This window comes from Candidatus Competibacteraceae bacterium (assembly GCA_016713505.1).
GTDB lineage: Bacteria > Pseudomonadota > Gammaproteobacteria > Competibacterales > Competibacteraceae > Competibacter_A.
In genome coordinates this window covers 2,737,539-2,793,997 of the sequence record JADJPA010000001.1, presented here as the reverse complement: position 1 = coordinate 2,793,997, position 56,459 = coordinate 2,737,539, and the positions used below count along the sequence as shown (strand labels likewise).

At 61.6% G+C, this 56,459-nt stretch carries 57 protein-coding genes (2 of these 57 cut by a window edge); 32 read left to right on the top strand and 25 right to left on the bottom strand.

Annotation, left to right across the window (positions count from 1 at the left end; genetic code table 11):
- The 3 genes from IPK09_12775 to IPK09_12765 form a co-directional block, all read left to right on the top strand.
- Positions 1-3,680 carry the final stretch of a DUF11 domain-containing protein gene (locus tag IPK09_12775; GenBank protein MBK7984488.1) on the top strand. 8,419 nt of this gene lie to the left of the window's left edge, so the window shows 3,680 of its 12,099 coding nt (coding positions 8,420-12,099); its start codon lies beyond the left edge, outside the window; its stop codon occupies positions 3,678-3,680.
- Positions 3,681-3,829: 149 nt separating this feature from the next.
- Positions 3,830-5,356 carry a DEAD/DEAH box helicase family protein gene (locus IPK09_12770; protein ID MBK7984487.1) on the top strand — a complete coding sequence of 509 codons (1,527 nt, stop codon included), beginning with the start codon at positions 3,830-3,832 and terminating at the stop codon, positions 5,354-5,356.
- 4 nt (positions 5,357-5,360) lie between these two features.
- Positions 5,361-6,548: a DUF790 family protein gene (locus IPK09_12765; GenBank protein ID MBK7984486.1), complete on the top strand. Its 1,188-nt coding sequence runs from the start codon at positions 5,361-5,363 to the stop codon at positions 6,546-6,548.
- Between the two features lie 39 nt (positions 6,549-6,587).
- Here IPK09_12765 and IPK09_12760 read toward each other — a convergent pair whose 3' ends face one another.
- A complete protein-coding gene (locus tag IPK09_12760; protein MBK7984485.1) occupies positions 6,588-6,938 on the bottom strand; it encodes a DUF2845 domain-containing protein in 351 nt (116 codons plus the stop codon).
- Between the two features lie 169 nt (positions 6,939-7,107).
- Between IPK09_12760 and IPK09_12755 the strand changes: the two genes are divergently transcribed.
- Positions 7,108-7,692 (top strand): TMEM165/GDT1 family protein, encoded by a 585-nt coding sequence (locus tag IPK09_12755; GenBank protein MBK7984484.1) that lies wholly within the window; start codon positions 7,108-7,110, stop codon positions 7,690-7,692.
- A 15-nt stretch (positions 7,693-7,707) separates the two neighbouring features.
- Complete coding sequence (rarD, locus tag IPK09_12750; GenBank protein ID MBK7984483.1) at positions 7,708-8,625, top strand: EamA family transporter RarD; 918 nt, start codon at positions 7,708-7,710, stop codon at positions 8,623-8,625.
- Positions 8,626-8,698: 73 nt separating this feature from the next.
- Here the strand turns inward: rarD and IPK09_12745 are convergent, their stop codons facing one another.
- On the bottom strand, positions 8,699-10,318 hold the full coding sequence (locus IPK09_12745) for a GGDEF domain-containing protein (GenBank protein ID MBK7984482.1): 1,620 nt from the start codon (positions 10,316-10,318) through the stop codon (positions 8,699-8,701).
- A 117-nt stretch (positions 10,319-10,435) separates the two neighbouring features.
- On the opposite strand from IPK09_12745, the gene IPK09_12740 reads away from it, so the two are divergent.
- The 11 genes from IPK09_12740 (at position 10,436) to tatC (ending at position 19,348) form a co-directional block, all read left to right on the top strand.
- The gene (locus IPK09_12740) at positions 10,436-12,799 is read left to right on the top strand and encodes an EAL domain-containing protein (protein ID MBK7984481.1); all 2,364 of its coding nucleotides are present in this window, start codon (positions 10,436-10,438) and stop codon (positions 12,797-12,799) included.
- 243 nt (positions 12,800-13,042) lie between these two features.
- The gene (locus tag IPK09_12735) at positions 13,043-14,053 is read left to right on the top strand and encodes a cytochrome-c peroxidase (GenBank protein MBK7984480.1); all 1,011 of its coding nucleotides are present in this window, start codon (positions 13,043-13,045) and stop codon (positions 14,051-14,053) included.
- 241 nt (positions 14,054-14,294) lie between these two features.
- Positions 14,295-14,885 carry an imidazoleglycerol-phosphate dehydratase HisB gene (gene hisB, locus IPK09_12730; protein ID MBK7984479.1) on the top strand — a complete coding sequence of 197 codons (591 nt, stop codon included), beginning with the start codon at positions 14,295-14,297 and terminating at the stop codon, positions 14,883-14,885.
- Positions 14,886-14,918: 33 nt separating this feature from the next.
- Positions 14,919-15,557, top strand: coding sequence for an imidazole glycerol phosphate synthase subunit HisH (hisH, locus tag IPK09_12725; protein ID MBK7984478.1), 639 nt, complete (start codon positions 14,919-14,921; stop codon positions 15,555-15,557).
- Between the two features lie 41 nt (positions 15,558-15,598).
- Positions 15,599-16,336, top strand: coding sequence for a 1-(5-phosphoribosyl)-5-[(5-phosphoribosylamino)methylideneamino]imidazole-4-carboxamide isomerase (gene hisA, locus IPK09_12720; protein MBK7984477.1), 738 nt, complete (start codon positions 15,599-15,601; stop codon positions 16,334-16,336).
- Positions 16,336-17,109 (top strand): imidazole glycerol phosphate synthase subunit HisF, encoded by a 774-nt coding sequence (gene hisF / locus IPK09_12715; GenBank protein ID MBK7984476.1) that lies wholly within the window; start codon positions 16,336-16,338, stop codon positions 17,107-17,109. Before hisA ends, hisF begins: the two co-directional genes overlap by 1 nt.
- Complete coding sequence (gene hisI / locus IPK09_12710; GenBank protein MBK7984475.1) at positions 17,106-17,495, top strand: phosphoribosyl-AMP cyclohydrolase; 390 nt, start codon at positions 17,106-17,108, stop codon at positions 17,493-17,495. The genes hisF and hisI overlap by 4 nt, the downstream gene beginning before the upstream one ends.
- Positions 17,492-17,815 (top strand): phosphoribosyl-ATP diphosphatase, encoded by a 324-nt coding sequence (locus tag IPK09_12705; GenBank protein MBK7984474.1) that lies wholly within the window; start codon positions 17,492-17,494, stop codon positions 17,813-17,815. Before hisI ends, IPK09_12705 begins: the two co-directional genes overlap by 4 nt.
- Positions 17,816-17,856: 41 nt before the next feature.
- The gene (gene tatA, locus IPK09_12700) at positions 17,857-18,114 is read left to right on the top strand and encodes a twin-arginine translocase TatA/TatE family subunit (GenBank protein MBK7984473.1); all 258 of its coding nucleotides are present in this window, start codon (positions 17,857-17,859) and stop codon (positions 18,112-18,114) included.
- Between the two features lie 20 nt (positions 18,115-18,134).
- Positions 18,135-18,590 carry a twin-arginine translocase subunit TatB gene (tatB, locus tag IPK09_12695; protein MBK7984472.1) on the top strand — a complete coding sequence of 152 codons (456 nt, stop codon included), beginning with the start codon at positions 18,135-18,137 and terminating at the stop codon, positions 18,588-18,590.
- A complete protein-coding gene (gene tatC / locus IPK09_12690) occupies positions 18,587-19,348 on the top strand; it encodes a twin-arginine translocase subunit TatC (protein ID MBK7984471.1) in 762 nt (253 codons plus the stop codon). Before tatB ends, tatC begins: the two co-directional genes overlap by 4 nt.
- Positions 19,349-19,352: 4 nt before the next feature.
- Here tatC and IPK09_12685 read toward each other — a convergent pair whose 3' ends face one another.
- Positions 19,353-19,844, bottom strand: a complete 492-nt coding sequence (locus IPK09_12685; GenBank protein ID MBK7984470.1) for a CZB domain-containing protein — start codon at positions 19,842-19,844, stop codon at positions 19,353-19,355.
- A 441-nt stretch (positions 19,845-20,285) separates the two neighbouring features.
- Complete coding sequence (locus IPK09_12680) at positions 20,286-20,423, bottom strand: hypothetical protein (GenBank protein ID MBK7984469.1); 138 nt, start codon at positions 20,421-20,423, stop codon at positions 20,286-20,288.
- A gap of 176 nt (positions 20,424-20,599) precedes the next feature.
- Here IPK09_12680 and IPK09_12675 point away from each other — a divergent pair, with 176 nt between their 5' ends.
- From IPK09_12675 to IPK09_12655, 5 genes are all read left to right on the top strand, one after another.
- A complete protein-coding gene (locus IPK09_12675) occupies positions 20,600-21,013 on the top strand; it encodes a GFA family protein (protein ID MBK7984468.1) in 414 nt (137 codons plus the stop codon).
- Between the two features lie 500 nt (positions 21,014-21,513).
- Positions 21,514-21,951 (top strand): ankyrin repeat domain-containing protein, encoded by a 438-nt coding sequence (locus IPK09_12670; GenBank protein MBK7984467.1) that lies wholly within the window; start codon positions 21,514-21,516, stop codon positions 21,949-21,951.
- 194 nt (positions 21,952-22,145) lie between these two features.
- Entirely contained in the window at positions 22,146-22,625 is a 480-nt protein-coding gene (locus IPK09_12665; GenBank protein MBK7984466.1) for a hypothetical protein, read from the top strand.
- A gap of 137 nt (positions 22,626-22,762) precedes the next feature.
- Positions 22,763-23,074, top strand: coding sequence for a transcriptional regulator (locus IPK09_12660; GenBank protein MBK7984465.1), 312 nt, complete (start codon positions 22,763-22,765; stop codon positions 23,072-23,074).
- Positions 23,058-23,369, top strand: coding sequence for a helix-turn-helix domain-containing protein (locus IPK09_12655; GenBank protein MBK7984464.1), 312 nt, complete (start codon positions 23,058-23,060; stop codon positions 23,367-23,369). The genes IPK09_12660 and IPK09_12655 overlap by 17 nt, the downstream gene beginning before the upstream one ends.
- A gap of 100 nt (positions 23,370-23,469) precedes the next feature.
- Here the strand turns inward: IPK09_12655 and IPK09_12650 are convergent, their stop codons facing one another.
- Positions 23,470-26,742, bottom strand: coding sequence for a methylmalonyl-CoA mutase family protein (locus IPK09_12650; protein MBK7984463.1), 3,273 nt, complete (start codon positions 26,740-26,742; stop codon positions 23,470-23,472).
- Between the two features lie 234 nt (positions 26,743-26,976).
- Between IPK09_12650 and IPK09_12645 the strand changes: the two genes are divergently transcribed.
- From IPK09_12645 to IPK09_12630, 4 genes are read left to right on the top strand one after another with little or no spacing between them, the layout of a single operon-like run.
- A complete protein-coding gene (locus IPK09_12645; GenBank protein MBK7984462.1) occupies positions 26,977-27,993 on the top strand; it encodes an AraC family transcriptional regulator in 1,017 nt (338 codons plus the stop codon).
- A gap of 6 nt (positions 27,994-27,999) precedes the next feature.
- Positions 28,000-28,116, top strand: a complete 117-nt coding sequence (locus tag IPK09_12640) for a DUF2887 domain-containing protein (protein ID MBK7984461.1) — start codon at positions 28,000-28,002, stop codon at positions 28,114-28,116.
- The gene (locus IPK09_12635; protein MBK7984460.1) at positions 28,107-28,502 is read left to right on the top strand and encodes an Rpn family recombination-promoting nuclease/putative transposase; all 396 of its coding nucleotides are present in this window, start codon (positions 28,107-28,109) and stop codon (positions 28,500-28,502) included. The genes IPK09_12640 and IPK09_12635 overlap by 10 nt, the downstream gene beginning before the upstream one ends.
- Before the next feature lie 13 nt (positions 28,503-28,515).
- The gene (locus tag IPK09_12630) at positions 28,516-29,337 is read left to right on the top strand and encodes an ABC transporter substrate-binding protein (protein MBK7984459.1); all 822 of its coding nucleotides are present in this window, start codon (positions 28,516-28,518) and stop codon (positions 29,335-29,337) included.
- Here IPK09_12630 and IPK09_12625 read toward each other — a convergent pair.
- The 6 genes from IPK09_12625 to IPK09_12600 form a co-directional block, all read right to left on the bottom strand.
- Positions 29,334-29,660 (bottom strand): DUF5615 family PIN-like protein, encoded by a 327-nt coding sequence (locus IPK09_12625; GenBank protein ID MBK7984458.1) that lies wholly within the window; start codon positions 29,658-29,660, stop codon positions 29,334-29,336. The two genes, IPK09_12630 and IPK09_12625, sit on opposite strands and share 4 nt — an antisense overlap.
- Complete coding sequence (locus IPK09_12620) at positions 29,644-29,868, bottom strand: DUF433 domain-containing protein (protein ID MBK7984457.1); 225 nt, start codon at positions 29,866-29,868, stop codon at positions 29,644-29,646. Before IPK09_12620 ends, IPK09_12625 begins: the two co-directional genes overlap by 17 nt.
- 101 nt (positions 29,869-29,969) lie before the next feature.
- Positions 29,970-30,713 carry a hypothetical protein gene (locus tag IPK09_12615; protein ID MBK7984456.1) on the bottom strand — a complete coding sequence of 248 codons (744 nt, stop codon included), beginning with the start codon at positions 30,711-30,713 and terminating at the stop codon, positions 29,970-29,972.
- A 10-nt stretch (positions 30,714-30,723) separates the two neighbouring features.
- Complete coding sequence (locus tag IPK09_12610) at positions 30,724-32,208, bottom strand: DUF853 family protein (protein ID MBK7984455.1); 1,485 nt, start codon at positions 32,206-32,208, stop codon at positions 30,724-30,726.
- A 38-nt stretch (positions 32,209-32,246) separates the two neighbouring features.
- Positions 32,247-32,672 carry a DNA polymerase III subunit chi gene (locus IPK09_12605; GenBank protein MBK7984454.1) on the bottom strand — a complete coding sequence of 142 codons (426 nt, stop codon included), beginning with the start codon at positions 32,670-32,672 and terminating at the stop codon, positions 32,247-32,249.
- Position 32,673: 1 nt separating this feature from the next.
- The gene (locus tag IPK09_12600) at positions 32,674-34,182 is read right to left on the bottom strand and encodes a leucyl aminopeptidase (protein ID MBK7984453.1); all 1,509 of its coding nucleotides are present in this window, start codon (positions 34,180-34,182) and stop codon (positions 32,674-32,676) included.
- Positions 34,183-34,285: 103 nt separating this feature from the next.
- Here IPK09_12600 and lptF point away from each other — a divergent pair, with 103 nt between their 5' ends.
- Together lptF and lptG are read left to right on the top strand one after the other, a co-directional pair.
- On the top strand, positions 34,286-35,416 hold the full coding sequence (gene lptF / locus IPK09_12595; GenBank protein MBK7984452.1) for an LPS export ABC transporter permease LptF: 1,131 nt from the start codon (positions 34,286-34,288) through the stop codon (positions 35,414-35,416).
- Complete coding sequence (gene lptG / locus IPK09_12590) at positions 35,413-36,477, top strand: LPS export ABC transporter permease LptG (GenBank protein MBK7984451.1); 1,065 nt, start codon at positions 35,413-35,415, stop codon at positions 36,475-36,477. The genes lptF and lptG overlap by 4 nt, the downstream gene beginning before the upstream one ends.
- A gap of 1 nt (position 36,478) precedes the next feature.
- Here the strand turns inward: lptG and IPK09_12585 are convergent, their stop codons facing one another.
- The 10 genes from IPK09_12585 to def all read right to left on the bottom strand — a co-directional run bounded on the left by IPK09_12585 (position 36,479) and on the right by def (position 47,890).
- Positions 36,479-37,009 (bottom strand): RDD family protein, encoded by a 531-nt coding sequence (locus tag IPK09_12585; protein MBK7984450.1) that lies wholly within the window; start codon positions 37,007-37,009, stop codon positions 36,479-36,481.
- A gap of 39 nt (positions 37,010-37,048) precedes the next feature.
- Positions 37,049-38,569 (bottom strand): TolC family outer membrane protein, encoded by a 1,521-nt coding sequence (locus tag IPK09_12580; protein ID MBK7984449.1) that lies wholly within the window; start codon positions 38,567-38,569, stop codon positions 37,049-37,051.
- Between the two features lie 105 nt (positions 38,570-38,674).
- On the bottom strand, positions 38,675-39,334 hold the full coding sequence (locus IPK09_12575; GenBank protein MBK7984448.1) for a protein-L-isoaspartate O-methyltransferase: 660 nt from the start codon (positions 39,332-39,334) through the stop codon (positions 38,675-38,677).
- A gap of 111 nt (positions 39,335-39,445) precedes the next feature.
- On the bottom strand, positions 39,446-40,825 hold the full coding sequence (gene trkA, locus IPK09_12570) for a Trk system potassium transporter TrkA (protein MBK7984447.1): 1,380 nt from the start codon (positions 40,823-40,825) through the stop codon (positions 39,446-39,448).
- Between the two features lie 9 nt (positions 40,826-40,834).
- Complete coding sequence (locus IPK09_12565) at positions 40,835-42,205, bottom strand: sigma-54-dependent Fis family transcriptional regulator (GenBank protein MBK7984446.1); 1,371 nt, start codon at positions 42,203-42,205, stop codon at positions 40,835-40,837.
- On the bottom strand, positions 42,202-44,445 hold the full coding sequence (locus IPK09_12560) for a HAMP domain-containing protein (GenBank protein ID MBK7984445.1): 2,244 nt from the start codon (positions 44,443-44,445) through the stop codon (positions 42,202-42,204). The genes IPK09_12565 and IPK09_12560 overlap by 4 nt, the downstream gene beginning before the upstream one ends.
- Complete coding sequence (locus IPK09_12555; protein ID MBK7984444.1) at positions 44,433-45,014, bottom strand: DUF4390 domain-containing protein; 582 nt, start codon at positions 45,012-45,014, stop codon at positions 44,433-44,435. Before IPK09_12555 ends, IPK09_12560 begins: the two co-directional genes overlap by 13 nt.
- 2 nt (positions 45,015-45,016) lie before the next feature.
- On the bottom strand, positions 45,017-46,330 hold the full coding sequence (gene rsmB, locus IPK09_12550; protein MBK7984443.1) for a 16S rRNA (cytosine(967)-C(5))-methyltransferase RsmB: 1,314 nt from the start codon (positions 46,328-46,330) through the stop codon (positions 45,017-45,019).
- Positions 46,327-47,277, bottom strand: coding sequence for a methionyl-tRNA formyltransferase (locus IPK09_12545; GenBank protein ID MBK7984442.1), 951 nt, complete (start codon positions 47,275-47,277; stop codon positions 46,327-46,329). Before IPK09_12545 ends, rsmB begins: the two co-directional genes overlap by 4 nt.
- A 100-nt stretch (positions 47,278-47,377) precedes the next feature.
- The gene (gene def / locus IPK09_12540; protein MBK7984441.1) at positions 47,378-47,890 is read right to left on the bottom strand and encodes a peptide deformylase; all 513 of its coding nucleotides are present in this window, start codon (positions 47,888-47,890) and stop codon (positions 47,378-47,380) included.
- Positions 47,891-48,291: 401 nt separating this feature from the next.
- On the opposite strand from def, the gene IPK09_12535 reads away from it, so the two are divergent.
- The 5 genes from IPK09_12535 (at position 48,292) to IPK09_12515 (ending at position 54,158) form a co-directional block, all read left to right on the top strand.
- Entirely contained in the window at positions 48,292-49,281 is a 990-nt protein-coding gene (locus IPK09_12535; protein ID MBK7984440.1) for a LysM peptidoglycan-binding domain-containing protein, read from the top strand.
- Between the two features lie 41 nt (positions 49,282-49,322).
- On the top strand, positions 49,323-50,405 hold the full coding sequence (dprA, locus tag IPK09_12530; protein ID MBK7984439.1) for a DNA-protecting protein DprA: 1,083 nt from the start codon (positions 49,323-49,325) through the stop codon (positions 50,403-50,405).
- Between the two features lie 79 nt (positions 50,406-50,484).
- Positions 50,485-50,955 (top strand): DUF494 domain-containing protein, encoded by a 471-nt coding sequence (locus IPK09_12525; GenBank protein MBK7984438.1) that lies wholly within the window; start codon positions 50,485-50,487, stop codon positions 50,953-50,955.
- 97 nt (positions 50,956-51,052) lie between these two features.
- On the top strand, positions 51,053-53,602 hold the full coding sequence (locus tag IPK09_12520; protein ID MBK7984437.1) for a DNA topoisomerase I: 2,550 nt from the start codon (positions 51,053-51,055) through the stop codon (positions 53,600-53,602).
- Between the two features lies 1 nt (position 53,603).
- Positions 53,604-54,158 (top strand): Sua5/YciO/YrdC/YwlC family protein, encoded by a 555-nt coding sequence (locus tag IPK09_12515; protein MBK7984436.1) that lies wholly within the window; start codon positions 53,604-53,606, stop codon positions 54,156-54,158.
- 83 nt (positions 54,159-54,241) lie between these two features.
- Here IPK09_12515 and IPK09_12510 read toward each other — a convergent pair whose 3' ends face one another.
- The 4 genes from IPK09_12510 to nagZ all read right to left on the bottom strand — a co-directional run.
- Complete coding sequence (locus IPK09_12510; protein ID MBK7984435.1) at positions 54,242-54,808, bottom strand: methyltransferase type 12; 567 nt, start codon at positions 54,806-54,808, stop codon at positions 54,242-54,244.
- Positions 54,809-54,910: 102 nt separating this feature from the next.
- Positions 54,911-55,666 carry an S-methyl-5'-thioinosine phosphorylase gene (locus IPK09_12505; GenBank protein MBK7984434.1) on the bottom strand — a complete coding sequence of 252 codons (756 nt, stop codon included), beginning with the start codon at positions 55,664-55,666 and terminating at the stop codon, positions 54,911-54,913.
- A 67-nt stretch (positions 55,667-55,733) separates the two neighbouring features.
- On the bottom strand, positions 55,734-56,288 hold the full coding sequence (locus tag IPK09_12500; GenBank protein MBK7984433.1) for a hypoxanthine-guanine phosphoribosyltransferase: 555 nt from the start codon (positions 56,286-56,288) through the stop codon (positions 55,734-55,736).
- Between the two features lie 58 nt (positions 56,289-56,346).
- Positions 56,347-56,459, bottom strand: the final stretch of a protein-coding gene (gene nagZ, locus IPK09_12495; protein ID MBK7984432.1) for a beta-N-acetylhexosaminidase. Its footprint extends 934 nt past the window's final position; the window shows 113 of its 1,047 coding nt (coding positions 935-1,047); its start codon lies beyond the right edge, outside the window; its stop codon occupies positions 56,347-56,349.

Here is a 56,459-nt window from a genome sequence, read left to right as displayed (position 1 = left end):
TGCCGGAAGCGAATCCGGGCGAGCGCACCGGCGCGGGCGGCGTCAACGATTACACCGCCGCCAGCAACGTTCTGATTCGGGTCGGGACGCCAAATCTGGACAAGACCATCGTCAACCCGCAAACCCGCTACGCCGTCGGCGACGAGGTGAGCTACCGCGTGGTGCTGTCCTTCCCCGGCAGCTTTAACAGCGCTTCGTTCCAGGATGTGTTGAGCGCGGGCTTAAGCTACGTGCCCGGCAGCCTGACCGTGGAGTACGGCACGGGTCTGACCGCATCCACGCCGCCCGCCGACTTCACGCGGACCGACAACGCGCCGGCGGCCGGTCAGGAAACGTTGGCGCTCGCCTTCGGCACGCTGACCAACGCCAGCGGCGACACGCGCACCGTCACCCTGAACTATCGGGCGCGGGTCGATAATCTGCTGAGCAATCAAGACGGCCAGACGCTGCCGAACACGGCCACGCTGGGTTACGCCAAACCGCTGACCGGCGAACCGGCCAGCATCAGCGACGCCGAGAGCGTCACCGTCGGCGAACCGCGTCTGGCGGTGACCCACGCCATCACCAGCCCCACCGCCAATTTGGAAGCTGGCGATACGGTCAACTACGAGGTCACCGTCACCAATACCGGCGATACGACCGCCTTCGAAACCTCGCTGCGCGAATTGTTGCCGCCGGGACTCGGCAACGTCCAGGGCATCAGCGTGGTGCTGGTCAACACCAGCGGCGGCAGCGAAACGCCGACCATCACCGTGCTGCCCGACGGCTGGCAAAGCAGTCCGTTCGATCTCAAGCCGGGCGACAGCGTGAAAATTGTGTTCACCGCCACGCTGCAAAATACCGTGCAGCCGGGCCAGAGCTTGCAAGCGAGCGTGGACGCAACCTACAGCAGCCGCGACGGCGACGATCCGAACCAACGGACCGGCACGGCGGCGGGCCCCGACCAAAACGATGATGCCGCGCTCGACAACTACCACGTCGCGGTGCGGTCGGATACGTTCACGGTCGGCGATCCGGTGTCCTTGAACAAGGCGTTCCAACCGGAGGCGGCCAAGACGAGCTACGGCATCGGCGAAACGGTCGGCTACCGGTTGCGGCTGTCGGTGGGCGAAGGTACGGTTCGAGCGGTCACCGTGACCGATACCCTGCCGGCGGGATTGACCTTCCTCGACGCCGCCATCGGCGCGGGCAACACCGGCATCACCTTCAGCGGCGGCGCGCCGGTCCAGAGCGGTCAAACGCTGACCTTCAACTTGGGCGATCTGGTCAATCCGGCCAACGGCAACGCCGCGGACGACTTCATCACCCTCGATATCCGCGCGCGGCTGGACAATCTGCCCGAACATCAGGATGGCGTCGTGCTCGGCAACAACGCGCAATTGCGCTTCACCGACGGCGCGGGCGTCCCTCAAACGCGGGACTTCGACGCCGATGCCAGCACGCCGGGCCTCCAGCCGCTCAATCTCACCGTGGTGGAGCCGAACCTCGCGCTCGCCAAGACCGTCGCGCCCGCCGAACAGAGCCTCGGAGACGTGGTGACGTTCACCTTGAACGTCGATCACACGGCGGCCAGCACGGCGGATGCCTTCGATCTGACCGTGACCGACGTGCTGCCGGAGGGTTTGAGCTACGTCGCCGGTTCGGCTTCGCCAGCGCCGGCCAGCGTCTCGCCCGACGGCCGGACGCTGACCTGGACGCTCGCTAGCCTGACCCGCGCGACCCATCAGGCGGCGATCAGCTACCAAGCGCGGATCGCGGCGGGCGCGGTGGTCGGCGTCGGCCTGACCAATACCGCGTCGTTGCTTTACGCCTCCAGCCCCGGCGCGACCGGTGCGACCGACAGCGGGCGCACCGGCGGCGGCGGGATTAACGACTACACCGGCGCGGGGACCGCCACGGTCCGACCGACGGCAAACGCCGTGATCGTACCGAGCAAGACGGTCAGCTTGGCGGTCGACGCCAACGGCAACGGCGCGGCCGATCCGGGCGACGCCTTGCAGTATTCCATCGTCCTGACCAATACCAGCGCAAGCCCGGTCAACAATGTGACCCTCAGCGATTCGATTCCGGCCAATACCGAGTATGTCGCCGGCAGCAGCAGTCCGCCGGGAACGTTCGGCAACGACACCTTGACCGTGAACGTCGGCACGCTCAACCCCAGCGCGTCCGCCGTCGTCACCTTCCAGGTTCGGGTCAACGCCGGGACGGCCGCCGGCACGCTGATCCGCAATCAAGCCATCGTGGATTCCGACCAAACGGTGCCCACGCCGAGCAATCAAACTGAAACGCCGGTCGTCGTCAGCCGCCCGCCGTCGTTGGTGGCCTACAAGACCGTCGCGGTTCAAACCGACACCGCGCCGGTCGGCGTGGTCGGATTCGGCGACACCTTGCGCTACACCCTGGTGTTGCGCAACGGCGGCTCCGCGCCGCTGGCTGGCTTGACGGTCAACGATCCGATCCCCGCCGGCTTGACGTACGTCGGCGGCAGCGCCAATCCGCCCGCGACCTTGGCTGGCTCGACCTTGACCTGGACCAACTTGAGCGTGCCCGCCAACGGCGAGCTGCGCTTGAGTTTCGATGCCAAGATCGCCGCGTTCACCAGCGCGGAACGGGTCTTTAACAACGAAGGCGCGGTGTCTTCACCGGAAATCGGCACGGTTCCCACCGACGCCAACCTCGATCCGGGCGACGGCGCGCAGCCCACCACCATTACGGCGGTGTCGGGCGCGACCGGCCGGCCCAAGCTGGAGCTTCGGAAGCGTTGGACGCTTCAGGATACGGCGGGCGACGGTTCGGTGAATCCGGGCGATACCCTGCTGTATGAGGTGCTGGTGGCCAACACCGGCTCCACCGCCGCCAGCGACGTGCGGATCGTCGATGACCCGCTGCCGGCGCAAGTGACGCTGGTCGCCAACAGCGTGACGACCAGCCGAGGCACCGTGGCCGGCACCAATCCGATCGCCGTCAACGTCGGCGCGCTCAATCCGGGCGAAACGATCCTGATCGGCTTCCGCGTCACCGTCAACCCCGGAACGGCCGGACAAATCGCCAGCAATCAGGCGACGGCCGCGGCGGCCAATCTCACCGGTTCGGTCTCCGACCTCACCCAAACGCCGATCGAGGGCGCGCCCGGTTTGTTTGACCCGCCGTCAGGCCGCAAGACGGTGAACGCCAGCGGTTTCCCGGTCCTTGAATGGCGGATGGTCTGGATCAACAACGGCAATCAGGCCGCGCTGGGGGTTCGGGTCACGGACGTTATTCCGGTTGGAACCGTCTACGAACCCAACAGCCTGCGCTGCGAGCCGAGCGGTGGCTCGACGGTGACGTTGTGCGCCTACGACCCCGCGCAAAACCGAGTGGTGTACGAGGGCAAGATCGCCGCCGATCCGGGAGCCGTGGACGAAAACGCGGCCCAGAACGAAGTGGTGATCGTCTTTAGCAGTCGATTCCAAGCCGGCACCACCAACGCCAGCAACACGGGAACCGCCAACTGGGACGCCAACGGCGACGGCAGCGTGGACAATGATGTGGCCGCCGGACAGCAGCCGATCAAGACCAACAGCGGCAAGGCCACCACTTGGGATATCGCGGAGATTCCGACGCTGTCGCAAGCGGCGATGCTAGCGCTGCTGGGCTTGCTGCTGCTGATGGGCTGGCGCTACCGCCAGCGCATGAGCTGATCGCGCGAGGTGAACGCCCGATCGAGGCTATAGAGCGTGACTGAGCGATAAGGGCGTCCCCAGCGGACGCCCTTATTGTTATCGGCGGTTGAACGCGATGAGAATTGGTTTAGGCTACAAGCTAACGCTCGCTCACACTTGAGATTTAAATGACGTTGCGCACCAAGGACACCGCCGGTTTTTATCGCACCGGTCGAGACGACGCCGACCGCCAGCTCCGCTTCGACCGAGGCACGCTGCTGCTGGAAGGCGTCGCCGAACTGCCGGCTGGGTTGGAGACTTGGTTTTGCTACGATCCGCGGGTGGACGCCTATCGCGCCCCGGCCAGTTGCTACAGCGCCATCATCGGCCCATTGAAAAGCGAGCTGGCCCGCAATAAAGCGCCGCGCTACCAACTTCGAGAGTTAAGTTGCGCGCTGGAAATGATCCCTTATCCGCACCAGCAAGACGCATTGGCGGCGTGGCAAGCGGCGAAAGGGCGCGGGGTGGTGGTGCTGCCGACCGGAGCCGGCAAAACGCTGGTCGGCTTGCTGGCCTTATGCTGGGCGCGTCGGGATGTGTTGATCATGGTGCCCACCTTGGATTTGATGCAGCAATGGTATGCCTTGCTGCGCGCCGCTTTTCCCGATCAAGAGATCGGCTTGATCGGCGGCGGCTATCACGAACCACAGCCGTTGACCATCGCCACCTATGATTCCGCCGCCCGCCACATCGAACGGTTGGGCGACCGTTTCGGTCTGCTGATCTTCGATGAGGTCCATCATCTGCCGTCCGAGTTCTATCGGATCATCGCCGAATTTTCGCTGGCCCCGTATCGCTTGGGCTTGACCGCCACGCCGGAGCGCGGCGACGGCCGCGATGTCGATTTGCCGGATTTGGTCGGTCCCATCGTCTATCGCAAACGGCCGGAACAGTTGGCCGGCGGCGTGCTGGCGGAGTTTCAGGTGCGCTCGGTCCACGTCGATCTCTCGCCCGCCGAACGCGCCGCTTATCAACAAGCGCTGGACGAACGCAACCGCTTCTTGCAGGCGAACCGGCTGTCGTTGAGCGCGCTGGAAGGCTGGAACCGCTTCGTCATGCTGTCGGCGCGCAGCGTCGAGGGCCGCCGCGCCATGCGCGCCCACCGCGACGCTCGCCGCATCGCCCACGCCACGCCGGGCAAGCTGCGCGCGCTGGGCTTGGTGTTCGCCAACCATCCCGGCGTCAAAACGGTGATTTTCACGGAGGATAACGCCACCGCTTACGAAGTCTCGCAGCGCTTTCTGATCCCTTGCCTGACCCATCAAACCGCGATCAAGGAACGGCAGGCGTTTCTGGATGGCTTCAAAAGCGGGCTTTATACCGCCATCGTCACCAGCAACGTCCTCAACGAAGGCGTGGACGTGCCGGACGCCTCCATCGGCGTCATCCTGTCCGGCAGCGCCTCGGCGCGAGAATTCATCCAGCGCCTGGGCCGCATCCTGCGGCGCGGCGACGGCAAGCAGGCGATTTTGTATGAAGTGATCGCCAAGGAAACCCGCGAGGAGCGAGTGGCCGACCGCCGTCGCACTCCGCCCGACGCCCAACGAAAAGAGCGGATCGACGCGACCTTGGCCTTGTTCGATCCCGCGCCGTCCGCCCCCCCCGACGCGGCGGCCGGATTTCAGACGCACGGCGGATCGAGACCGCGCGTCTAAGCGGATGCTTCCCTCCGAATTGCTGTTTTCCTCCAAGCGCGGCAGTCAGGTCTATCCGCGTTTTCTCAAGCGCGAGCAACACCTCTGGGCCGAACAGGTGTTAGACCTAATCCATCAGCACCAGCACCGCGCGCGCGGCGAATTGCAAGCGGCCTTGCGAGCGCTGGAAGGCGATTCACCCGATTATCGAATCGTGCGCGGCTTCGCCCATCTGGCATTGAACGCCGCCGAATTTACGCTGGCGACCGGCGACTTGGAGCCGGAAACCTTGCGGCGCGAGGCGTTCGCGCGGGCCGCCGAACGCGGCGGATACGGTGAAACGCAGGCGCGCGAGGTGTTGGAATCGCTCGCGCCACGCTATCAACTGGAAGCGGACGCGCTGCGCGAGGCGCTCTACGCCGACTTGCCGGAAAATCACCTGCTGACCGTGCTGCCGGATTTCACGCCGGACAAACTGGTGGACCGCTACAACCTCGCCCAAGCGCAAGGCGTTTTGTACGCGGCGCTGTATCTGCGCCTCACCGCCCACCGCAACGTGCCCGGCGAATACCGCCGGCTGTTCCAACATCTCAAGTTTCACGGGTTGATGTACGCGGTCGAAGGCCACCTGGATGACGGCTATCAGATTTACGTGGACGGCCCCGCCAGTTTGTTCAAGCAAACCCGCAAATACGGGCTGCAAATGGCGATGTTCTTACCGGCGCTGTTGCGGGTCAGCCGCTGGGAACTGGAAGCGGTGGTGCAGCGAGACGGTCAGGAACTAAGCTACCGGCTCGACTCCCAATCGCCGCTGCGGGCTTTGCAAGACCCCCCGCCCGCTTACGACAGCCTGCTGGAAGAGCGTTTCGCCGTCCGTTGGGGCAAACTCGGCACGGCCTGGACCCTAGAGCGGGAGGTGGAAATCGTCGATCTGAAGGGTACGGTGTTCGTCCCCGATTTCGCCTTGCGCCACACTGACGGCCGGATCGCCCACGTCGAAATCATGGGCTTCTGGCATCCCGATTACCTGCGCCGCAAACTGGACAAGCTGCGCCGGGCCGCCATGCCCGATTTGATCGTGGCGGTTTCCGAGCGGTTGAACGTGGGCGCGGACGACTTCCGCGACGTGCCCGGCCCGGTGATCTTCTTCAAGGGCAAGCTCGAACCCCGGCAGGTACTCGCTGTATTAGAGCCGTCGGGAACTTGTGTCTGATGGAAGGTAGGCCGGTTGGAACGCGCTTGGTGGCCGTCGTTACTGGCGGGGGCCGTCGAGGATCTCCATCAAGGTATCGCCGTGAAAAATCAGCGTCTTGAGCAAAGTGCCCCGACCGAGGTTATATTCCCATTTGTAGACGGGAATGATCCGGCGATATTCGGTTTCGTAGCCCGGCAGCCCATAGGGCAACGGCATGGGCCTGACCGGGTAATAGCCATCGTTGTAGCGTACGGCTTGCTCGATGAAACCGTCTTGCCAGGCATGACGCGGCTCGCCACAGGCGTCCAACACCTGCGATTGAGAATTGCCGGTTTGCACCACGTAGCGACCGCAGCGCAGGCTGTCAGCGAACGCCACCGCCGCGACCAACGCCTGCAATGATGCCATTAAAACCAAGCGCCTTAATCCGCGCATGTCGTTTGCTCCCGGCCGAAAAGCCGCCTTAGCCACGCTGGCGCCTTACCAAGCCCGAACGGCTGTCGCGATCAGCCGATAAGGCGCTTTACTGTTGCAATTGTTTATCATGCCTCATTCTGACCCAGCGCCGAGAACAATTATGAACGAATTTGTAGTGACTGCCTCGACCACGTTGGGTTTGGTCGCACTGGCTGAACTGGGTGATAAAACCCAACTGGTTTGCATGACTTTGGCGGCCCGCCATCCGCCCCTGCCGGTGTTGTTCGGTGCGATCGTTGCCTTTGCCATCCTGAATCTACTGGCGGTATCGTTCGGTGCCGCCGCCGCCGCGTGGTTGCCGGAATGGCTGGTTGCCGCCGCGGTGGCGATACTGTTTGCGGTGTTCGGCATCAATGCCCTGCGGGAGGCAGGTGAGGGAGCTGTCGAGATTCGGGAGCGCGACGGCCGGAGCGTGTTTCTATCGGCGTTTGCCATGATTTTTCTGGCTGAACTGGGCGACAAGACCCAACTGGCGGTCGCGGGTCTGGCCGGTACCCAGGCCGCTTTGCCGGTCTGGGTCGGCGGCACCCTGGCGCTGGCGCTGACCTCGGCGCTGGGGGTATTGGCGGGCCAAACCTTGCTGCGTCGCTTGCCCGTCCACGTTTTGCACCGGGTCAGCGGGGTTTTGTTTCTGGTGTTGGCGGCCTTTGCCGCTTGGCGGGCCTTCGCCGCCTTTTCCGGTTGAGCGGCCGGCTTCGCCATGCCCGCTCCATCGCGTGCGCCGGTCGCCGGCGCGGCGTCGGAACACCCGCTTTCGGGGCTGGCTCACGCGCTGGGCTGCTTTAGCCTCTGGGGCTTGTTTCCGATTTATTTCAAGGCCCTCAACCACGTCCCGCCGCTGGAAGTGTTGATGCATCGCATTTTATGGTCGGTGGCGGTGCTGCTGGCGCTGATGTTGTGGCAGGGACGCGGACCGGTTTTGCTGGCGACGTTCCGCGACTGGCGTCGCCTCCGGTTCTATGTGCTCACCAGCGTGCTGATTTCAGTCAACTGGCTGCTTTATATCTGGGCGGTGCAGAACAACCGCATTCTGGAAGCCAGCCTCGGCTACTACATCAATCCGTTGGTCAATGTCGTACTCGGCGTGCTGGTGTTGGGGGAACGCTTGAACCCGCGCCAGTGGAGCGCGGTCGCCATCGCCGCCAGCGGCGTGCTGGTCATGGTGATCGGTCAAGGCGTTTTTCCTTGGGTCGCCCTGACGCTGGCTTTAAGCTTCGGCGGTTATGGCCTGCTGCGCAAAAAAGACGGCCGGTCCGCCATGCTCGGACTGTGCGTGGAAACCGCGTTGCTGGCCCCGGTCGCCTTGCTGGTGATAAGCGCGCTGGCGGCGAGCGGGGCGGGCGCGTTCGGCGCGCGCGATCGAACGACCGATGTGTTGCTGTTGGCCGCCGGTCCGGTCACCGTCGTCCCCCTGGTGCTGTTCTTGGAAGCGGGCCGACGGTTGCGCCTGTCCACGCTCGGCCTGATTCAGTATCTGACTCCGACCCTGCAATTTTTGTTAGGCGTCATCGTTTACCGGGAAGCGTTCACCGCGATCCATTGGGCGACGTTCGGTTGTATCTGGCTGGCGCTGGCGCTGTACAGCGCCGATGCTTACCTGCATCAGCAAAGCCCTTGAGTCCGTAAAATCAGCGCGAGGTCCGGGTGGTGGCGGTAGTAGGTTCCCGGCATGATGAGGCCCCTTGGCGGACTCAAGAAGCTGGTGGCTTACCGTAAACAACCAGTTGATCGGGGCCGGCGCGTTTGGCGGCGGCAAGCGCTCCTTCAGCGGCTTGCAGCAATTCCTCGGCGGTGATGCTTTCGGCGAAACCGGGGTCGGGATACATCGCCAATCCGGCGCAAAAGGTGATATGCAGGCTATTTTCTCCGCCCAGGGTCGGTTCCCACTGACGGACTAGCTCTTGCAAGCGCGCCAACAGGTGGCGGCCCGGTTCCGTGCCGTTGGCCGGCAGCAGCAGCGCGAACTCATCGCCACCGTAGCGGGCTACCGTATCGTGGCGGCGGATGTTGGCTCCGAACAGGCGACCCAGCACGATCAATACCTGATCGCCGACCGCTCGGCCGCGCGTTTCGTTGATCTGCGTGCAATGGTCCAGATCCACCAGCACCAAAGTCAGGGGCCAGTTCTGAGCTTTGGCGGTCGTTAGCTCCCGGCGCAGGATTTCTTCAAAGTAAGAACGGTTGAACAGTCCGGTCAGCGAATCAAAGACGTACTCATCATCGCGTGGGAGCTGCGAGTGCAAGCCCGTGGGCGGGCTGGAGCCGATCACGGTAACCGGCCGTTCCGTCAAGAAATCGGCCGCGACCGCGGTGGCGCCGGTTTCTGGGGGATGGCCTGCGCTCGCCAGCTCGGCCATCTCTTGCAGGTTGCGCACGGTCAGCGCCTCGTGGGCCTGATCGAGAATGCCGGCGATTTCAACGGCATCCAAGGTCTTGATCTGGAAAAGCTCGGCCATTTCAGGGAGCTTGGCTCCGACCGAGCCTAACAGCTCCACGTAATCTTGCGCGGCCAAGCCGAACCACCGGCGGGCCAGTTCCGCGATTTGAGGCGAATTTTGCCAGTAGCCGGGACGCACCCAGATATCGGCCAAGCGCACCGAGAGCGCCACGCATTCGACCAAGCTTTGATGAGATTCGGGTACCAGCGGATCGCTCGGATCGAGGCTGCCGGCCACCGCGTGACACAGATAATCCGGCAATCCCCAACGTTTTAACAACCAGGAGCCCACTTGAGTGTGATCGACTTGCAAACGCGCTTGTTCCAGCCGGGCCAGCCGCTCGACATCTAAAACGGCCGAACCATCCAATTGACGGTCGCCGGACTCGTTCAGCAAGCTGGCGTATTGATCGGGCATCATGAGGGCCAGCGCCAGAATCCCAATACCGTGCAGCAGCCCGGCCAGAAACAGCTCCTCCAGGTTTTTCAACCCCAGCCGTTCGCCCAAGGTGCGACAAGCCGTGGCCGCCAGCAGCGAGCGACGCCAAAATTGCTCCGTATCCAACGGGATTCCGTTGAAGCCGCGCGCACTGGCGATCAGCGAAAAGCCCAGCGCCAGCGCCAGCGTGCCTTGTAGCCCCAGCAAATTCAAAACCTGCCGCAAATTGGTCGCCTTGCGGCGTATCCCGTACAATGGTGAGTTCGCGGCTCGGAACAGCTTGGTCACCAGGGCGGGGTCCATGGCGATCACCCGCGCCACCTCGTTAAGATGCACTTCCGGATTGTTAGCGAGTTCGATGATTCTGATGGCGACCGCCGGCAATGTCGGCAGGTTGCCGCAGAAACTCAACCGTTGTTCCATTTCTACACGCATGATGGGTATCCAAAGCTAAAGTCGCTGCGAAAACTGCCGACTATTATTGAAACCGGCTATAAAAAAACCAAGCATTAAATAAAATTGTTTTTAAACGTTGTTTAGAATAGTGGCTCTATGATCGACGAACCCGACGGCACGCAGGGCCGGAAAACCGATTTTCACTGTCAGCACTGCGGCCCCCTCCAGGACCGGCTAGCGTCGCTACAAGTCGAGTTGGGCCGGCTCCGGCAGGAGTTTCGGCGTGGCCAGATCATCGCACAGGTGATTGGAGAGTTACACCGGCTGGCGAACCGTCAGGCCGCCATCGGTGAGTTGGGCGAACTGATGGTGGACTTGCTGGTGGAGGCGCTAGCGGTGGATAGTGCCGCCTTGCTGAAATGGGATGGGCTACGGGGACGGTTCGTCATCGTGCACGGTCGGAGCTTGGCGCCGGATTGGGAATTGGCGCTGCCGCCGTCTGAAGTGCCCGACGGCTGCAATTCGGACCGATGCCAGCAGGCGCCGTTTCGCTTCGTGGAGCTTTTGCACCAGACCACGGCGCTCCAGCGCTGGATTTGGGTCTGCCACCGGCGCGCCGGGCTGGCCTTGTTGTTGGGCGATGCGTTGGATAGCGGCCTGAATCGCGGCCGCTTCGATGCTGACGACCACCGTATCGCCGAGACCGCCCTCGCCGTTTACGTCACCTTGCACCATCTGGACCGCACTGAGACCGCCCTCAAATATTCAGAAACCAAATATCAAGCCCTGTTCGATGGCGCGACCGATGCGTTAGCCGTGCTCGATCCGGACAGCGGCCTGATCCTCGATAGCAACCGTCAGGCCCACGAAATTTTCGGTCGCGGCGCGGGCATCGGCCGGCGCCGGCGCGCGTTGGAACACTTCTTGTTCGACGCCGCTGGCGACGCGCGAGACTCTCTGGCCGACCAGCGCGCCCGAGCGCTGGCCGGCGAAACGGTGCCGGCCGAATACCAGTTCCGCAGTGCCGCCAACCAATCATCTTGGATCGAGCTCCACTTCAAAACGGTTGAGATCGAGGGGCGGACCCGACTGCTGGCGGTGCTGCGCGATATTTCCGAACGCAAGCAGGTCGAAGCGCGCTTGCAGTACCATGCCTTGCACGACGCGCTGACCGGATTGCCCAACCGGGCCATGATCCTGGGGAGACTTCAGGAACTGCTCGATAGCCGCTATCCCCGCTATGAGCGGTCGGCGTTGCTGCTACTGGACATCAACCGCTTCAAAGTGATCAACGACAGTTTGGGCCATGACATCGGCGATCGGATGCTGGCGATGATCGGGCAGCGCTTGCAATCTTGCCTGCGCGCCGGCGATATCGTCGCCCGCCTGGGCGGCGATGAATTTTTGCTGCTGTTGGCCGAGTTGCGCCAGCCGGGCGATGCCATGATCTGCGCCGAGCGAGCCCATCAAAGCTTGTCCGACTCTTTTTACATCGGCGATCATGAAATTCACGCCACCGCCAGCATCGGGATCGCGTTGAATCAGGGCGACCGCCAGCGCGCGGAAGACATGCTGCGCGATGCCGATATCGCTTTGCATCAAGCCAAGGCGCGAGGCAAGGACCAGCCTTACGTGCTGTTTGATTCGGCCATGTACGACCAGATGGTCCGGCTCATGCAATTGGAGCGCGATCTGCGCCGCGCCCTGGAGCAGCGGGAATTTGAGGTGTTCTATCAGCCGATCATCAATCTGGCCACCGGCGCGCTCAAAGGCTTCGAAGCACTGGTGCGCTGGCGGCATCCCCAGCGCGGGCTGGTCTCGCCGGCCGATTTCATCCCCGTGGCTGAAGAGACCATGCTGATCGTGCCGCTGGGCTGGGAAGTGCTGGCTGACGCCTGCCGGCGGCTGGCGACCTGGACCCGCTGCTACCCAGAACGGATGCCCATTACCATCTGCGTCAATCTGTCCAGCCGGCAGTTGCTCGATAGCGGCCTGTTCGAGGATATCCGTCGCCTGCTGGCGGAGACCGGTTGCGATCCGGCTTTGTTGGAGCTGGAAGTTACTGAAAGTGTGTTGATCGAGAACAGCGATACCGCCCGCATGCTTTTGAACAGCTTGCGCGATCTGTCCATTCGCTTGTCGCTGGATGATTTCGGCACCGGCTATTCCTCGTTGAGCTATCTGCACCAGTTCCCCTTCGATACCATCAAGATCGACCGGACCTTCATCCAGACCATGGATCAGAGCGACGGCCGCCTGGAGATCGTGCGGGCCATTATCGCCCTCGCCCGCGCGTTGGGAAAAAATGTGGTCGCCGAGGGCCTGGAAACTTTAGAACAGGTCGATTTGCTGACGGGCTTGGGCTGCGACTTCGGTCAGGGCTACTACTTCGCGCGGCCGATGAACGCGGTCGCGGCCGAATCGTTCTTGACCAAGGCCCGCGTGCTGTCGGCGGCGGAACGGTCGGCCGGCTGGGCCGCCGCCGTTGCGCCCAAAAGCGATCGGGCCGCTTTGAATTGATGGATCGCTTGGCGGCCCGCGGCAGGGCTGACTGAAATTCATCTTGAATTAAGGTTGGCGCGCTATACTCAAAACGTTTGAGTTAACATCAATAATTAATTGATTCTTAATTGAAATTCTCCTTTCTAGCCCCAATGTGATTCAGGCGAAACCAGCCGCGAGGCAGCCAACGAATTCACTCCTAACCGACATGAACAAGAGGGAAGCGTCATGAGCGTTCGTTTTGTTCCCTGGTTTTTTAGTATGGCAACGCTGGCCGGAGTAGCGTTTGCCGCCGATAGCCAATGGCAAGCCTTGCCGGAAACCGCGCCGGCGCCCGCCGACAATCCGACCACCGAGGCCAAGGTGACGCTCGGCAAGATGCTGTATTTCGACACTCGTTTCTCGTCGACCGGCAATATCTCCTGTTTTTCCTGCCACAACGTGATGGAAGGTGGCGACGATCACCGGCCGACCTCCATCGGTGTCCACGGCCAGGTCGGCGGTCGCAACGCGCCGACGGTGTGGAACGCGGCCTTCAATTCGGCGCAGTTCTGGGATGGTCGCGCGCCTTCGCTGGAAGAACAGGCCAAGGGTCCTCCGACTAATCCCATCGAAATGGGCATGCAGGATTTGGACGCCACCATCGGCCGCGTCAAGAAAATTCCGGGTTATCAGGCTCATTTTGAAGCGGCGTTCGGCAAGGGCGAGGTCATGACCATGGACAACGCCGCCAAGGCCATCGCCGCTTACGAGCGGACCTTGATCACGCCCAACAGCGCCTACGACCGTTACGTCAAGGGCGACAAGAAAGCGCTGACCGAGCAGCAGGTGCGGGGCATGGAAACCTTCGCCAAGACCGGCTGCACCGCTTGCCATTCCGGGCCGGCCTTCAACGGCTCGCACAACATGCCGGCGGGGCAGGGTTTCTTCATGAAATTCCCCACTTTCCCCGGCAGCGTGTACGACGCTCAGTATCGGTTGCTCGAAGACAAAGGTCGCGCCGATGTCACCAAAAAGGACGAAGACAAGCAGATGTTTCGGGTGCAGACTTTGCGGAATCTCGCTTATACCGCGCCGTATTTCCACAACGGGGCGGTCAAGAGCCTGGATGAGGCGGTTCGGGTGATGGCCAAGGTTCAGCTCAACAAGGATCTGAAAGATACGGAAGTCAAGGATATCGTGGCCTTTCTGGGCGCACTGAACGGTGAATTTCCGAAACAAATCATGCCGATGCTGCCGCCGACGCCCGGCGATTTGATCACTGAGAACTGATTTTCAGCGTGAATGGGACCGGCGCTTTCAGCGCCGGTTATTTTTTGCAAGCGCCCAGCTCGGATCGAGTTTCGCGCTTTTTCCGCCAGCGGGGCTTGAAATTCCCGCATCCTGCCCGAATGGCTGTTGCACGCTGCCAATTTTCCCAAAAGCCAACGCTTTCAAGCGCGGTACGCTGGGCTATACTCAGTTTTTATGTAGAATTGCTTTTGTCCCTTTCAAGCACAGCAAGCGAACTCGCATGTCGGCACGCATCGCAACGGTCAAGCGCGATACCCTCGAAACCCAGATTCAGGTGCGGGTCGACTTGGACGGTACTGGAAGTGCCAGCTTCGTCAGCGGCTTGCCCTTTCTCGATCACATGCTCGATCAAATTGCCCGCCACGGCCTGATCGATCTGAACATCGAAGCGCGCGGCGATCTGCACATCGACGCCCATCACACGGTCGAGGATATCGGCATCACCTTGGGGCAGGCGGTCGGACAGGCCCTGGGCGACAAGCGCGGCATCCGCCGTTACGGACATGCTTACGTGCCGCTGGATGAGGCGCTTTCCAGAGTGGTGCTGGATTGCTCCGGGCGGCCGGGTCTGGAGTACGATGTCGGATTCCCGCGCGCGCGCATCGGCGAGTTCGATGTGGATTTGTTCCGCGAGTTCTTCCAGGGCTTCGTCAATCATGCGCTGGTGACGTTGCACATCGATAACCTGCGCGGCCGCAACGCCCATCACATCGCCGAAACCGTATTCAAAGCCTTCGGTCGCGCGCTGCGGATGGCGGTCGAGCCCGACCCGCGCACCGCCGGCGTGCCGTCCACCAAAGGCAGCCTGTAAGGCCCTCCTGTCCTGCTTTTGCGAGTTTTCCGCATGACTCACATCGCGATCATCGACTACGGCATGGGCAATTTGCGCTCCGTCGCCAAAGCGCTCGAGCACGTCGCCCCCGGCGCGCGGATCAGCGTCACCCAGGAGCGCCGCGACATCTTGCGGGCCGACCGGGTGGTGTTCCCCGGCCAAGGCTCGATCCGCGACTGTATGCGGGAACTGGCGCGCTGGGAGTTGCTCGACGTGGTCCGTGAAAGCGCGCTGGGCAAGCCGTTTCTCGGCCTGTGCCTGGGACCGCAGGCGCTGTTGAGCTTCAGTGAGGAGAACGGCGGCATCGACTGCCTGGGCGTATTGCCGGGGCGGGTGGTGTGGTTTGGCGATTTGCGCGATCCCGACTCCGGCGAACGGCTCAAGGTGCCGCACATGGGCTGGAACCAGGTCCATCAGCTGGGCGAGCATCCGCTCTGGCGGGGCATTCCCCAGGACAGCCGCTTCTATTTCGTTCACAGCTACTATCTGCAACCCGAGGACGCCGCGCTGGTGACGGGTCGAACCGAGTATGGCTTCGGTTTTGCATCAGCCATCGCGCGCGACAACATGTTCGCCGTGCAATTCCATCCCGAAAAAAGCGCGCAGGCGGGATTGCGCCTGCTAGCTAATTTTGCGGGTTGGAACCCCTGAGAACTTAATCCCGATCGGTTGGTTTTTGGAAGAACGCCGCTATGTTGCTGATACCCGCGATTGATTTGAAGGACGGTAAGTGCGTCCGGCTACGCCAGGGCCGCATGGAAGATTCGACGGTTTTTTCCGATGACCCGGTGGCGATGGCCGCGCGCTGGGTGGAGGCGGGCGCCCGCCGCTTGCATCTGGTGGATTTGAACGGGGCCTTCGCCGGCCAACCGGTCAACGCTCAAGTGATCCGCCGCATCGTCGCGGCGTTTCCCGAACTGCCGGTTCAGGTCGGCGGCGGCATCCGCGACGAGCAAACCGTGGAAGCGTATCTCGACGCCGGCGTCCAGTTCGTCATCGTCGGCACCAAGGCGGTGCAAGACCCGCATTTCGTCAGCGATCTGTGCCTGGAGTATCCCGGCCACATCATCGTCGGATTGGACGCCAAGGACGGACGGGTGGCGGTCAACGGCTGGTCCAAACTGTCCAAGCACAACGTGATCGATCTGGCGCAGATTTTCGAGCGTTACGGGGTCGAGGCCATCGTCTACACCGACATCAGCCGCGATGGCATGATGCAAGGCGTCAACGTCGGGGCGACGGTCCGGCTGGCGCAGGCCGTCAGCATTCCGGTCATCGCTTCCGGCGGCGTCAGCACCCTGGACGATGTGAAGGCGTTGTGCGCGGTCGAAAAAGAAGGCATCACGGGCGCGATCATCGGTCGGGCGCTGTATGATGGCGCCATCGACCTCGCCGCCGCCCAGCAGATCGCCGCCGGGGAGAGCGCTTGATGGGGCTGGCGAAACGCATCATTCCCTGTCTGGACGTGGACCGGGGCCGAGTGGTCAAGGGCGTCAAGTTCGTGGAAATCCGCGACGCCGGCGATCCGGTGGAAATCGCCCGCCGCTACGACCAGCAGGGTGCGGACGAGATCACCTTCCTCGACATTACCGCCAGCTCCGACGACCGCGAAACCATGGTGCACGTGGTCGAGCAGGTTGCCGGTGAGGTCTTCATCCCGCTGACCGTGGGCGGCGGTATCCGCACCTTGGACGATGTGCGGCGGATGTTGAACGCTGGCGCCGACAAGGTGTCGATCAATACCGCCGCCATCGCCCGACCCGAATTCGTGCGCGACGCCGCCGAGCGCTTTGGCAACCAGTGCATCGTGGTCGCCATCGACGCCAAGGCGGTGCATCAGGACGGCGAGACGCCGCGCTGGGAAATCTTCACCCACGGCGGACGCAAGCCGACCGGCATCGACGCGGTGGGCTGGGCGCGGCGGATGAACGCTTACGGGGCCGGTGAAATCTTGCTGACCAGCATGGATCGCGACGGCACCAAGCGCGGTTTCAATTTGGAACTGACCCGCGCTGTCAGCGAGGCGGTCAGCATTCCGGTGATCGCCTCCGGCGGCGTCGGCACGCTCGATCACCTGGCGGACGGCATCCTGCTCGGCAAGGCCGACGCGGTGCTGGCGGCCAGCATCTTTCACTTTGCCGAATACACCATCGAACAAGCCAAGCGCCACCTGCAAGCGCGCGGCATTGAAGTGAGACTATGAACGACGATTGGTTGGAACGCATCAAATGGACGGCGGACGGTTTGGTTCCCGCCATCGCCCAGGACGCTGACAGCGGCCGGGTGCTGATGATGGCCTGGATGAATCGGGAATCCTTGCAACGGACGGTGGAATGCGGTGAGGCGGTGTACTGGTCGCGCTCTCGCAAAGCGCTGTGGCACAAGGGGGAAACGTCCGGCAACACGCAGAAGGTCAAAAGCCTCCGGATGGATTGCGACCATGACGTATTGCTGTTGGAAATCGAACAAATCGGCGGCATCGCTTGTCATACCGGTCGACAACGCTGCTTTTTCGAGGAGTTTCGCGACGGCGCATGGGTGGTCACCGATCCGGTCTTGAAAGACCCGCGCGAGATGTACGGCGCATGAGCGATCAGATTCTGCGCGAGCTGGCGGCGACCTTGGAAGCGCGCAAGCACGCCGATCCCGACAGTTCCTACGTCGCTCGCCTGTACGCCAAGGGCTTGGACGCCATCCTCAAGAAAGTCGGTGAAGAAGCCGCCGAAACCCTGTTGGCCGCCAAGAACGGCGATGCTCAACACTTGGTGCATGAAACCGCCGATTTGTGGTTTCATACGCTGGTCATGCTGGCGCATCAGGGGCTTGGCCCCGATGCGGTGTTGAGCGAATTGCACCGCCGCTTCGGTACCTCCGGTCTGACCGAAAAAGCCGGCCGCGTCACCGGCTGAGTTTTTTCAGTCCGGCTCTCCCATCATACGAGGTAAACCTCATGCATTTTAGTATTTGGGAATTACTGCTGATTTTGGTCATCGTGCTGGTGCTGTTCGGCGGTAGCCGGTTGCGCAATTTAGGTTCGGATTTGGGTTCGGCGATTCGTGGCTTCCGCGATTCCATGAAGGAAGGCGGCAAACCGGAAACAGCCGAGGAAGACCCCAAGAAGCTTGAACAGGACGCCGTTTTTCAGGAGCGCGTCGAAACCGTCGCGACAACGCGCGATCCGCTGGCCAAGGATCGCGAAAAGGTCTGATAGGTTGAGATCGAACTCTCATGTTTGAAATGGGGTTCTGGGAGCTGGTCATGGTCGCCGTGGTGGCTTTGATCGTGGTCGGTCCCGAAAAGCTGCCGGGCTTGGCGCGTACCGCCGGCTTTTGGTTGGGCAAGGCGCGACGGATGGTCGCCGACGTCAAGGCGGAAGTGGATCGCGAGTTGCAGTTGGACGAACTCAAGCAATCGTTTCGCCAGCAGGCCAATCTCGGTGGCTTGAAAGAGTTGTCCGAGCAAGTCAAATCCTTGGAGCGCGACATTCAAGCGGAATTCAACGACCCTGGCCCGCCGCCCGGCTGGCGGCCGAGCTTGCCGACCGATCCGCCGCCTGAGGCCATCCCCAGTCCGGCGCCAGCGGCCGCTGCCCCAATTCCCGCACCTGTTCAATTGGCCAAGAACGATCCAAAACGGGTCGACTCGCCCACACCCTCATTACCGCCCGCCGATCCAAGCTCGTGACCGACGTCGACCGCGAGCAGCCGCTCGTCAGCCATCTCCTTGAATTACGCACCCGCTTGATCCGCATCGCGAGCGGCATCCTGTTGGTGTTCGTGGGCCTGTCGCCGTTCTCCAATCCGATCTATACCGCGCTCGCCAAGCCGTTGACCCGCTATATGCCGGCGCAGAGCAGCATGATCGCCATCGATGTGCTATCGCCGTTTCTGACCCCGCTCAAGTTCACGTTGATTTTGGCGGTCTTTATCACCGTGCCGTGGACGTTTTATCAGATCTGGGCGTTCGTGGCGCCGGGGCTGTATCAGCGCGAGAAGCGCATGGTGCTGCCGATTTTGCTGTCGAGCACGCTGTTGTTTTATTGCGGGATGGCGTTCGCTTACTTTGGAATCATGCCGGTCTTCTTCTACTTCATCACTCACACCGCGCCAGAAGGCGTGGCGATCATGACCGATATCAACCGCTATCTCGATTTCGTGATGATGATGTTCTTCGCGTTTGGGGTGGCGTTCGAGGTGCCGGTCGCGACCGTGATTCTAGCCTTGGCCGGCATTCTCACCCCGGAGGCGATGGCCGCCAAGCGATCCTATGTGATCGTCGGCGTGTTCGTCATCGGGATGCTGCTGATGCCCGATGTGATTTCGCAAACGCTGCTGGCGATGCCGATGTGGCTGTTATTTGAAGCGGGCATCTATATTTCGCGCCTGCTGCTGCGGCGTCAGGAGGCTCCGATGGCCACAGCCGCCGGCGGGAAGCAGGAATGACGCCTCACTTGTTGGGCTTGGAATGCGGTTCGGCCGCTTTGTTATACATCTGAGCGAGGCTCAGGATAATGGTCTGCGACGCCCGCGCGAAATCGCCGGTTTTAAGGGCCGCTTGCGCGTCGTCCTTATTGCCGGCCAAGGCGGTTTTCAGAACTTGGCCGGCGCAGATATGGAAATGGGCGTGATTTTTTTCAAGCGCTTTAAAGAGAATGTCCCGGCCAAATCGTTTCTTGCCGGCTCCATGAATCCACATGCCTAGCGTACAGCGATCATCCCGCGAGACGTCCTCGACAGAGAGATCGTCAAGCAGGTCATCAACGATCAGAGCCTGTAAGTGGGCTTTCCATTTTTGATGCGCTTCGATCGCGGTACGAAAATTGAGGCCGGCGGCCTCTTCCTCTAAGAGATCGGCCACGGGCGGTGGAGTCGAGGCCCGATCCTTCTGATCTTCGGGCGTGCCGTTGAGAAATTCGATGAGCCATTGTTTGAAAGCCATGGTTGATCCTCCCGATTTTGGAACCAACGTCCGAACGAGATAAAGCTTAGCTCATGCCATGGGAAAGTAAGGTCATTGAGCCCCAGTTAGGTCGTTCATTTCCATAAAATTCTAGCTGACGGGCGGGTAACGTGGCGTCGCTGTTCCCGCGATACTACCCGCCGCTCTCGAACAGCGCCGCAGTGGTCTTGTTCCAGCGGGCAACAGCTGTCGGTGACGCGGCTCCGCTCGATCTTGATCCGATCCGGTTGAAGGTTCGAATTGCGGAAGATAGTCATAGCTGTTATCGGCCGCCAACCGTCAGGCTTTAGAGATTCCCCGTAGAAAAATCCTCGTTCGGCTCGATCGGCCGATTCGTCGTAGGTCTTCGCCGGGCGTCTTTGTCCTTCAAGGACAAAAAAACCCGGCTAAATCCACATTTAACCGGCATTCGGCGGGATTTTACATATTCCGACGATACTGGCCGCCGACCTCAAACAGCGCGGTGGTGATCTGCCCCAGCGAGCAGCAGCGCATCGCGTCGACCAACACCGCAAACAGCTTCTTGTTCTTGTAGCGTCTTACGCACCGCACAATCATGTTGATCAAACCAATATCAGTCGCTAAGGCTTTCAGTCTTTTCGTTTTCGCAGCTTATCTATTGCCTCTTGCGGTTGTCGGTTGAGCTTTGCTGTCATCTTGGGTAGCGTAGTGTGTAGAGGTGATCATCATTCGTCATCTCACGAATTCTGACCCAATCAATCGAGGTGCTTTATATGACTGAGAAAACAGGACGCTGCCTCTGTGGGGCAGTGAGTTTCACGCTGACCGCTGAACCTCTTGCAACTCGTATCTGCTGGTGCCGGGACTGCCAGCATCTGGCGGCGAATGGATCGGTCAATCTACTGGTGCGCACTGAAGATCTTGTTGTTTCTGGGCCGCTTTCCGAATATACGAAGAAGGCAGATAGCGGTGATGAGGTGACCAGGCAATTCTGTCCAAGTTGTGGCTCGCACCTTTTCGGCAAAGTGGCGACAAGGCCACAGTTTCGGGTCGTGCGCGTCGGTAATCTGGATGATCCCTCATCAATTAAGCCGGACATGAATATTTGGGTGGCGAGTGCGCCTCGCTGGGCCTGTCTTGACCCAGCCCTGGAGACAGTAGAGCACCAACCTCAACCTCCAAAATAGCCTATCCAGTCGCAGGCAGTGTGTGCAGCTTGCGCAAGCGGTAGTCTATAGGCGCGCCTCCGCTTCGCGCTACCGACTGGTTAAAGTGGCCGGATGTTGCTCTAAAGTGTTACGGGAATTGGCGGCATAATGCGCCGTCACTGTATTTCCAATGTCTGGCACATTGCTTAACGAAAATCCGCTGCACCTTGCCTGGAGAAACGAAGCGCACGGCAATTTTCTAGAATAACAAGACTTGTGCTTGTAGTTATGTCCCTAGTAAAAATTTATAAAAATCAGTAGATTATTTCTAGAGTGGGCGATTTTCAGTATATATGCGAAAATCGCATAATCATTTGTTGTCGCGGACGCTTCGCGCCCGCGACAACGGGGCGGCGGATAAGCATCCGCGGCTTGCGCGGCGCGAAGCGCCGCACAACCACGCGGATGAACCGGACTTCGCCCGTCCAAAATTGCATTTTGTCCGGGCTCGCCGGTTATCCGCCGCCCCGTTATGCGTCATGACTAACGACATGCTTACGGCCGCTGACGGAGCTGCGGAGTCTGAGCTCCACGGCGCTGCATGGTCCGGCGACCTCGAACAGGTTAAGCACGTAGTAACCGCTGGCGCCGATGTGAACTGGGCAGACTCTATCGGCGAGACCGCACTATTTGGAGCCTCAGCTTGGGGGCACGCGGCCGTCGTTCGCTGTCTCCTTATGCTAGGAGCGAACCCTAACCTCCAAAATCAGGACGGGGTTACACCGCTGCATTGGGCGGCGAGCCACGGCAATGTCGATACGATACGAGCTCTCGTCGAAGCTGGCGCTGATCCAACCGTCCCGGATAAGCGAAATCGACTACCAATTGATGCGGCCCACGAACACGGAAAGGGCGCACATGTAGCTGTACTCAAAACCGTCGGTCCGCCAATCGCGTCTCGGCGGAAGCCGAAATGACGCATAACCAGCCAATGGAGCGGACGCCTCCGCGCTGCGCGCTCCAGCGCCGCTCATCGGCGCGTTAGCGATCGTAAATTCGGCCTGATCCTTCTTTCCGGCCCCCTCATCAAAGCAAGGCGCTTAGCCCCTAAAGCACTATCTTATACTTTTGGCTCACCCAGTTTTTTCACTTTTGCAATGGAGGTTTTTTCATGAAAAGCATTACTACATGGAGCATTATTGCCGTGGTTGCCAGTAGTATTGCAGCATGCAAGCCGTCAGACAACGCGCTTTCTGCCAATACTTCTCAAGCTACTCAGCCAGCAGCGCAGCAAACCACTATTTCCACACCCCCTAAAGAACAAGCCAGTGTGTCGCCGCCATCCGTCCAACCGAATGCCGAAAACATCAAACGCTTTAATGACAACGAAGCCGAAATGAATTCCCGGAAGTACTGGGTGGATCTCAAGAGTGCTAGCGGGGAAAAAATATCCGTTGCTTTTTATGAGGAATCCGGTGATCAGCTTTATGTAGATGTCAAGACTGGTGGAAAAACGGTCAAATTTTCAAAAATTGCTGAGAATTCTGGAAACCCTGTTTTCGGAGACGGTGATAAAACAACGCTTGTGAGCCGAGAAGGCGGCGGAGTGGTCGAGTTAATAACCGCCAACTCGAAAAAGATATACAAATAACCGATGGTATTTGTTGATGGCGAACCCATCATTTCACCGGCCTGCGCGAAATGCCGCGCAGCCCGCTCACTTCTACGTTAGGTTTATCCTCAAAAGGGTGGTTGCAGATCATACGGCTTAGCCGTATGATTGAGTTCATACGCACCGTTATTGAAACCCCTTTGTTCTCGAAACTCTGGCCGCGTTATTGGCACGAGGACGAGCGTGGTGAATTTGCGGCTTTTCTGGCTAAAAACCCGGAGGCGGGCGATGTCATCCAAGGCACAGGCGGCTTGCGTAAAGTGCGTTGGAGTCGCGCAGGTTCAGGTAAATCCAGCGGCGTCCGAGTCATTTACTTCACCCACAACGCTGCTGGAGAAATTGTGCTACTTCTGCTCTACGCGAAATCCGAGCGGGACTCAATGACCGCGATGCAATTGCTGGAGATCAAACATGCCCTTGACCACTAAACCGATGACTGATGCTGAATTAGCCGCCCTTGAAGAAGGGCGTGATTTTCACGCTGATTTGCTCCAGTCCATCCGAGAAATGAAAGCAGGTCAGGGAACAGTTGTCTATTCGCCCGTTATTGCTGCTCGCACGGCTGCTGGTCTGTCACAGGCGCAGTTCGCATCCTTGATGGGTGTATCCGTTCGCACCTTGCAGGATTGGGAGCAGGGGCGGCGTCAGCCGTCGGGCGCGGCAAGAACCTTGATTAAGGTAGCCGAGCGTCACCCTGAAGTGTTACGAGAATTGACGGCCTAGCACGACGCTTCAGCAACAGTACGTCCAAACAACCGCGCTTTCCCAGCGCCAGGTCTCAGCGCTGGAAAGGGGTCAAAAGGTCGAGTTAAGCCGTCACAGCCTACATATTCCGCCGATACTGCCCGCCGACCTCAAACAGCGCGGTGGTGATCTGCCCCAGCGAACAGCAGCGCACCGCCTCCACCAGCACCGCGAACAGGTTTTCGTTGTTGATCGCCGCTTGCCGCAACCGCGCCAGCATCGGGCCGCTGTCCTTGCGGTTGCGCTCTTGGAAATCGCGCAGCCGCCGCAACTGGCTTTGCTTTTCCTCGTCGGTGGAACGGGCCAGCTCGATCTTGACCTCATCGGGCTTGGCGTTCGGGTTGCGGAAGGTGTTGACGCCGATGATCGGGAAGCTGCCATCGTGTTTGATGGTTTCGTAATATAACGATTCTTCCTGGATCTTGCCGCGCTGGTAGCCGGTTTCCATCGCCCCCAGCACCCCGCCGCGCTCGCTGATCCGCTCGAACTCCTGCATCACCGCTTCTTCGACTAGATCGGTCAGCTCGTCGATGATGAACGCGCCCTGGTTCGGGTTCTCATTCTTGGCCAAACCCCATTCCCGGTTGATGATGAGCTGCACCGCCATCGCCCGCCGCACCGACTCCTCGGTCGGGGTGGTGATCGCCTCGTCGTAGGCGTTGGTGTGCAAGGAGTTGCAGTTGTCGTAAATGGCGATCAGCGCTTGCAGCGTGGTGCGGATGTCGTTGAAATCCATCTCCTGGGCGTGCAGCGAGCGGCCAGAAGTTTGGATGTGATATTTCAGCTTCTGGCTGCGCTCGTTCGCCCCGTATTTGTAGCGCATCGCGGTGGCCCAGATCCGCCGCGCCACCCGGCCCATCACCGAATATTCGGGGTCCATGCCGTTGCTGAAGAAGAACGACAGATTGGGCGCGAAGTCGTCGATGTGCATCCCGCGCGCCAGATAGGCTTCGACGTAGGTGAAACCGTTGGCCAGGGTGAACGCCAGTTGCGAGATGGGGTTGGCCCCGGCTTCGGCGATGTGATAGCCGGAGATCGACACCGAATAGAAATTCTGCACGCCGTGATGGACGAAATATTCTTGAATATCGCCCATCATCTTCAGCGCGAATTCGGTCGAGAAGATGCAGGTGTTCTGGCCTTGATCCTCCTTGAGAATGTCCGCCTGCACCGTGCCGCGCAGGTTTTTCAAGACCCAAAGCTTGATCTTCTCAATCTCGTCGTCGGTCGGCGGGCGGTGGTTGTCGCGCTCGAACTTCGCGATCTGATGGTCGAAAGCGTTGTTGAAATACATCGCCAGGATGATCGGCGCCGGGCCGTTGATGGTCATTGACACCGAGGTGGTGGGCGCGCACACCTCAAAGCCGGAATACAACACCTTCAAATCGTCCAGCGTGGCGATGGACACCCCGGAATTGCCGACCTTGCCGTAGATGTCCGGCCGCTCGTTCGGGTCGAAGCCGTACAGCGTCACCGAGTCGAAAGCGGTGGATAGCCGGGTGGCCTCGGCGTGTTCGGACAATTTCTTGAAGCGGCGGTTGGTGCGGAACGGGTCGCCTTCGCCGGCGAACATCCGGGTCGGGTCTTCGTTCTCCCGCTTGAAGGCGAACACACCCGCCGTGTACGGGAAGCTGCCGGGCAAATTTTCCAGCATCATCCAGCGCAACAGCTCGCCGTGTTCGTCGAAGCGCGGCAGCGACACCTTGGGAATCCGGCTGCCGGACAGCGAGCGAGTGGTCAGTTTGGTGCGGATTTCCTTGTCGCGGATTTTCACCACGTACTCGTCGCCGCTGTAGCTTTCCTTCACCTGCGGCCACATATCGACCAGCTTGCGAGCGTGCGCATCGACTTCGAGTTCCACCTTGTCGAGCAGCGGTTGCAGGTCGGCGGTCGATTTGCCGTCGGCCTCCAACAAGCTCATCACCGAACGCAACTGCTGGCGCTGGCGGATCAGCTTGACCTGCTTGTTTACTTCCCGGTGATAGTCGCGCACGGTATCGGCGATTTCAGCCAGATAGCGGGCGCGCGCCGCTGGGACGATGACGGTCTTACTGGTTGACGCCTTTCCCACGGCGGCCGGCAAATGGCCCGGCGCCAGTTTTAGGCCCTTGTCGCGCAGCAAGCTGACCAGGCCCTGATAGAGCGCCGTTACCCCGTTGTCGTTGAAACGGGCGGCGATGGTGCCATAGACCGCCATGTCATCGGGCGACTGACCGAAGGCTTTGTGGTTGCGTTGCACCTGCTTGCGCACGTCGCGCAGCGCGTCTTCCGCGCCCTTGCGGTCGAATTTATTGATCGCCACCGCATCGGCGAAATCGAGCATGTCGATCTTTTCCAACTGGGAAGCCGCGCCGAATTCCGGGGTCATTACGTACAGCGAACGATCCACCAGCGGCACGATGGCGGCGTCACCCTGACCGATGCCGGAGGTTTCCACGATCAGCAGGTCGAACCCGGCCAATTTGCAGGCGGCGATGATTTCACCCAGGGTTTCGGGCACTTCGCTGCCGGCGGCGCGGGTCGCCAGCGAGCGCATGTACAGATTGGGGCCGCTGATGGCGTTCATGCGGATGCGGTCGCCGAGCAGCGCGCCGCCGGTCTTGCGCCGCGACGGGTCGGCGGCGATGACCGCGATCTTCAGCCGGTCGTCCTGATCGAGTCGGAAGCGCCGCACCAGCTCGTCGGTCAGCGAGGATTTGCCGGAACCGCCGGTGCCGGTGACGCCCAGCACCGGCACGGTGCGGGCCTTGGCTTCGTTGAGAATTTGCTGGCGCAAATCGGTGGCGACCGTGCGATTTTCCAACGCGGTAATCAACCGGGACAAGGCTCGCCAGTCACCGGCCTTGATCTCGTCCAGCGTCTTGGGTGCGTATTGGCCGGGGTCGGTGTCGCAGACCGTCAGCATGTGGTCGATCATGCCCTGCAAACCCAGCGCCTGACCGTCTTCCGGCGAGAACAGCCGAGTCACGCCGTAGTCGTGCAGCTCGCGGATTTCCTCCGGCACGATCACGCCGCCACCGCCGCCGAACACCTTGATGTTCTCGCCGCCGCGTTCGCGCAGCAAGTCGAGCATGTACTTGAAGAATTCGACGTGACCGCCTTGATAGGAGCTGACGGCGATGCCTTGGGCGTCCTCTTGCAGGGCGGCGGTGACGATTTCCTCCACCGAGCGGTTGTGGCCGAGATGGATCACTTCCGCGCCGCTGCCCTGGAGGATGCGGCGCATGATGTTGATGGAGGCGTCATGGCCGTCGAACAAGCTGGTGGCGGTCACAAAACGGATTTTGTTCCGAAGTATGGCCTTATCGACGCCGGGCGAGGGGGATTTAAACTGACTGACGACCGCGGACATTTGGTGGGTTCTCCTGTCGTTTGTTATGGACAACAATCATACGCTTTTCATGTGCGCTGCCAGCGTTGGGTCTGGAACTGACACTAATAATAGTGATAAACCGTTGGCGATAATGGCCAATCTAGTTGCAATTTTCGCCAGTCTCTTTGCCAATAAGGGCGCAATTTTCGCCATCTTGAAATAGGCTTGTTATTCAATATGCAACGGGCCGATGGATTGAACGAGTAGAGTCTTATGCCTGAGGTCTCCGTAACCCCTGTCGCTTTTATCCAAGCGATTACCGCCGCTTATCGACGTTATGGCAAAGACCCCAATCCTGCTTTGCGGCGGTCGCGAATTACGCCAGAATTTTTATTAGACCCCGCCAATCGGGTGACCGGCTGGCAAATGCAAACCCTGTTTGGCATCGCCATCAAGGAACTGGACGACGAGGCGCTGGGCTGGTTTGCGCGCCGCTTGCCTTGGGGGAGTTATGGAATGTTGTGTCGGGCCTCGCTCAGCTCGCCCACTCTGGAAATCGCCTTGAAGCGGTGGTGCCGGCATCATCGGCTGTTGGCGGACGATATCACGCTGCATTTTTCCGTCGATCCGCAAGCTGCGTCGGTCGCCATCGAAGCCAACCGAAACTTGGGCGAGGTGGCGGAATTCTGTTTCGCGACACTGTTTCGCTATATCTTGGGTTATGCGTGCTGGTTGATCAATTCGCGTATTCCATTGCTGGAAACCTGCTTTCCCTTCAATGCCCCAGAGCATCTCAGCGTTTATCAGACGCTTTTCCCTGGCCCGCTGCACTTTCGCGCGCCGCTGGCCAGACTTAGTTTTGATCCGCAATATGCGGCGCTCTCGGTCCGACGCGACGACCGCGCTTTGAACAAGATGCTCCAGCAAGCCTTGCCGTTGACGATGTTTCCTTACCGACGGGATCGCTTGCTGGTGCAGCGAGTGCGGGAGCTGTTGAAAGCGCAACCGGAGGGTGGACATACCGGGGAATCGATCGCCAGGGAATTGCATGTTTCGTCCCGAACGCTGCACCGACAGTTGCAGGAGGAGGGGGCCTCGTTGCAGGCGTTGAAGGATGAGGTGCGGCGGGAGCGAGCGGTCGAATTGCTCCATCGCACGTCCAAGCCGATCAAGCAAATCGCGCGGGCGGTGGGCTTTCTCAGTGAAAAGAGTTTTTCACGCGCGTTCAAGCAGTGGACGGGAGCCACGCCGGAATCCTTTCGAGACAACGGCCGGCATTTCGGCGGGTGACGGCCGATGAAAACGGACAATCTGTTTTATCGAATCTTCCATACTTTGCCGACGCTGGCTTTGGAGCTGGCCGGCGTCACGGTCGCCAATCCTGCCGGTTACGATTTTCGCCTTTGCCTTTAGCCGAAGTGCTGGACCTCATCGAAACTATTCTGGTCTATCGTTTACCCAAGCTGACTCGACAGGAGATCCAAGCCATGCTCGGATTCACGCACGCTGATTTAAAGAAAAGCGTTTTTTATCAGGAAGTTTTTGCCGAAGGCCATCAAGAGGGCCGGCAGGAAGGTCGCCAAGAGGGCCGGCAGGAGGGCCGGCAGGAAGAATGTGTAGCATTAATTTTGAAGCTGCTACAACGCCATCTTGGCCGTTTGCCGGCCAAACACACCCGCAAGATCCGCCGTCTGCCACTGGCGACTGCCGAAAGTTTGGCGGAAGCCTTGCTCGACTTTCAGACGGTGGACGATCTGGCCATTTGGCTGGACGCTCAAACCGACCCAGCTTCTTCTTGAAGTCACTTGCCGGATGGAGAAATCACCGGACTATCTGACTGATGCTATCGGCGTGCGTCATGCGCCTGTCGCCGCATCTGCCCGAATTGTATCGCTGGTGCCGAGCATCACCGAGTTGCTGTTTGTGTTGAAGCTGGGCGAGCAGTTGGTGGGCCGCACCCATTATTGCGTTCATCCGCCGCATCGTGTGGCGAAATTGCCGAGCGTCGGCGGCACCAAGAAAGTTCGTTACGCCCGCTTGCAAGCGCTGCAACCGACGCATGTCATTGTGAACATCGACGAGAATCCGCGCGAGTTGGCGGAACGATTGATGGCCGATGGTTTTAAGGTCATCGTCACCCATCCGTTGACCCCGGAGGATAACGTGCCGCTGTTTCGGTTGATCGGGGGCATTTTCAACCGAGCGGCGGAGGCGGAGGCGTTGGTTGGGAGGTGCAATCAGGCGCTGGCGCAAGTGCGACAAACCGTTTGGCCCCGGAGGCGGGTGCTGTATTTGATCTGGCGCAAGCCGTGGATGGGGATCAGCCGCGAAACTTACATTTCCAAGATGTTGGCGTTGGTGGGTTGGGAAACCTGGCCGGTCGAATCCGAAGCGCGCTATCCGAAATTGGAAATCACGCCGACGCTGTTGGATTCAGTCGATCTAGTTCTGTTCAGCAGCGAACCGTATCGGTTTCTGCCGGAAGATTTAGAAATCTTCGCCCGCGATTATGCGTGTCCGCTGGAAAAATTGCGGCTGATCGACGGGGAAATGACTTCTTGGTATGGCAGTCGGGCGATTCAGGGGTTGCGGTATTTGAGGCAGTTGGCCGACCAAAAAGACGATCCGAATTAGACGCCAACTTTCTCAACTTGGCCCAGCCTGACACGATGCACTGCTTCCAATATGCCATTGATGTATGGAATGAGATCAACAAGGCGATTGGATCGCGCAAACACGACTACGACGCCAAAAGATAATACTTTGATATTCTGCTGAAATTCTAAGTTTCGATCAAGGGTGACAAACACGTCGCATACAGTGGCCGCACGACGAAGCAATTCACCGTTTTTAAGTCCCGACCAACCAAGGCTATGGACATGGAGCGTTGTCACTTCAGGCTCAGAGATCAGTTTGGCGAAGTCAAACGGAATATTTTCATCAAGCAGAATACGCATCAGCCGTGATCGACTCGTAAGCGGCATCAAGAACGGCGATAGCTTGCTCGCGTTTAACAGATGGGAATTGCCGCAAGAATTCTTCTAGCGTATCGCCACCTTCCAAATAGTCAAACAAGGAGCGAACAGGAACACGAGTTCCCACAAATACAGATACTCCACTCAGTATTTCGGGATGGCGATGCGTAATACCATCAAGTGTAACCATATGAAATCTCTCAATTACCTTTTAGAATTTAATCTGTAATTTAGAACCCATTTAGACAGATAAATTTACTTGTAATTTGATGCAAGAATTCGCATAAAGAATCAATCAACTGATATGTCTTCCCCCGATGTCCCTATATTTTCACCTTGTATAAGGTAGCCACTAATATTTGGTGAAAATTTAGCAGTAATATTTGAGCCATCGCCTTTTGTTAAATAAAAGATAAAATATTGATAATATAGACCTTTTCTATAAGTTTTTTCATTCGGAACGCTATGTAACTGATATTGACCAAATTGAGAATAATTATATTCAGAAAATATCGCTTCAGCTTCATAATAATTATATTCTTTATCAATCTCTAATTTATGAACAACTGCTTTCCAAGCAATTTTAGGAACTCTTACCCCAACTAAGATAATGAACTTTTGAGGCTTGTTAGGTTCTATTGTAAGCGGCAATTTAATTGGTATATCGTCTTCTGTAAAAAACAATGGACCCATACCTTGATAGCTTCCATATGCGTTTCTAGTACTATAGGGTGTCCTTATGAAAGGCTTTCCAAGGACACTCCAGTTTATAATAGAAGCGGGTCGAAACCCAATGTTGTTAATTATTAAATTATATCGCTGCTTAAAAATAGCGCTGAATTCAGGATCGCCCTCATATTTCTCAAAAGTAATGTTTTTTTGGTTTATATCGCGCTCAACTTGGATAACTATATTTGATTTACTCTGAGCTCGATCAAATGCGGTTCGCTCTAGGTGAGTACTATATGCAACGATAAGCGCTAGTATGCTTACCGCCAAGCTAACAAACGGTAGATATTTTTCAAGTTTTGCCATGCGACTAGTATTACCGTCTCGTAATACTTCCTAGTATCCCGCGCAAAATCTGCTTCCCTAATTGATTGCCCACCGTGCGCATGGTGGATTTCGCCATCGCTTCAATTGCGCCCTGCCGACGACCGTTACCCAGCAACCAATCCTTCACCAAACCGCCGATGCCCTCATCCTGCGGCTGAGACGCCTGAGCCTTACCTCTGCTGGGTTCAGCCATCGCCATCGCTTGCGCGCGTTGCTGGAGCCGTTCGTGCGCTGATTCGCGGTTGACCGGCGTATCGTACTTACCGCCAATCGGCGACAGTTGCCGCACGTTGGCCCGCTCCTGCGCGCTGATCGAACCGATCCGGCAACGCGGCGGCGCGATCAAGGTGCGCTCCACCGGCAGCGGCACGCCGCCGTCCTGCAAGGTTGTCACCAACGCCTCGCCGACGCCGAGTTGGGTGATGATCTGCTCGACGTTCAAACCCTTGTTCGGCGGGAAAGTCTCGGCGGCGGTTCGAACGGCTTTCTGATCGCGCGGGGTAAACGCGCGCAAGGCGTGTTGGATGCGGTTGCCAAGCTGTCCGAGCACCTGCTCCGGCACGTCATCGGGCAACTGCGAAATGAAATAGACACCCACGCCTTTGGAGCGGATCAAGCGCACGACCTGTTCGATGCGCTGGCGCAAGGAATCGGGCGCGTCGGCGAACAGTAAATGCGCCTCATCGAAGAAAAACACCAGCTTGGGAACATCGACATCGCCTACTTCCGGTAGATTTTCGAAGAACTCCGACAGCATCCACAGCAAAAAGGTGGCGTATAGCCGGGGCTTATGAATCAGCCGCTCGGCGGCCAGCACGTTGATGACGCCGCGCCCGCTCGTGTCCCGGTACAGGAAATCCGCGAGATTGAGGGCCGGTTCGCCAAAGAACTGGTTGCCCCCTTCTTGCTCCAACTGTAGCAGCGCCCGTTGGATCGCGCCGATGGAGGCGGTGCTGACCAAACCGTATTTCCCCGAAATTTCCTTGGCGTTCTCCGCCACGAAGCCCAGCATCGAGCGCAGATCATCCAGATCGAGCAGCAACAGACCATTGTCGTCGGCCACCTTGAAAGCGACCGTCAGCACGCCTTCCTGGGTGTCGTTCAGTTCCAACACCCGCGCTAGCAACGGTGCGCCCATCTCGGACATCGTGGTGCGCACCGGATGGCCGTTTTGGCCGTACACATCCCAAAACACCACCGGATTGGCTTGCCCCGCCCAATCCCGAATATCCAATTGCTGCAAGCGGGCTTGCAATTTTTCATTGGGCTGACCCGGCTGGCTCAGCCCGGCCAGATCGCCCTTGACATCGGCCAGGAACACCGGCACGCCCAACCGCGAGAAACCCTCCGCCAACACCATCAACGATACCGATTTGCCGGTTCCGGTCGCGCCCGCGATCAAACCGTGACGGTTGGCGTACTTGCCTAGCAAGTAAACGTCGCGCTCGCCTTTGCCCACGTAGATATCGTTCATGGTCGTCCTTCTCTAAAGCGTGATGATGGATAATCGGATTACAGCTTATGGGTTTCCGGCGTCAAGCCCCGCTCGCGATATTGCCGGAATCGCTCGCGGGATTTCGCCAGTACCTCAGGCGTCTGGTCCACCAGTTCCACCACGCGCTCGTAGCGCTCGAAACCGTCGGGCAGGGCATCGCTAAAGTTGATGAGCACTTGCGCGGCTCGGTCGGCCGGCAACCGCGTGCCGATCAGCACCGGAGAATCGCCCTCACCCTCTAACGGATAACGTTCGTGCGGGATGAAACTGTCCTGCCGGAAGGTCCACAATAAATCATCCAGCGCCGCGGCGTGCGAGTCGGACGCGGCGAGCAAGTAGATCGTATGGCCGAGCGTGTAGGCCTTGTCGATCAAGCGGCAGGCCAGCAGCGCCCGGCCATTGTCTTTCTGGTCGGACAGCACGTAGAAATCGACACGCGACACGTCACTTTCCTTTGGTTTCAGCCACTCGATCCAGCAAATATTGCGTCAACAGCGGCACCGGCCGGCCGGTCGCGCCCTTGGCCTTGCCGGTTTTCCAAGCGGTGCCGGCGATGTCCAGATGCGCCCAATGATATTTCTTGGTGAAGCGCGATAGAAAACAAGCCGCCATGATCGCGCCGCCGTCCCGACTGCTGGCGACGTTGGCCATATCGGCGAAATTGCTGTCCAGCCCTTCCTGGTAGTCCTCCCACAGCGGTAGCTCCCACACGCGGTCGTAAGCGGCGTGGCCGGCGGCCTGAAGCGCGTTCGCCAAGGGCGGGTGATTGCTGAATAAGCCGTGCGGATGTCGGCCCAACGCGATGATGCACGCCCCGGTCAAGGTGGCAATGTCGATCACGGCGGCCGGTTCGTCACGTTCGGCGTAGCTGAGCGCGTCGCACAGGATCAGCCGACCTTCGGCGTCGGTGTTGAGGATTTCGACGGTCTGACCGGACAGGCTGGTCACGATATCGCCCGGCCGGCTGGCCCGACCGCCCGGCATGTTCTCCACGGTCGGCATCAGGCCGATCACGTTCAGCGGCAGTTGCAATTGCGCGCAGGCCCGCAGCGTCCCCAGCACGCTGGCCGCGCCGCACATGTCGAATTTCATCTCGTCCATGCCTTCGCCCGGCTTGAGCGAGATGCCGCCGGTATCGAAGGTCACGCCCTTGCCGACCAGTACGTAGGGTTTTTCCTTGGCCGGTCCTTGGCGGTATTCCAGCCGGATCAATTTGGCCGGCTGGGCGCTGCCGTGGGTCACCGACAGCAAGGCGCCCATGCCCAAGTGTTCCATCTCATCCTCTTCCAGCACCTTGACCCGCAAGGGCGGAAACTCTCGGGCCAGCGCCTGGGCCTGTTCGGCCAGATAGCTCGGCGTGCAGATGTTGGGTGGCAAGTTGCCTAAATCCTTGGCCAGCGCCGTCCCCGCGCTGATCGCCAACCCTTCGCGCACGGCTTGTTCGCCGCCCGACAGTTCCCGCCGACCGGGTACGCTGAGTATAATCTTGCGCAACAAGCGGCGCGGGGCGTCCTTTTTGCTTTTGAGCTGATCGAAATGGTAGCGCGCCGCTTCGAACGCTTCGATGAATTGGCGGATTTTCCAATTGAGATCGCGTCCCTTGACCGGCAGCTCGGTCAGATAGATCGCCGCGTCGCTGGCGCTGGTGTCGTTCAACGCGGCGGCGGCGTGGGCGGCGATCTTGCGGAAACGGCGGTCGTCGATCTCGCGCTCCCGGCCGCAGCCGATCAACAGCACCCGCTCGCTGGAAACCTCGGGGATGTTGAACAGCAATAGCGACTGGCCCGGTTTGCCTTCCAGATCACCCCGGCGCAGCAGGTTGCCGAGATAGGCGCCGCAGGCGCTATCGAACTGTTCGGCGGCCGGGGTCAGCCGCCGGGATTCGTAAACGCCCAGCACCAGGCAGGCGGTGCGCTGTTTTTCTGGATTGCCGCTCTTGACCGAAAAATCCATCGCTAGGCCACTCCCGTAGTCGACGTGTGATGTTACTACTGCAAAATAAGGTTGCTATCAGGATGAGTTTAACCAGAAACCGCCGCGTCTCACAGTTGCTCGAATGCGAACGCTAGCGGGCCTGCCGTCCATCATCGACCGCTATCTGATCCGCGAGATCGGCCTGACCCTGCTGGCGACCGTGCTGGTGTTGTTGGCGATGGTGCTCAGCCATCGCCTCGCCGGCTATCTCAGCAAGGCCGCCAACGGCCTGTTGGCTCGGGATTCCATCTTCCTGTTGATCGGTCTACAGGCCACCCATTTCATGGTCATCCTGATCCCGCTGGCGTTTCTGTTGAGCATCATGCTGAGCTTGGGGCGCTTGTACCGCGATCACGAGATGACCGCGCTGGCCGCTTGCGGTTACGGGCCTTTATCGATCTATCGGGCTGTGTTTCTACTGGCGGTTCCGGTGGCGGCGGTCACGGCCGGTCTGTCACTGGTTCTGGTGCCGCTCACCATGGAGTTGCAGTTCGAGGCGCTGGCCAGGGCCCGCAAGGAAGCCGAGGTATCGATGTTCACGCCGGGGACCTTCCGAGAAGTGCTGCAAGGTCGCCATGTAGTCTACATCGGTGCTTTGGGGGAGCACGAGCTCCGCAATATTTTCGTTCAGACCCGCGAGCCGGACGGCGATCTCAGTATCACCACCGGCGAGAGCGGCCATCAGGAAATTGATGAGGACGGCATTCGCCACATCGTGCTCGATCACGGTCACCGCTATCGAGGTACGCCCGGTCGGGGCGATTACGAGATGTTGCGTTTCGAGCGCGCCACGGTGCGGGTGGATACCGCGCCGCCGCGCCAGGAATGGAAGCATCGGGAGACGCTGCCGACCCAGCAATTGCTGGGCTCGGTCGAACCCGATCATGTGGCGGAATTCCAGATGCGCCTTAACAGCCCGATCCAGGTGCTGATCATTGCCCTGTGGGCGCCGTTGGTGGCCCGCGCCAAACCGCGCGAGGGCCGTTACGGTCGAATCGTCGCGGCGGTGCTGATTTATGCGATCAATTTCAATTTGATCGGGGTCGGCGAGTCCTGGCTGAGCCACGGGCGCGTCGGCCCCGCCTTGGGTCTGTGGTGGGTGCACGGTCTGTTCGTGCTGTTAGGCGTCGGTTTGCTGTTGCATTACTACGCGCGCGGCCGCGGCTTGCGGCTGCTCCGCCGCCCCGCAATCGACCGGGCGGGCGCGGCATGAGGATTCTCGATCGTTACATCTTCCGCACGGTCGCCAGCACGACCCTGGTGGCCTTGCTGGTGTTGCTGCTGCTGGAAATGTTCCTTAGCCTGTTGGTGGAACTGGAGGAGGTGGGCAAAGGTGCCTACGATTTCGCGGCGGTGCTGCGGTTCCTGCTGCTGATTCAGCCTCAGCGCTTGTACGAGCTATTTCCGATGGCGCTGTTGGTCGGCGCCTTGCTGGGCATGGGCGCGCTGGCCGGCGGTAGCGAATTGATCGTCATGCGCGCCGCCGGCTTGTCCTTGAGCCAATTGACCCGCTCCGTCTTGCAAACCGGGCTGGTGCTGAGTCTGGCGGTGTTGCTGGTCGGCGAGTTCGTCGCGCCGCCTCTGGAGCAGAGCGCCAGCGAACAGCGCGCCGCCGCCAAGAGCGAGGGCATGGCGATTCGGGGCGGGCGCGGTTTCTGGGTGCGCGATGGCGACTACTTCGTTCACGTCCGGGCGGTGCTGCCCGGCATCCGGCTGTCGGATATCCATATTTTCAAGATCGGTCCCGAGTCCCAGCTGGAAACCGTCACCGCCGCCCAAGGAGCGCGCTATCAGGAAGGCCGCTGGGTGTTGGAAGGCATCGACCGCAGCACTCTGAACGGTGATACGGTGCACACCGAGCAGTTGAACAGCTTGGTCATCACGTCTGCCGTCAGTCCGAAAATTCTGGATGTGCTGGCGGCCGACCCCGGCAATCTATCGGTTCGCGATTTGTGGGTGTACGTCGATTATCTGGAACGCAATGGGTTGGATGCCCAAAGCTACCGGTTGGCCTTGTGGCGCAAACTGCTGGCGCCGCTGGTTTATTTGGCGATGCTGGTGGTCGCCATGCCGTTCGTGTTCGGCCCGCAGCGCTCGGTTGGAATCGGTCAGAGGCTGCTGGTGGGGTTGCTGCTCGGACTGGCGTTCTTTTTGGCCAACTATCTGTTGGGCAATGTGGTGCTGTTGTACGGTTACCCGCCGCTGCTGGGCGCGATCTTGCCGGCGCTGCTGTTCTTGGGCGTGGGATTTTTCGCGCTGCATCGCTTGCGCTGATTTAGCGCTGTTGCTTGGGTAGCACCACCAGTTCCGTTTCCGACAGCCGGTCGGGCAGGCGCAGCGCCAGCACCAGGACCAGGCAAGCCACGCCGACGGTTAGACTGGGGCCGACCCCGACGCCGAGAACCCGATACAGATAAGCGGCGACCGGAACCGGCCAGATTCCGGCGCTTAGAAAGCGCAGCAACGCCTGCCACCAGCCGATGCCCCGACCGTCGCGCCGTTGGACCCGCAACCGCCAAGCGCGCATTCCCAGAGTTTGGCCGCCGTGAATCCAAAAACCGGCGAAGAAGAAAAAACACACAAACAGTAAATAGCTCGAAAAAAACGGATTGCCTTGGAGCGGGCTGTGCTGCTTGGCGCTTTCGCCGCCGACCACCAGCACCGCCAACCCCAAGGCCAGCGCGGTCGCGACCAGCAACACGCCCGCCAGCAGCAGGCCGTCATAGACGATGGCCGCCAGCCGGCGCGGCAGCCGGGCCGGGGCTAGGGGAGTAACGGAACAAGCCCGTGCCACCTCGGCGTTCATCGAGGATTAAGTCGCAGGTCAGGTAAGGTGTCGACCCGGTTAGTTCGATCCGTTCGCGGGCGGTTTGCCCGCCGGCGTGGACTGCTCCGAACTTGATCCGCTCGTTTTGCGCGGCCGTTTGTTGGCGGCCGTCGGCTCGCTGTCGGCGGGCTTGGCCGAGACGGGCGCCTTAGCGTTGCTGGCGCCGCTCTTGGCGCTGCCCGGTTTGGCGGGTTGTGGGGGTGGCGCGGTGGCAACCGGTTCGCCGCTGGTCGAACGGGGGGGGCCCAGCCAACGGTTGAGTTCCGCGATGTCCGCTTCCGACAACTGGCCGGCGGCTTGGCGCAGCGTCAGATAGTTGGTGACGTAGGAATAGCGGGCGGCGGCATAATTCCGTTCGGCCAGATACACGTTCCGTTCGGCGTCTAGCACGTCCACGATGGTGCGAGTGCCGACCTCGTAACCGGCTTGATTGGCCTCCAAGGCGCTGCGGGTGGAGACGCGGCTCTGATCGAGCGCCTTGATCTGGCTGATGGCGGTCTCCTGACCGCGATAGGCGTTGCGAACGATGCGGATGGTTTCGCGCTGCTGGTTTTCCAAGCTTTGTCGGGACGCTTCGTAGTTGTAGGCCGCCTCGCGGGAGCGCGAGGACACCGCGCCGCCGCTGTAGAGCGGGATGGTCAGTTGCAGGTTGAGCTGGCTGCTGGCGAGATTGCTGTTGGCGCCGTTATCGGTGTCGACCCGGCCGGCCTGTAAGTCCAGCGTCGGATAGTGGCCGGCCTTTTGCAGTTTGACGTTCTCTCGCGCCCGATCGACATCGAACGCGGTGGCGCGCAAGCTCAGATTGTTTTCCAACGCCATCCGCACCCATTCTTCGGGATTGTGCGGTTCGGGCAGCACCAGCGGCATTCGCTCGGTCAACGAATTGAGTTGCGCGTAATCCTGGCCCGTCAACTGCCGCAAGGCCTCGCGCGCGTTCGCCAGTTGGTTGATGGCTTCGATTTCCTGGGAAACGGCGGCGTCGAAGCGGGCCTGGGCGTCGTAAACGTCGGTAATGGTCGCCAGCCCCACCTCGAAACGGCGGTTGGCTTGTTCGAGCTGACGGGCGAAGGCGTTCTTCTCGGCCGTGGCGTAGCTGAGATTGTCCAACGCCGCCAACACGCCAAAATAGGCTTGCGAGACCCGCAGCACCAGCTCGTTGCGGGCGTTGCCGAGATTGACGTCGGCTTGGCCGACCGTCGCCTCCGCCAGCCGTTGCCGGACTTGATGGCCCCGGTTATAAAGCGGCTGAACCAGCCTGATCCCGTAGGTATGGTTGTCGGCTGATGACGGTCTTGGCGCCGCGCCTTCAATCCCAAAATTATAACCTTGCTCGGCCGAGACTCCCATGTTGGGCAACAACAAGGCCCGCGCCTGCGGTTTGGCTTCCTGCGCCGCGTCGCGACTGGCAGTGGCGGCCTTGAGCACCGGATCGCTGTCTTGGGCCTGGCGGTAGACGTACAGCAGGTCCTCCGCCCACGTCGGCTGGCCGCAGACCGCCGCGGCCAAGCCGGCCAACACCAGACAAGAGAGTTTGGGCATGAGTGACGGCATCTCCTGTGAGTGAGTATGTTAACAATCTCTAATATACCACTCCTGGGCCGCGCGTTGTCGAGGTTGGCCGAATCGGAAACGGGTCGCTGCCGGTCAGAAGACGAAAGCCTTGGTGGGCGCTACGTTGCGCAAGGGCAGAAGTTCGGTGTCGAACAGGCTTTCCCGCAGCCATTCCCGCTCGCCGGTGCGGGTGATCAGCAGCGCCTCCATGACCGGCGGCTTGCCGGCCACGATGAACAAGCGTCCGCCCAAACGCAGGCTCTGCCGCCAGTCGTCGGCGACATCGGCCACCGAACCGGTGACGGCGATGGCGTCGTAGCGATGACCGCTCCAACCACGGCTGGCGTCGCCGGTATGCAGCACCACGTTGGCCGCGCCGTGGGTTTTCAGCTTGGAACGCGCGGCGTCGGTGAAGTCGGCCACGATGTCCACGCTGACCACGCTGGTGGCCAACCGCGCCAGACAGGCGGTCAGATAGCCGCTGCCGGTGCCGACTTCCAGCACCAGATCGCTCGGTTTGACCGCCAGGGCTTGCAGCAACCGACCCTCGACCGTGGGTTTGAACATGAATTCACCGTGGCCGAGCGGGATGGCGACATCGCTGAAGGCCAGATTGCGGTAGCGTTCCGGCACGAAATCCTCGCGCGGCACGCGGGCGAGGGTATCCAGCACTTGTTGGTCCAGCACATCCCAGGGCCGAATTTGCTGTTCGATCATGTTGTGGCGCGCTTGTTCGAAATTGAATGCGGTCATGTTCGGGTCCTGTCAACGCTGGGTGGTTTTTTGTAAGTTTTAGCGGGGACGACCGCCCCTGAGGCCAATTTGGATGCATTCTAACATAAGGGTTTTTCTCGCGGCGCGGGCTTAAATGAAAGTCGCTCCAACCGAAAAGAGGCGTTCCACCTCCGCTACCCGTTTCTTGTCGACCAGAAACAGGATCACATGATCGTCCGCTTCGATGACGGTATCGTGGTGGCAGATCACCACCTCATCGCCGCGCGCGATGGCGCCGATGGTGGTGCCCGGCGGCAGGCGGATTTCCTCGATGCGCCGGCCGACCACCTTGGAGGTCTTGTAGTCGCCGTGGGCGATGGCTTCGATGGCCTCCGCCGCGCCCCGGCGCAGGGAATGCACCTTGACCACATCGCCGCGGCGGACGTGGGTCAGCAGGGTGCCGATGGTGGCCTGCTGCGGCGAGATCGCCACGTCGATGATGCCGGAGGATTCGACCAGATCGACATAGGATAACAAGTTGATGAGCGCCATCACCTTGCGGGCGCCCATCCGCTTGGCCTGCATCGCCGAGAGGATGTTGGCCTCGTCGTCGTTGGTAACGGCGCAATACACGTCGACGTGTTCGATATTTTCCTGGCGCAGCAGATTCTCGTCGGCCGCATCGCCGTGCAGCACGATGGCCCGGTCCAGTTGTTCGGACAGCCGCTTGCTGGTGGCCGGATTGCGTTCGATGATCTTGACCTGAAACCGGTCTTCCAGTCCTTGCGCCAGCCGGGCGCCGATGTGGCCGCCGCCGGCGATGATGATGCGTTTGACCATCCGGTCCAGCTTGCGCAGTTCGGCGACGATGGCGCGGGTGTTCTTGCGGGCGGCGATCAGGAAGACCTCGTCGTCGGGCTCGATCACCGTGTCGCCTTCCGGCATGATCGGACTGCCCTGGCGAAAGATGGCCGCCACCCGCGTGTCGATGCCCGGCATCCGCTCCGGCAGGGTGCGCAGCGCCTGGCCGATCAGGGTGCTGCCCTCGTAGGCCTTGACGCCGACCAGCCGCACCTGACCCTCGGCGAAATCCAGCACCTGGAGCGCGCCGGGATGCTCGATGATGTGCTGGATGTAATCGGTCACCAGTTGTTCGGGGCTGATCAAAACGTCCACCGGCAGCGCGTCGTCCTTGAACAGTTGGTCGCGATAGGCGGTGTAACTGCCGGCGCGGACCCGGGCGATCTTGGTCGGCGTGTTGTACAACGTGTGGGCGATCTGGCAGGCGATCATGTTGGCTTCGTCGCTGTCGGTCAGCGCGATCAGCATGTCGGCGTCGGCGATGCCGGCCTGTTCCATCACGGAAGGATAGGAGGCGCTGCCGCGAACGGTGCGGATGTCCAGCCGGTCTTGCAGGGCCTGCAAGCGTTCGGGGTTGGCGTCCACCACGGTCACGTCGTTGGCCTCGCCGGCCAGGATGTGCGCGACCGAGCCACCGACTTGGCCGGCCCCGAGAATCACGATCTTCACGTCCGCTCCTTACTCGTCGAGAGCTTTCTTGGGGTCGATGCCCAGGGCGCGCAATTTGCGATACAGGTTGGTGCGCTCCATGCCGACCCGATCGGCCAGCCGCGCCACGTTGCCTTCGCATTCGCGAAACTGCTGCATCAGATAGGTCCGTTCGAATTGCTCGCGGGCCTCCCGCAGCGGCAAGTTCAGCGGAATGCTGCCGACATCCTGGGCCTTGACGGCGGTGATGCCGCGCACGGCGGCGTCCACTTCGTCCTGAGTGATCTCCTCGTCGCCGCCCAGGATCAACAGGCGTTGCACCAGATTCTTGAGCTCGCGGATGTTGCCGGGCCAGTTGTAGTTGCGCAGGCGGTTCTGGGCGGCTAGGGTAAAGTGGCGGTAGATCAGACTTTCCTGATCGACGAAGTAGCCGATGTAATAGTTGAGCAGCTCCGGCACGTCCTCGATGTGATCGCGCAGCGGCGGCAGTTTGATGGGGACAACGTTGAGCTGGTAATAAAGATCTTCGCGAAACCGGCCCAGCGCGACTTCCTGCTCCAGATCGCGGTGGGTGGCGGCCACCACTCGGACGTTGACCCGGACCGGCTCCTTGCCGCCGATGCGCAGGAACGAGCCATTCTCCAGGGCGCTGGCCAGCTTGGCTTGCGCTTCCAGATCCATGTCGGCCAACTCGTCCAGAAACAGGGTGCCGCCGCTGGCTTGCTCCAGCCGGCCGTAGTGAATCCGGTCGCCCTGTTCGGAGCCGAACAGCTCCAGGCTGGCGTTTTCTCGGGCGATGGAGCCGACTCCCACATCCACGAACGGGCCGCCGCGCCGCAGGCTGTGGGCATGCAGGAAGCGGGCGTAGACTTCCTTGCCGGTGCCGGGCTCGCCGAAGATCAGGATCGGGGCATCGTGCTGGGCGATCCGCAGCACCTGGGCGCGCAGCCGCTGGACGACTTCGCTGCGCCCGACCGGTTCGGCCACGATCCGCTGCTGGCGGCGCAGGTTGAGGTTTTCCCGCGCCAGCCGGTCCGCCTCCAACGCCCGCTCCACGGTCAGCAGCAGCTTGGCCATGGACAGGGGTTTTTCGATGAAATCGTAAGCGCCCAGCCGGGTCGCTTCCACCGCCGTCTCGACGGTGCCGTGGCCGGACATCATGATGACCGGGCACGGCAGGTGATCGCCCTCGCTCCATTCCTTGAGCAGGGTGATGCCGTCGGTGTCCGGCATCCAGATGTCGAGCAGGATCAAATCGGGCCGCTGCGCGCGGCGCGCCTCGCGGGCGGCGGCGGCGTTCTCGGCGGTCGAGACGGCATAGCCTTCATCTTCCAGAATTTCCTTGACCAAGTCGCGAATGTCGGGTTCGTCATCAACGACCAGAATATAAGACGCGCTCATCCGGCGGCCTCCTTATCAGTGTGCAACGGCGCGGCGGGAACGGCGGGTGGAGTTGGAGCGTCGGCGCCGTCGTGAAAGATCGGCAAGCGAATCGCGATCCGGGCGCCGCCGTCCGCCGGGGTTTCCAATTGAATCCAGCCGCCATGCTCTTCGACAATTTTTTTGACGATCGCCAATCCTAGCCCGGTTCCCTTGAGTTTGGTAGTCACGTAGGGCTCGAAGGCGTTGGCGTGCACGGAATCGGGGAAACCCGGCCCGTCGTCGCGCACGCTGAGTTCGACCCGGTCGGTGCCGGCGACGTGCTCGCGGCGGGTGCTGATCCACAACGTCGAGCCGTGGCCGTCGCGGATCGCTTCGATGGCGTTCTTAACCAAATTGTGCAGCAGTTGCCGCAGCCGGCCCTTGTCGCCGTTGACCCGCAAGGGTTCTTGGGTCAGATCGAGCTTGATTTCCACGCCCGCCGGGTAATCGCGGTAGAGATAAAGCACCTCGGTGACGAATTCGTTCAATTCCAGCGGCGCCAGTTGCAAGCGCGGCGGGCGGGCGTATTCGCTGAAGGCGTCCACCATTTCCTTCATCGCCTGAACCTGCTGGACGATGGTGTGGGTGCCGCGCTCCAGGACCTTGCCTTGTTCCTCGTCGAATTGCTTGAGATATTTATGGCGGATGCGCTCGGCGGCCAGTTGGATCGGCGTCAGCGGGTTCTTGATCTCGTGGGCGAGGCGCCGCGCCACTTCGGACCAGGCCGCCTCGCGCTCGACCTGGACGACGTGAGTGATGTCGTCGAAGACGATGACGTGACCCCCGTGAAGGCCGACCGCATCCGGCAACGAGCTGCCGCGACACATCAGAATGCGCCGGCCGGCGGTGCCGAACCAGGCGATTTCCTGGCGCCAGTCGCCGGTCTCGGTCAAGTGCGGACCGATGGCGGCGATGAACTCCTGCAACATCGGGTGCGCCACGGCGATCCACTGACTGTCGGCGCCGAGATACTCCTGCAAGTCGACCTCCAGGATTTGGCTGGCCGCCGCGTTGCAGGTTTGCAGGCGGCCGCCCTGATCCATGGTCAGCACCCCCGACGACAGCCGCGCCAACACCGTTTCCAGGTAGGCGCGCTGGCTTTCGACCAGCCCCTGGCTGCGTTGGGCGGCGTCATGCGCCTGCGCCAGATTGCGGATCATCTGGTTGAAGGATTCCACCAAAAAGCCCAGCTCGTCGCTGCCGGCCCCGGCGCCGGCCAGTTGTTTGTTGAACTGGCCCACGGCGACCGCCTGGGTGCCGTCGACCAGCTCGCGCAAGGGCTGCACCAGCCGGCGCGCGGTGTAGAACGCGGCCCAGAACGCCGCCAGCACCGCCAGCAACAGCGCCAGCGACAGGGTCAACGTGAAGCTGGCCTTGAGCGGCGCCCGCAGGAAGATCAATTCCCGGTAACTGTCGAAGGCGGCTTGCACCGCGTCGGCCAGCAGGCTCAAACGGTCGGTGACCGGAAACAGGGCCTGCAACTGCCGTTCCTCGTTGCCGAGGGAGGTGGCCGGCACCACGACGCGAACGTGAAAGCCGGCGTCGCCGATCGGTTCCAGTCCGACGTAATTGCGGCCTTGGCGGACTTGCAGCAGCGCCGTTTCCGGTGGGGGGTGCGGCAGGATCGCCGCCGGGTCCATGCTGGCGGTGGCGATGATTCGGCCGCCCTGGCCGAACAGGGTCAGCTCGGACGCCTCGCCGAGATCGAGTAGGTCGTCCAGGCGCCGGCCGGCCTGCTCGCCGTCGCTGTCCGCGACGCTGACGGCGACCCGCAAGGCTTGCTTGAGTACCTCGCGCATCCGCAGATCCAGGGCGGTCCGGCTGAGCTCCAAGGCGTTTTCCAGGCCGCGATCCACCTGCACGTCGAACCAGCTATCGATACCCCGTTGCAAGAAGTGCAGCGAAAAACCGTACACCAGCGCCACGGGGGTGATGGCCAGCAGCGCGAAAATGCCGGTCAGCCGCAGGGTGAGGCGCGAGCCGGGGGCCCGACGCCGGTACAGGCCGATCAGGGCGATCAGGTTGTACAGGATCAGACTGGCCAAAGCCCCCAGGCCGATGGCGCTGACCAGCAGCAGCCAGCCGTACATCTGTCCGAACTTGGCCGAGTTGGTGGTGGCGCGACCCATCAGAATCAGCAGCACCAGCAGCAAGCCGAACAGCAGCAAGGTGAGCGCCAGCCCCCGGCCGCTGGCGAAACGGCGGATCAGAGTGGCCATGTATACCACTCGCTGGTCAGGCGCCAGCTGTCGGACAGATAGGCGAACACCCGCATCGGCGCCGGCAGGGATTCGATATCGAGCCAGACCCGCAAGGCGCCTTCATAGCGCTCATTGCGCGCCAGCAGGCCCCGATCGAGCATGGGAAAGCCGTTGATCTGGCCCATGAACTGCAATGCGGCGCTCCGGCTGGTGAAGCCGCGGCGCTCTTTGCTGTTGAGATTGCTCACCAAGTACTGACGGCTGAGCGCGTGATACTCCAGCTTGAAGCGCTGGCCCAGGGAATAAACCGTCTCATCCCACACCCAAGGGCGGCGGCGGCGGACCTGCATTTCCAGTTCGATGATGAGGGGGACGCCGTTTTGCAAGGCTTCCAACGCCGCATTGCTGAAATGATATTCGATGCGGGCATCGAGCCGGTAAACCCCACCGTCCAGCTTGGTGGAGGCGGCGAGCACCTCAAAGCCGGCCGCCCAGGCGTTGGAAAGCTCCAACAAACCCCACAGCAGCGCCGACAGCAGGCCGGCGACCCGGCCGGGTGTCCAAATCCGTCGCGCGCCGGCCGACATGACTACGTTCCAGGGGCCGCGGCCGGTGGTTTGCACAAACCGGCGTAGTAGAAACCGTCCATGGTCGCTTCACCCGGCAGCAGCTGGCGGCCGTGCGGCAAAGCGCGGCCCCACTCGGCCGCGATGGGCCATTCAACGGCGTCGGGCCGAGCGGCGAGAAAAGCGGCGATCACCCGCTCGTTTTCTTGGCGCAGTACCGAGCAGGTGGCGTACAGCAAGCGACCGCCCGGCCGCAGCAGCGGCCACAGCGCCAGCAGGAACGCCTGCTGTTGCTCGGCCAGCGCGGCGATGTCGCTCTCGCGGCGCAACAGCTTGATGTCGGGATGGCGACGAATCACGCCGGTGGCCGAACAGGGCGCATCCACCAGAATGCGGTCGAAGGGAATGCCGTCCCACCAATCCGCCGGCCGGGCGGCGTCACCCGCGATCAGGCGGGCGTTCTCCCGCAGCCGGCCCAAGGTAGCGCGCACCTGTTCCAGCCGGCCGGCGTCCCAATCGAGCGCGGTCAGCTCCAAATTCGGTGCGCGTTCCAGCAGATGGCCGGTCTTGCCGCCGGGCGCGGCGCAGGCATCCAGCACCCGCTGCCCCGGTCGGACCTCCAACAGGGACGCCGCCAGTTGCGCGGCGCCATCCTGCACCGACACCCAGCCATCAGCGAAGCCGGGCAGCAGCGCGGCGTCGGTCGGTTCGGCCAGGAGCAGCGCCGTCGGGACACCCGGCACCGCCTCGGCGGCGTGTCCTGCTTCAGCCAGCCGCCGCCGGTAGTCCTCGCGCGCTAGGCGGCGCAGGTTGACGCGAAGGACAAAAGGAGGGCGGGTGTTGTTGGCGGCGACGATGGCCGGCCAGTCGTCCGGCCAGTCTTGCCGCAACCGTTCCAGCAACCAACGCGGGTGGGCGGTCTTGGCCTCTGAATCGCTTTCCAAGAGCGTCGCCAGCTCTTTCTTCCGGCGCAAGGCGGCGCGCAACACCGCGTTGGTCAGCCCCGCCGCCCACGGTTTACACAGCTGACGGGCGGCGGCGACCGTCTCGGAGACGGCCGCATGGTCGGGAACGCGCAAGTGCCACAACTGATAGAGACCGAGCAGCAGCAGGGCGCGAACGCCGTTTTCTGTCGCCGCCAGCGGCCGCGTCAACAACTGGTCGAGCTGCCTTTGCAATTGGAAATACCAGCGGCAGACACCGTGACACAGCTCGCGCAGCAAGCCTCGGTCGCGAACGGCGCTCCGGTTCAGGATTGGTGGAAGCGCCGTCGCCAGCGAGCGGCCCTCGCCCAACACCTGAACCAGCACCTGGACCGCGTTGGCGCGGACGTTCATGCCACGCCCAGCCGCCGGCCGGCCAACCGGTGGGCGGTCAAGAACGCCGCAGCCGGCAGAGCCCGCCCGCCCGGCAGTTGCACTTCGGTCAGCTGCAACACGCCCGCGCCGGTGGCGACGGCGATGCCGGCGCTGTTCTCTCGCAGCACGGTTCCCGGCGTGACGCCGTGTAATGTTTCCGCCTCGGCGCGCGCCCGCCAGATGCGCACGGTTTGACCGTCCGCATGAGTCTGGGCCACCGGATGCGGGTTGAAGGCTAACACCTGCCGTTCCAGCTCCAAGGCCGGGCGGTTCCAATTGAGTTCGGCTGCGCTTTTCGCCAGTTTGGGGGCGTAGGTCGCTCGGCGGTGGTCTTGGGGCACCGCCGCCAAAGCGTCGGCCAGCACTCCCGGCATTGCCGTTTGCAAAGTCTGCGCGCCCAAGACCGCCAATCGGTCGTGCAACTCGCCGCCGGTGGTTCCGCGCGCGAGCGGACAGGAAGCGCGGGCGTAAACGGGGCCGGTATCCAGGCCGGCTTCCATGCGCATGATGCAGACTCCGGTTTCGGCATCCCCCGCCAGAACGGCGTGCTGGATCGGGGCCGCGCCGCGCCAGCGCGGTAACAGCGAAGCATGGACGTTGACGCAGCCCAGCCGGGGAATCGCCAGCACCGCTGGCGGCAGGATCAGGCCGTAAGCGGCCACCACCATCAAATCCGGGGCCAGGGCGGCCAGTTCGCTTTGGGTGGCCGGGTCGCGCAAGCTGTCGGGCTGGTAGACCGGTATCCCAGCGGCCAGCGCGGCGGTTTTCACCGGACTGGCGCGCGGCTGGCGGCCACGGCCGGCCGGCCGGTCCGGCTGGGTATAGGCCGCAACGAGCGGATAACCCGCAGCCAACAGCGCGTGCAGGCTCGGAACGGCAAATTCGGGGGTACCCGCAAAGATCAGACGCGGTAGAGTCGTCGTCATGGGTTGATGCAATCGGCTGAAGACGCCGCCGGGCGTCGGGCGCCGGGCGGGGTCAGCCGGCAAGAGCGGTGAAGGGCGCGCGGCGCGCGGAAATCCATGCTCAAGAGGCGCGCGCTTCGAGGCGGGCTTGCTTCTCCAGTTTTTTGCGGATGCGGTCGCGTTTCAACACCGACAGGTAATCCACGAACAATTTGCCGTCCAAATGATCGATCTCATGCTGGACGCAGACCGCCAGCAAGCCGCGAGCCTCCAGTTCGAACGGATCGCCGTTACGGTCCAGGGCGCTGACGCGGATCCGCTCGGCCCGCTCGACCTTTTCATAAAAACCGGGCACCGACAGACAACCTTCCTCCGACTCGCATTCCCCTTCCCGTTCGAGCACGCTCGGATTGATGAATGCCAGCGGCTGGTTTTTCTCCTCGGAGACATCCATCACCACAATCCGTTTCTGAACGTTGGCTTGGGTGGCGGCCAGACCGATGCCCGGCGCCGCGTACATGGTCTCCAGCAGGTCATCGATCAAGGCGCGCACGCCTTCGTCGACGGTTTCCACCGCCAATGCCGGCTTGCGCAGCCGGGGATCCGGATAGTGCAGTATGGTCAGTTTTGCCATGGGGACTCCGCAAACGCCCGATTTGATCGCCGCATCGATTTTTTCACCAGGAAATCATACGAGAAATTACACTACGGGGGCTATACTTTGCGCCAAGGGGGTAATCCGCATACACTCCCGCCCGTTCCTTTGGATGACGAGCAAGGACCATGACTATCACGCGTTCATCAAGGCATCTCGGGACTGCCCTGTCGCTGGCGGCGGCAGTCCTGCTCGGATCGTGCGCCCAAGCGCCTACCCGACCCGAAGCGGCTCCGGCCGGTGACGAACCAGGACCGCTATTGGAATCCGCCAGAGCGGAAGCCGGCGCACGCCCTCCGCAAAACTATCCGGTCGCTCCGGGCGAAACAGCGCAGTCGAGCCAGGGACCGTTCGCGAAACCAGGAGCCGCCCGCTCCAGAATGGGCAAACCCGTCGCCGAGGCAGGCCCGGTCGCGCTGCGGCCCGATCACCCGCAAAGCTACAGCGTGGCGCCCGGCGACACGCTGTGGTCGATCGCCGGCCGGTTCCTGCAAAATCCCTGGCAGTGGCGGCGCATCTGGCGGCAAAACCCCCAGCTTCGCAACCCGCACCGGATCTATCCGGGCGACGTGCTCCGCTTCAGCCACGACGCCGACGGCAACCCGCAACTGGTAGCCAGCCGTGGCGAGGTGCCATTGATCAAGCTCTCGCCCGAGGTCCGCGCCGAAACGCTGACTCAGCCGATCCCGCCGGTTCCCCGCGACGCAATCGAATCGTTTCTGACCCGCGCCGAAGTGATGAGCGAAGCGAGTTGGCGCAGTATGCCTTACATCATCACCGATGACGACGAGCAGGCGGTTTACGCCGACCGCGACCGAGTTTACGTTCGAGGCCTCAGCTTTGACCAGACGCGCTATCAGGTGTTCCGTCCCGGCGAGGAGTTGCGCGAACCCGGTTCCGGCCGCTCGCTGGGGGTTGCCGGCATCTATCTCGGTGAGGCGACGTTGGAGCGAGATGAGAACCCGGCCACGTTCATCCTGTCCCACACCGTCGCGCCGGTCCGCGCCGGCGACCGGTTGCTGGCGATTGAGGAGGAGCGCGAGCTGTACAGCTTCGAGCCGCATCCGGTACCGCCGGATACTGAAGGCGCCATCATCGCCAAGCTCGACGCCGACGTGACCCAGATTACCCAATACAGCAGCGTCATCATCAATCTGGGCGCTCAGGATGGGATCGAGCCCGGCCACGTTTTGGCGGTGTTCGGTAAAGACCGCAAGGTCGAGGATCCGGTATCGGGCGGCTCCGTGCGCCTGCCGGGCGAGCGGGCCGGCTTGGTGATGATCTATAAGGCCCACGAGCTGGTCAGCTACGGACTGGTGATGCAGGCCGAGCGTTCCATCCGCTTGCAGGATCGAGTGACCACGCCCTGAACCGGGACGCCGCGCCGCCAGCGACCGATCCCGCGGGATTGCTGGCGCTGTTGCGGGCGCCGGGCATCGGCCCGGCCCGCTTCAGCCGGCTGCTGGAGCACTTCGGCTCGGCCGGCGCCGCTTTGGCCGCCGACCGGGCCGAGTGGGACCAGCTCGGCCTGCCCGCCGCCGCGCTCGACTATTTGCGCGAGCCCGACTGGCGGGGGGTCGAGCGGGATCTGGCTTGGCTGAAGCAACCCGGCAATCAGTTGTTGGGACTGGACGACAGCCGTTATCCGCCGCTGTTGCGGCAACTCGTTCACCCGCCGCCGCTGTTGTTCGTCTGTGGAGCGGTGGATAGCCTGCGCGCGCCGCAACTGGCCATCGTCGGAACCCGCCACCCCACGCCGCCGGGCCGGGAAACCGCCCGACAGTTCGCCGCCTTTCTGGCCGAGGGCGGCTTGACGGTCACCAGCGGTTTGGCGCTCGGCATCGACGCGGCCGCCCATCAGGGCGCGCTGGCCGCCGGCGGCTGGACCGTGGCGGTCATGGGCACCAGCCTGGAGCGGGTGTATCCCGCCAAACATCGAGATTTAGCCCACGCCATCGCCGAACGCGGCGCGCTGGTCTCGGAATTTCCCATCGGCACGCCCGCGCTGGCCGAGAATTTCCCGCGGCGCAACCGCCTGATCAGCGGGCTAGCGCTGGGGGTGCTGGTGGTGGAGGCGGCCCTTCAGAGCGGCTCGCTCATCACCGCCCGCTTGGCGCTCGATCAGGGGCGAGAGGTGTTCGCCATCCCCGGTTCCATTCACAATCCGCTGGCCAAAGGTTGTCACGCGCTGCTGCGGCAGGGCGCGAAGCTGGTGGAAACGGCCGCCGATATTCTGGAAGAACTAGGCCCGCTGGCGGCGGCGGGCGCCGATGCACCCGCCGCCTTGCCGGCGCTGATGCCGCCGCCGAAGCCGCTGGATGAGGATTACCGCCAACTGCTGGCGGCGATGGGCGATGCGCCGGCGGCGGTCGATCTGCTGGTGGAGCGTTGCGGATTGACTGCGGAAGTGGTTTCCTCCATGCTGCTGATCTTGGAATTGGAGGGTTATGTGGCGGCCGTTCCCGGCGGTAGGTACTGTCGCCTCAAAGTGTGATTGCCGGCTGGCGCCTTCCAGGATCGGCCCCACCCTCGCCGGATGACGGGGGTTTTTGTTTTCCAAGGTGAGCGTTGGAATGAAAGAAAACATGCTGGATGTGTTGATGTATCTGTTTCAACACTATATGGACGATGAGGCGGACGACGATCCTGACCGTGAGTCCATTCAGACCGACCTGCTGGCCGCCGGCTTTCCCTCTCAGGAAATCCAACAAGCCTTCGAGTGGCTGGACAGTCTGACCGAGCGCCAGACGGTTCCGCTGACGGTCAACCCCAGCTCCTTCCGCATCTACGTCGAACCGGAAGCCGCCAAGCTGGATGTGGAGTGCCGGGGATTTCTGCTGTTTTTGGAGCAAAGCGGCGTGCTCGTTTCGGAAGCCCGCGAGCTGGTCATCGACCGCGTCATGGCGCTCCAGGCCGACGAGATCGGTTTGAATCAGTTGAAATGGATCATTTTGATGGTATTGTTCAACCAGCCCGGTCAGGAAGAGGCCTACGCCTGGTTGCAAGATCTGGTGTTCGACGAGGTTCCCGGTTACCTGCATTAGATCTCAAGCACGCGCTTTTCGTGTCTCGCCCGCGTTCTCGCCGTCCGGCGGCCCTTGACGGGCGGGCGCTCCCATCCTTTTTATCCATGCTGAGCTCATGAGTAAAAACCTGGTTATCGTCGAATCGCCGGCCAAGGCGAAGACGATCAAGAAATATCTGGGCCCGGATTTCGAGATACTCGCTTCCTACGGTCATGTGCGCGATCTGGTGCCCAAGGAAGGCGCCGTCGATCCCGAGCGCGATTTCACCATGAAATATCAGCTCATCGACAAGAACGAGCGCCATGTCGATGCCATCGTCAAGGCGCTGGCCAAAGCGGATACGTTGTACCTGGCCACCGATCCCGACCGGGAGGGCGAGGCCATTTCCTGGCACCTGTACGAAATTCTGAGGCAGCGCGATTTGCTGCGCGACAAACCGGTACAGCGGGTGGTGTTCCATGAAATCACCCAACGGGCGATTCAGGATGCCGTCGATCATCCGCGCAAGCTGTCGCTGGATTTGGTTAATGCCCAGCAAGCGCGCCGCGCCCTGGATTACCTGGTCGGGTTCAATCTGTCGCCGCTGTTGTGGAAAAAAATTCGCCCCGGCCTGTCCGCCGGCCGGGTGCAATCGCCGGCGCTGCGGATGATCGTCGAGCGCGAGCAAGAAATCGAAGGCTTTCAGACGCGGGAGTATTGGACGCTGGAAGCCGACGCCGCCAAACAGGCGCAACCCTTCACCGCCCGTCTGAGCGAATACGGCGGCGCCAAGCTGGCCCAGTTCAGCGTTACGGATCGCGACCAGGCGCGGGCCATGGAGCGGGATTTGCTGAGCGCCGCCCGCGCCCAACTGACCGAATCCAAGCCGTCGGATTCCGCCGCCGTCGGCCGCTTGCGGGTGGCGCGGGTCGAGCGCAAGCAGCGCAAGCGCAATCCGGCCGCGCCTTTCACCACCTCGACCTTGCAGCAGGAAGCCTCGCGCAAGCTAGGTTTCTCGACCCAGCGCACCATGCGGGTCGCCCAGCAGCTTTATGAAGGCATCGACACCGGGCAGGGCGCGGTCGGGTTGATCACTTACATGCGCACCGACTCGGTCAATCTGGCGCAAGAAGCGATCGCCGCCATTCGAGACTTGATCGCCCGGCGCTACGGGGCGCACAACGTACCCCCCAGTCCCCGCGCGTTCAAGACCAAAGCCAAAAACGCCCAAGAGGCGCACGAAGCGATCCGGCCGACCGAGGTGACGGTGGCGCCGGATTCGATCCGCGCTCAACTCAACGCCGACCAACATGCGCTTTACGAACTGATCTGGAAGCGCACCGTGGCCTGTCAGATGATTTCGGCGACGCTGGATACGGTCGCCGTGGATTTGAGTTGCGGCGCCGGCAATACTTTTCGCGCCACCGGCTCGACGGTTGCCGAACCGGGCTTCATGGCGGTTTATCAGGAAGGCGTGGACGACTGCGGCGACGACGACGACGACCGGGTGTTGCCACCCCTGCGCGAAGGGGATTGGGTGGACTTGTTGGCGCTGCGGCCGGAGCAGCATTTCACCGAGCCGCCGCCGCGCTATTCCGAAGCCAGTCTGGTCAAGGCGTTGGAGGAATACGGAATCGGCCGACCGTCCACGTATGCCGCGATCATTTCGACGTTGCTGGCGCGCGACTATGCGGTGCTGGACAGCCGCCGTTTCAAGCCGACCGACATCGGCCGGATCGTCAACCGCTTTCTGACCCGGCATTTCACCCGTTACGTGGATTACGACTTCACCGCCCGACTGGAAGATGAGTTGGACGCGGTATCTCGGGGGGAAGAAGACTGGGTGCCGCTGATGCGGGGTTTTTGGAACCCGTTCAAGCAATTGATCGAGGAAAAGGCCGAAAGCGTCTCACGCCAAGAAGTGATTCAAAGCCGGGAGTTGGGGCTCGATCCCAAGACCGGCAAGCCGGTTTCGGTGCGGATGGGGCGGTTTGGGCCGTTCGCGCAAATCGGCGTCAAGGAAGATGCCGACAAGCCGCGTTTTGCCAGTCTGCGCCAGGACCAGCGCATGGATGCCATCACCTTGGATGACGCCCTGGCGCTGTTTCAGTTGCCGCGCGATTTGGGGGCCAACGCCGAGGGCGAACCGATGCAAGCCAGCATCGGCCGGTTCGGACCCTACGTGCGCTACGGGAAGACTTACGTCTCACTGAAAGATGAAGATCCCTATAGCGTCAGCCGCGAACGGGCGTTGGAATTGATCGCCGCGCACCAACAAGCGGCGGCCAACAAGGTGCTGCGGACGTTTCCCGAGTCGGCCATTCAGATTTTAAATGGCCGGTACGGGCCTTATATCAGCGACGGTAAAAAAAATGCCCGTCTGCCTAAGGGTCGCGACCCGGCAAGTTTGACCTTGGCCGAATGTGAGCTGCTGGTGCGCGAGGCCCCCGAGAAGAAAGCCGGGCCACGCCGCGCCGGTAAGGCGGGTTCCAGTAAGGCGGCGGGTGGCAGGACTTCGGCCGCCAAGGCGACGGCCGGCAAGGTGGCGAGCGTCAAGACGGCCGCCGCCAAAACGCCGGCGTCCAAAACGCCGGCCGTCAAGACCAAGAGCGCCAAGGCGACGGCGGCCAAGACGACCCCCACCAAGAAATCCGCCGCCAACGTCGCGGCCTCGCGCCCGCGTTGACGTGGAGGCGCGCTTGCGCGCCGCCGTCCGGACGGTCCGGGCCGGCGGCATCATCGCCTATCCGACCGAAGCGGTTTACGGCTTGGGCTGCCATCCGCTCGCCGAACGAGCGGTGCGGCGCTTGTTGGCGCTCAAACGGCGACCGGTCTCGAAGGGATTGATCTTGATCGCCGCCGATTTTGCGCAGCTCGATCCCTTCTTGCAGCCGCTGACGCCAGCCGAGCGGGAGCGGGTCGCCACAAGCTGGCCGGGACCGCATACCTGGTTGATTCCCGCCAAGCCTGAAACGCCCTGTTGGCTGCGGGGCCGGCACGACACGCTGGCGGTGCGGGTGACCGCGCATCCGCTGGCGGCGGCGCTGTGTCGGGCGTGCGGTCATCCGCTGGTTTCGACCAGCGCCAATCGGAGCGGCCGGCCACCGGCGCGAACGGCGCTGGCGGTCCGCCGGCAACTGGGCCGCGAGCTCGATTATCTTCTGCCCGGTCCGACCGGCGGCGCGGCCCAGCCGACGGAAATCCGTGATGTGCGCAGCGGCCGACGGCTTCGGGGGGGGTGAGCGGGGCGCGGCTCGCTCACCCCGCTCGTTGCGCCCGTCTTGCCGCAAGCCCTGACCGGCATATCCGATGCGGTCTTTCAGGTTCAGGCCGCCGACTTTTCCCAGCGATAGAGCCGCAGCGGCGGAATATTGAGCAGTTCCAGGCCGGCGCGCGCCGGCATTCCCAGCAGCGGCCGCGCCAGTTCCGCAACCTGGTCGCTCACTTGATAGGCCACGAAGCGCCCGCCGACGACCAGGGCCGAGGCAATCGCCTTGATGATGCTCGAACCGGTGTCACGCCCGATCTTGGAAAACGGGATCCCCGAAACGACCGCCTCCGGCGCGGGCAGATGGTGTTGCGCGAGCGTGTCTTGCAGTTCTTGAGCGCCGCCGCAATGCACGATGAGCCGGTCATCCTCGATTTGCCGGAGCAGCGTGCAAAATTGAGGATTGATCTCGATGCTCAGCAATTTTGCATCGGGTGGCAGCGCGTTCAAAAACGCTTGGGTGGTGCCGCCGACCCCCGCGCCCAGCTCCACCACGGTTTTGGCCGAGCGCATTTCCGACCAATGCACGATGCGCTGTTCGAGGAAGCGCGAGCTGGGAATGATCGAGGAGACTTGGCCTGGATTTTTCAAGAACTCCCGCAAAAACAGCAATTTGTTGTTCATTAAATTTTCAGTGAGCGGTTGGGTTTGATGGGCGGCGCCATTGTTCTTGGCGACGGCGCGCCAGTTGATCGCGTGGCGCTGCTGCTGGACAAGCGGCGATTTTTAGAGCGGATCGCTCAAGGTTGGAATCGAGCGCGCCAGCAGCATTTTGACGCGAACCATGCCCGAAACCAAATTTTGCTGGATTTCGGCCATGGTGATTTCTCCCGGCGCTTTCCCCGCGGCCCGATTGGCGACGACCGCGCAAGTGACATAGGATAAATCCAACTCTCGGGCCAGCGCCGCTTCCGGCATTCCGGTCATGCCGACGATGTCGCACCCGTCCCGTTCCAGCTTGCGGACTTCGGCCGCCGTTTCCAGGCGCGGCCCCTGCATCGCCGCGTAGGTGCAGGATTCGCGGGCGTCGAGTTCCAGCGCGCGGGCGTCTTGAATCAGCCGTTCCCGCAACGCGGGGCAGTAAGGCTCGGTGAAGTCGATGTGGGTAACGTGACTCAGATCGTCCTCAAAGAAGGTGCCATGCCGGCCCCAGGTGTAATCCACCAACTGATCGGGAAAGGCCAGCGCGCCGGGCGCCATGTCGTGACGGATGCCGCCGACCGCCGCCACGGCGATCACCTGTTGCACGCCGAGCCGGTGCAGCGCCCAAAGATTGGCTCGATAGTTGATCTTGTGCGGCGGCAAGGTGTGCTGTTGGCCGTGCCGGGCCAGAAACACCACGCTCCGGCCGCCCAATTCACCGTGGGTCAGCGGGCTGGACGGGTCGCCGTAGGGGGTGGACACGGTCTGCCGGTGGGTGATTTTCAGGGTGTCCAGAGACGTGAGGCCGGTGCCGCCGATGACGGCGATGGGCGATGTCATGAGCGGTCACCTCACAAACAGGCGCGGCGCGTCAAGCTGGGAATCGAGGATGGCGCCCACTCAAGCCTCAGTCGCCCACGGCGTAAATGGCCGGCAGGTTGCGCCAGTAATCGTGGTAATCCATGCCGCAGCCAAACACGTAACGATCCGGGACCTCCAGACCGACGAAATCGACGGTCAGGCCGGCGACCTTGCGGTCGTGCCGTTTGTCGACCAGCACGGCGCTGTAGACCGCCTTGGCCTCCCGGCGACGGATTTCAGCGAGGATCGCCTTGAGGGTGTCGCCTTCATCGAAGATGTCATCCACCACCAGCACGACTTGGCCGGCGACCTCGGGTCGAGGCCCTGCGAGCCACTTGATGGCGCCGCCGCGCGTGCCGCCGCGATAGCGGGTGGCGTGCAGATAGCCGACCCGCAACGGAAAGCGCAACCGCGCCAGCAGCCGCGCGGCCGGCACGAACGCACCGTTCATCACCACCAGCAACAACGGATCGCGCTGTTCCAATTCGGCGGTAATGGCGGCGGCCATGCGGTCCAGGGCGCTCTCGATCTGCTCGGGCGAATGCAACAAATCGGCGTGCGCTAGCGCGGCGAGCGCTTGCGCGGAACTGATGTCGGTCATCGCTGCTCCCGGTTAAGGATCGGTGAGCGAGCGAGCGGGGCGCTGGATTTCGCAGCCATCAAACGTCCATTTCCAGCAAGGGCGAAGCCTCATAATCGCGCACCAGCCGGGTCGCTCGCTGCCAGAGCGGCTCGCGGCGCAAGCGTTCCACGGTGGGGTGGCCGCGTCCGT

Coding starts and splice junctions, on each gene's coding strand:
- IPK09_12645 (MBK7984462.1), top strand. CDS start 26,977: ATGCCTGAGGTCTCCGTAACCCCTGTCGCTTTTATCCAAGCGATTACC.
- IPK09_12500 (MBK7984433.1), bottom strand. CDS start 56,288: ATGACCGACATCAGTTCCGCGCAAGCGCTCGCCGCGCTAGCGCACGCC.
- IPK09_12600 (MBK7984453.1), bottom strand. CDS start 34,182: ATGGATTTTTCGGTCAAGAGCGGCAATCCAGAAAAACAGCGCACCGCC.
- IPK09_12685 (MBK7984470.1), bottom strand. CDS start 19,844: ATGGCTTTCAAACAATGGCTCATCGAATTTCTCAACGGCACGCCCGAA.
- IPK09_12650 (MBK7984463.1), bottom strand. CDS start 26,742: ATGTCCGCGGTCGTCAGTCAGTTTAAATCCCCCTCGCCCGGCGTCGAT.
- IPK09_12765 (MBK7984486.1), top strand. CDS start 5,361: ATGCTTCCCTCCGAATTGCTGTTTTCCTCCAAGCGCGGCAGTCAGGTC.
- IPK09_12740 (MBK7984481.1), top strand. CDS start 10,436: ATGATCGACGAACCCGACGGCACGCAGGGCCGGAAAACCGATTTTCAC.
- IPK09_12510 (MBK7984435.1), bottom strand. CDS start 54,808: ATGAACAACAAATTGCTGTTTTTGCGGGAGTTCTTGAAAAATCCAGGC.
- IPK09_12675 (MBK7984468.1), top strand. CDS start 20,600: ATGACTGAGAAAACAGGACGCTGCCTCTGTGGGGCAGTGAGTTTCACG.
- IPK09_12665 (MBK7984466.1), top strand. CDS start 22,146: ATGAAAAGCATTACTACATGGAGCATTATTGCCGTGGTTGCCAGTAGT.
- rarD (MBK7984483.1), top strand. CDS start 7,708: ATGCCCGCTCCATCGCGTGCGCCGGTCGCCGGCGCGGCGTCGGAACAC.
- lptG (MBK7984451.1), top strand. CDS start 35,413: ATGAGGATTCTCGATCGTTACATCTTCCGCACGGTCGCCAGCACGACC.
- IPK09_12655 (MBK7984464.1), top strand. CDS start 23,058: ATGCCCTTGACCACTAAACCGATGACTGATGCTGAATTAGCCGCCCTT.
- IPK09_12770 (MBK7984487.1), top strand. CDS start 3,830: ATGACGTTGCGCACCAAGGACACCGCCGGTTTTTATCGCACCGGTCGA.
- IPK09_12610 (MBK7984455.1), bottom strand. CDS start 32,208: ATGAACGATATCTACGTGGGCAAAGGCGAGCGCGACGTTTACTTGCTA.
- rsmB (MBK7984443.1), bottom strand. CDS start 46,330: ATGAACGTCCGCGCCAACGCGGTCCAGGTGCTGGTTCAGGTGTTGGGC.
- hisH (MBK7984478.1), top strand. CDS start 14,919: ATGACTCACATCGCGATCATCGACTACGGCATGGGCAATTTGCGCTCC.
- IPK09_12630 (MBK7984459.1), top strand. CDS start 28,516: ATGGAGAAATCACCGGACTATCTGACTGATGCTATCGGCGTGCGTCAT.
- IPK09_12755 (MBK7984484.1), top strand. CDS start 7,108: ATGAACGAATTTGTAGTGACTGCCTCGACCACGTTGGGTTTGGTCGCA.
- IPK09_12575 (MBK7984448.1), bottom strand. CDS start 39,334: ATGACCGCATTCAATTTCGAACAAGCGCGCCACAACATGATCGAACAG.
- IPK09_12670 (MBK7984467.1), top strand. CDS start 21,514: ATGACTAACGACATGCTTACGGCCGCTGACGGAGCTGCGGAGTCTGAG.
- IPK09_12615 (MBK7984456.1), bottom strand. CDS start 30,713: ATGGCAAAACTTGAAAAATATCTACCGTTTGTTAGCTTGGCGGTAAGC.
- def (MBK7984441.1), bottom strand. CDS start 47,890: ATGGCAAAACTGACCATACTGCACTATCCGGATCCCCGGCTGCGCAAG.
- IPK09_12565 (MBK7984446.1), bottom strand. CDS start 42,205: ATGAGCGCGTCTTATATTCTGGTCGTTGATGACGAACCCGACATTCGC.
- tatB (MBK7984472.1), top strand. CDS start 18,135: ATGTTTGAAATGGGGTTCTGGGAGCTGGTCATGGTCGCCGTGGTGGCT.
- IPK09_12680 (MBK7984469.1), bottom strand. CDS start 20,423: ATGATTGTGCGGTGCGTAAGACGCTACAAGAACAAGAAGCTGTTTGCG.
- IPK09_12735 (MBK7984480.1), top strand. CDS start 13,043: ATGGCAACGCTGGCCGGAGTAGCGTTTGCCGCCGATAGCCAATGGCAA.
- IPK09_12760 (MBK7984485.1), bottom strand. CDS start 6,938: ATGGCATCATTGCAGGCGTTGGTCGCGGCGGTGGCGTTCGCTGACAGC.
- IPK09_12560 (MBK7984445.1), bottom strand. CDS start 44,445: ATGGCCACTCTGATCCGCCGTTTCGCCAGCGGCCGGGGGCTGGCGCTC.
- IPK09_12745 (MBK7984482.1), bottom strand. CDS start 10,318: ATGCGTGTAGAAATGGAACAACGGTTGAGTTTCTGCGGCAACCTGCCG.
- IPK09_12625 (MBK7984458.1), bottom strand. CDS start 29,660: ATGCGTATTCTGCTTGATGAAAATATTCCGTTTGACTTCGCCAAACTG.
- IPK09_12640 (MBK7984461.1), top strand. CDS start 28,000: ATGAAAACGGACAATCTGTTTTATCGAATCTTCCATACTTTGCCGACG.
- hisI (MBK7984475.1), top strand. CDS start 17,106: ATGAACGACGATTGGTTGGAACGCATCAAATGGACGGCGGACGGTTTG.
- IPK09_12585 (MBK7984450.1), bottom strand. CDS start 37,009: ATGAACGCCGAGGTGGCACGGGCTTGTTCCGTTACTCCCCTAGCCCCG.
- IPK09_12580 (MBK7984449.1), bottom strand. CDS start 38,569: ATGCCCAAACTCTCTTGTCTGGTGTTGGCCGGCTTGGCCGCGGCGGTC.
- hisA (MBK7984477.1), top strand. CDS start 15,599: ATGTTGCTGATACCCGCGATTGATTTGAAGGACGGTAAGTGCGTCCGG.
- IPK09_12545 (MBK7984442.1), bottom strand. CDS start 47,277: ATGACGACGACTCTACCGCGTCTGATCTTTGCGGGTACCCCCGAATTT.
- hisF (MBK7984476.1), top strand. CDS start 16,336: ATGGGGCTGGCGAAACGCATCATTCCCTGTCTGGACGTGGACCGGGGC.
- hisB (MBK7984479.1), top strand. CDS start 14,295: ATGTCGGCACGCATCGCAACGGTCAAGCGCGATACCCTCGAAACCCAG.
- IPK09_12525 (MBK7984438.1), top strand. CDS start 50,485: ATGAAAGAAAACATGCTGGATGTGTTGATGTATCTGTTTCAACACTAT.
- IPK09_12535 (MBK7984440.1), top strand. CDS start 48,292: ATGGGCAAACCCGTCGCCGAGGCAGGCCCGGTCGCGCTGCGGCCCGAT.
- IPK09_12505 (MBK7984434.1), bottom strand. CDS start 55,666: ATGACATCGCCCATCGCCGTCATCGGCGGCACCGGCCTCACGTCTCTG.
- IPK09_12620 (MBK7984457.1), bottom strand. CDS start 29,868: ATGGTTACACTTGATGGTATTACGCATCGCCATCCCGAAATACTGAGT.
- lptF (MBK7984452.1), top strand. CDS start 34,286: ATGCGAACGCTAGCGGGCCTGCCGTCCATCATCGACCGCTATCTGATC.
- IPK09_12555 (MBK7984444.1), bottom strand. CDS start 45,014: ATGTCGGCCGGCGCGCGACGGATTTGGACACCCGGCCGGGTCGCCGGC.
- IPK09_12520 (MBK7984437.1), top strand. CDS start 51,053: ATGAGTAAAAACCTGGTTATCGTCGAATCGCCGGCCAAGGCGAAGACG.
- IPK09_12705 (MBK7984474.1), top strand. CDS start 17,492: ATGAGCGATCAGATTCTGCGCGAGCTGGCGGCGACCTTGGAAGCGCGC.
- tatA (MBK7984473.1), top strand. CDS start 17,857: ATGCATTTTAGTATTTGGGAATTACTGCTGATTTTGGTCATCGTGCTG.